This window comes from Streptomyces sp. NPDC029216 (assembly GCF_040648015.1).
GTDB lineage: Bacteria > Actinomycetota > Actinomycetes > Streptomycetales > Streptomycetaceae > Streptomyces.
The window spans coordinates 1-53,792 of sequence record NZ_JBEZWL010000045.1 but is presented as its reverse complement, the minus strand read 5'-3'; the positions used below and the strand labels follow the sequence as shown (position 1 = coordinate 53,792).

The window sequence follows — 53,792 nt, the reverse complement described above, 5'->3', positions numbered from 1 at the left end:
GGCCGCCGCGGCCGCGGCGGCGGTGGCCGGGGCCGGGCGGAGCGCCGGTGCGGCCAGGGCGGCGAAGGCGCAGCAGGCAACCGGCAGCAGCAGGGCCGGGCCGAGCGGCACGAGGCGGGTGAGCGGGCCGATGACGGCGGGGCCGGCGAGCATGCCGAGGTAGCCGAGGCCGGCCACGCGCGACACATTGGCCCCGGCGGCGTCCGGGTCGGCGTGGCCGGCGGCGCTGAACAGCTGCGGGACGCAGCCGGAGAGGCCCGCGCCGAAGAGGGTCCAGCCGGCCAGCGCCACCGGTACGGCGGGCGCCGCGACGGCCAGGGCGAGGCCGGCCCCGGCGAGCGCGGCGCCGCGGCGCAGGACGGCGACGGGGCCGATCCGGGCGGCGAGGCGGTCGGTGAGGAGCCGGCCCGCGGTCATGGCGGTGGCGAAGGCCCCGTACGCGAGGGCGGCGGTGGCGGCGGGCGCGCCGAAGGAGTCCCGGAGGTGGAGCACGCTCCAGTCGTTGGCTACGCCCTCGCACAGCATCAGGAGGAAGGCCAGCACGGCCAGCATCCGGATGCGCGGCGGCGTACGGCGGCGGGTCCGCGCGGCGGGCCGCGGCCCGGGGGCGGCCGCTGGTTCCGCGCGCAGCAGGGCCGGGGCGACGAGGAGGGCGAGGAGGAGCCCGCCGAGGGCGGTGGCGCCCAGGGTGACGGCGGGGGGCCGGCCGGTGCCGAGCGCGAGGGCCCCGGCCAGGGCGGCGAGCACGCCGCCGATGGAGAACACGGCGTGGAAGGCCGACATGACGGGCCGCCCGTAGCTGCGTTCCACCTGGACGGCGTGGGTGTTCATGGCGACGTCCAGGCATCCGTTGCCGAAGCCGAGCAGCAGCAGGGCCCCGCCCAGGGAAGGGGCGTCGCGGGCCAGGGCGGGCAGCACCACCGCGGCGCTGCACAGGGCCGCGCCGGCGGGGACGGCCAGGCGGGCGCCGAGGCGGTCGGTGAGCGGGCCGGCCAGCCGCATCCCGGCGAAGGCCCCGGCTCCGAGGAGCAGCAGGAGCCAGCCGAGCAGGGCGTGGCCGACGCCCGTGCGCCGTTCCACGAGGGGGATGTGGACGATCCACATGCCCATGACGAATCCGTTGAGCGCGAAGCAGGCGGTGGTCGCCCTTCGCGCCTTTCTGAGTGCGGCCGTCGGTGCGGCTTTCTCCGTCTCCATGAAACGAACATAACAAACATGTTCAATGTTCGAAGCTTGCGTTTCAAACACACAGAATGTTCAATCGGGGGATGAGTGCAGAACGCCTGAGGCAGATCACCGACGCCGTGCGCGCCAGTGGCAGCCGGAGCGTCGCCGAGCTCGCGGAGCTCACCGGCGCCTCCGAGATGACGATCCGCCGCGACCTGGAGGCCCTCGCCGAGCAGGGGGTGCTGGAGCGGTACCGGGGCGGGGCCCGCAGCCTGCTGCTGCGCGGCGAGGAGACCCCGTTCCCGCTGCGCGCCCGGGACGGGCTGGAGGTCAAGCGGCGCCTCGCCGCCGAGGTCGCCGCCCTGCTGGCGGACGGGGAGTCGGTGGTCCTGGACAGCGGGACCACCTGCCTGGAGGTGGCCCGCGCCCTGCACCACCGCAGGCTGACGGTGATGCCGCTGTCGCTGCACGCCGCCAACGCCCTGGCCGACGCGCCCCGCCTGACGCTGCTGCTGCCGGGCGGGGCGCCGCGCCGCGGCGAGCTCGCCCTGACCGGGCCGCTGACCGAGGCCTCGCTCGCCGCCCTGCGCTTCGACACAGCGGTGATCGGCTGCTGCGGCCTGACGGCGGCCGACGGGCTGACCGCCTACGACCTGGCCGACGCCGCCGTCAAGCGCGCGGCGATCGCCTCGGCCCGCAGGGTCGTCGCCGTCACCGAGTCCGCGAAGCTCTCCCGCACCGCCCTGGCCCATGTCCTGCCGGCCTCGGCGCTGCACGCCGTCGTCACCGACCAGGCGGCGCCGCAGGACGCGACCGACGCGCTGGCCGCGGCCGGCGTCACTGTACGAAAGGTGTGACGGGATGACCGAGACCCCCGCGACCCTGCTCTTCGACATGTTCGGCGTCATCGCCCGGCTGCAGTCCCCGGCGGGCAAGGCCCGGATCGCCGAGACGGCCGGGGTGCCCGAGGCCGCCCTCTGGGAGGCCTACTGGTCCCTGCGGCCGCCCTACGACAGCGGCCGGGTGACCGGCCCCGGATACTGGGGCCTGGTCGCCGACGCCCTCGGTACCCGCTTCGACGCGGACCGGACGGCCGCGCTCGTCGAGGCCGACGTCGCGAGCTGGAGCGCGGTGGACGAGGAGATGGTGGCCCTGATCGGGGAACTGGCGGCGTCCGGGCGGACCGTCGCCCTCCTGTCGAACATCCCGGAGGAGCTGGCCGCCCACTACGAGCGCCACCACCCCTGGCTCGCGCATTTCCGGGTGCGCGCCCTGTCCTGCCGCATCGGCCACGCCAAGCCCGAGCCGGCGGCGTACGAGTGGTGCCTGCGGGAGCTCGCGGTGGCGGCGGGCGGCGTGCTGTTCGTCGACGACCGCGAGGAGAACGTCCGGGCCGCCGAATCCCTCGGCATGCAGGGCCACGTGTTCACCTCGGCGGCCGCACTCCGCGCGGTGCTCGGGCTGTCCTGAGCCCGGTGGTCAGGGGCGGCGTTCCCCGGGAGGGGCGGGCGGCCGCGCCGGGGCGTCGGCGAGGAGTTCGGGGCCGTTGTTGCGGACGCTGTTGACCGCCGTGCTGACCGCGCGGGCCTCCAGGCGGCCGCCGGCCGGGGTGGCGAGGAGGGCGCGCAGGGCGTGCGGGTCCTCGTGCGCGGGGTCGAGCCAGGCGTCGTAGTCGGCGGGGGCCAGGGCCAGGGGCATCCGGGGGTGGACGCGGCCGGCGGCGTCGGTGGCCTCGGTGGTGATGACGGTGCAGGTGGACCACCAGGCGGCCGGGTCGTCGGGGTCCGTGACGGCGGGGTCGCGCCAGAACTCGTACAGGCCCGCCATGGCCATCACGGAGCCGTCCTGCGGGCTGATGAAGTAGGGCTGCTTGTAGGCCTTCGCGGTGGCGGTCGCCGGGACCGCCTGCCACTCGTAGAAGCCGTCGGCGGGCAGCAGGCAGCGGCGTTTGGCGAAGGCCCGGCGGTAGGCGGGCTGCTCCCCCACCGTCTCGACCCGGGCATTGATCATCCTGGCGCCGCCGTCCGCGCTCTTGGACCAGGACGGCACGAGCCCCCAGCGCAGGGCCCGCAGCTGCCGCTCCAGGACCCCGCTCTCCCGGTCGGCGCGCTCCAGGACGGCCCAGACCTGGTCGGTCGGGGCGACGTTCCAGCTCGGCGGGAGGACGGGGCCGGCGCCGGGCGCGGTGGCGTCGAAGAGGCTCGTCAGGTCCTCGGGGCTGCGGGTGGAGACGTAGCGGCCGCACATGGCTCCAGCGTGCCACGCGGCCCGGGCCCGGCGGCGTGAGGCGCCACCGGGCCCGGGTGCGGTCTCGGACGTACAGGTCGTGCCGGGAGTAGGCCGATGGCCGCCGTCACACCGGACCGTCCTTGAGGGTGCGGCCGAACTGCTCGTCCAGGACGGACAGCCGGCGCCAGTACTCGTCCTCGTCGATCTCGCCGGAGGCGAAGCGCCGGCCCAGGATCGCGATCGGCGACTGCTCGGTGTACGCGGCCGCCCGGGCGGTCTGCCACGGTGCGCGGCGGCCGCCGCGCCAGACGGTGCGGCGCAGCACGGTGAGGACCGTGACCACGACGGCCGCCCAGATCAGGGGGACGAACAGGATCCACGGGCCGGGCCCGTCGTAGGCGAGGGTGGTGAGGGTGGTGAGGGTGTCCATGGCGTTTCAGCTCCTCGGAAGTGCCGGTGTCCCTTCGTGTGACGAGACTGGCTCCGGGAGGGGGTCCGGGGCGTCGTACGGGCGGCTGCACCTCGGGTACTTCCGCCGGAGTACGGGTCAGCCGAGCCAGCCGGGGCGGACCAGCCCCGACTCGTAGGCCAGGACCACCAGCTGGGCGCGGTCCCGGGCGCCGAGCTTGACCATCGTCCGGCTGACGTGCGTCTTCGCGGTGAGCGGGCTGACGACCAGGCGGCGGGCGATCTCCTCGTTGGACAGGCCCATGCCGACCAGGGCCATGACCTCCCGCTCGCGGTCGGTGAGCCGCTCCAGCCCCCCGGCGGAGGCGGGTGCGCGGGAGCGGGCGGCGAACTCGGCGATCAGGCGGCGGGTGACGCCCGGGGAGAGCAGCGCGTCCCCGGCCACCACCGCCCGCACCGCGCGCAGGAGTTCCTCGGGCTCGGTGTCCTTGACCAGGAAGCCGGAGGCGCCGGCGCGGATGGCCTCGAAGACGTACTCGTCGAGTTCGAAGGTGGTCAGCATGACCACCCGCACGTCCGTGAGCGCGCCGTCGCCGGTGAGGGCGCGGGTGGCGGCGAGCCCGTCGAGCACGGGCATGCGGATGTCCATGAGCACGACGTCGGGGCGCAGTTCGCGGACCAGCCGGACGGCCTCCCGTCCGTCGGCCGCCTCCCCGGTCACCTCGATGTCGGGCTGGGCGTCGAGCAGGGCCCGGAAGCCGGCCCGTACGAGCAGCTGGTCGTCGGCGAGCAGGACGCGGATCACGGGTCCTCCCGGTACGGGGCGGGCTTCAGGGGGAGGGTCGCCCGGACGCGGAAGCCGCCGTCGGGGCGCTGGCCGGCTTCGATCCTGCCGCCGAGTGCGGCGGCCCGCTCGCGCATTCCGGCGAGGCCGTTGCCGCTGCCTCCGGCGGGGCTGCCGGTGGCCGGGCCGTCGTCGTCGACGCGTAGTTCGAGGGTGTCGGGCCGCCAGCCGATGCGGATGCGGGCGGTGCGCGAACCGGAGTGCCGTACGACGTTGGTCAGCGCCTCCTGGAGGATGCGGAAGGCGGCGAGGTCGGCGCCGGGCGGCAGGGCACGGGCCCGCCCCACGGTATCGGTGGCGACGGCGAGCCCGGTGGCGGCGGCCTGTTCGACGAGCTCGGGGAGGCGGTCGAGACCGGGGGCGGGGGCGCGCGGGGCTCTGCCGGGGGCGCGGAGGGTGTCGAGTACCTGGCGGACCTCTCCGAGGGCCTCCTTGCTGGCGGCCTTGATGGTGGTCAGCGCCGTACGGGCCTGCTCGGGGTCGGTGTCGAGGAGGGCCAGTCCGACCCCGGCCTGGACGTTGATCACCGAGATGCTGTGGGCGAGCACGTCGTGCAGCTCGCGGGCGATGCGCAGCCGCTCCTCGTCGGCCCGGCGGCCGGCTGCGGCCGCCCGCTCGGCCCGCTCGCGGGACCACTGCTCGCGGCGTGCGCGGACCAGCTCCGAGACGGCGAGCATCGCGAGCACCCAGGCGGTGACGCCCAGCTCCTGCCCCCAGGGGGCGGGTCCGTCCCCGGCGGGCGGCAGCCACCGGTAGAGCCAGTGACCGATCAGCAGGTGCCCGGCCCAGAGCAGGCCGACCGCGCCCCAGGCGGCCTTGCGGTGCCCGGCCGTGACGGCGGCGAAGCAGGCCACGGCCAGGCTGACGAAGACCGGCCCGGCCGGGAAGCCGGCCCCGACGTACACCAGCGTGACGGCCCCGACCCCGTACGCCACGGCGACCGGGTGGCGGTGGCGTACCACGAGCAGCGCGGGCCCGAGCAGGAGCAGGATCCGGGCGAAGGCGTCCAGCGGCACCCGGCCGGTCTGCGCCTGCGCGGCCCATCCGGAGCCGGCCTGGGCGAGGACCGCGACGAACAGCGCGGACCGCCAGGCCGGGCCCCGCCCGGTCCGCTCCACCCAATGCCGCCACGGGGGTCCCGGGCGTGCGCTCCGCGTTTCCATACCGTCACGCTAGACCGGCGCTCCCGTCACCGGCGTCACCCCTGCGTAGCGTTCCCGCCGTACTCCCCCGGTAGTACACCGGGGTACGCCGCCCGTCGGTACACCGGGTACGCCGCCCGGGGCGCCGGTGCCGATCGCGTCCGGATGCGTGCGTCCCGGGCCGCGTCCAGGGTGGAGGGATGGAGCACGCGCCGATCGTCGTACACCGCATCTCCCCGTCGGGCGGCCGCCGGGTGAGCCTGCGCGCCGAGGGCCGCGAGACGGTCCTCGGCGTCGCGCACACGGACCCCGACGTCATCGAGTTCCTGCGCCGCGCCGAGGTCCCGGACCCCGACGAGGTGGTCCTCGGCGGCGCGCTCCCGCTGATCGAGTGGCAGGGCGACGCCCCGCACGTCTACGAGGCGGAGCCGGCGGACACCGACGTCCCCTGACCCCCGCCCCTCCCCCGACCCGGCCCCACCCCCGCGACCGCCGTTTTCCGGCCATGGTTGACACGCGCATGACATCCCTCCTGACTTCTCAAGACCCCTGTGGCACGCTCCCTGGCGCACTCGGTACCGCCCTCGCACCACACCCCCACAAGGACGTGTCACGGAGGAGCGACATGATGCACCGCGCGAAACTCGCCATCGCGGCCCTGGCCCTCGCGGCCACCGCCGGCAGTGTCACGAGCGCCGCCGCCCTCGGCCCCGCCGCCGACCAGAAGGCCGACGGCGTCATCGTGGTCTCGGGCAACACCTGCACCTGGACCAACGCCCGCACCAGCGCCAATCCCCCCACCGCCCTCACCGTCGACCGCACCAGCATCAACAAGCCCGGCGGCAACCTCTCCTGCGACGGCGGGATCACCGCCTCCCTCAACAACGACCCGGCCTTCACGTTCGACGACGCGACCGCCACCGCCCGTACGGACCTGATCGACATCACCGGCCAGCAGAGCTTCATCTCCTGCCGCTACAAGGCCGCCAACATCGTGTGGGACCGCGACGGGACCACCCGCAAGTACGTCAACCGCGCCTTCACCGCCACCAAGGCCTCGGGCAGCTTCCTGTGCCCGGGCTCCGTCACCACGGCGGCCGGGGGCGCCTCCATGCTCTTCCACTGACCGTCCGGCCGGGGCACCGCGCGCACGCGGCGGTGCCCCGGCCCCTCCCCGATGGCCCCCGCCGGGTCGCCGGGCCGGATCCGGGGCATCAGCATGGAAGGAGCTCCGTCCGGGTGAGGAGGCCGGTGATGGCCGATGCGCAGCCCGCTCCGCCGGCCGACGGCCCCGGGGAGGACACCCCTGCGACCCCGCCCGCCCCACCGGCCCCGTCCCGGCCGGCCGGATCCCCGTCGGCGGGCGGCCTCCTCGACGTCCTCGGCGTGGCCGCGGTGGTCCTCGACTCGGAGGGCCGGATCAGCCTGTGGAGCCCGCAGGCCGCCGTCCTCTTCGGCTACCCGGCCGAGGAGGCGCTGGGCCGGTTCGCGGCGACGCTGCTGGTGGACGAGGAGAACCGGGACGAGGTCCTGGGCCTGTTCGCCCAGGTGATGGCGGGCGAGGGCGCCTGGGCCGGCTCCTTCCCGGTACGCCACCGCGACGGTCACACCGTCCTCGTCGAGTTCCGCAACATGCGGCTCCAGGCCGACCACGGCGGGATGTACGCGCTCGGGCTCGCCTCCGAGCAGGCCACCCTGCGCCGGGTCGAACGCGACCTGGCCCTCTCCCTGCGGATGGTCGACCAGTCCCCCATCGGACTGGCCGTCCTCGACACCGACCTGCGGTACGTCCTGGTCAACCCGGCCCTGGAGCGGATCAACGGCGTACCCTCCGAACGGCACCTCGGCCAGCGGATCGGGGACATCCTGCCCTTCCTGGACGCCCTGGCCGTCGAGGCCCGGATGCGCGAGGTCATGGAGACCGGCGTGCCGGTACTGGACAACTTCACCACCGGCCGGATCTCCGAGGACACCGGCGAGCGCGCCTGGCTGGTGTCGATCTACCGGCTGGAGGACCAGTCCGCCCGGGTGATCGGCGTCGCCGTGTCGGTCGTCGACGTGACCGAACAGCACCGGGCCGCCGTCTCCGCCGCCCACGCCCGGCGCCGCCTGTCACTGATCGCGGACGCCTCCGTGCGCATCGGCACCACCCTCGACCTGGACATCACCGCACGGGAGCTGGCCGACGTCGCCGTGCCGGAGATCGCCGACATCGCCGCCGTCGACGTCCTCGACACCGTGCTGACGGGCGGCCGCCCCGGCGACGGACCGGCCGAGCGGGCCGTACGGTTCCGGGCGCTGGCGGTGAAGGCCGCCTACCGCACCCCCGCCGAGGAGGCCGCCGACCCCGTCGGGGACGTGGCCCTCTACCGCACCGACCGGCTGGTGGCCCGCTGCGCCGGCACCGCCCGGCCCGTCCTCGTACCGCACGTCTCCCCGGAGGACCTGCCGCGCATCGCCCGCGACGAGAACGCCGCCCGGCTGCTCGGGGAGGCGGGGGTGCACTCCTACCTCGCGGTCCCGCTGATCGCCCGCAGCCAGGTGCTGGGCACGCTCGACCTCAAGCGCGCCCGCAACCCCGTGCCGTTCGGCCAGGACGACGTACTGCTCGCCTCCGAACTGGCCGCCCACGCCGCCGTGTCCATCGACAACGCCCGCTGGTACCAGCGCCAGCGGCACGCCGCCCTCGCCCTCCAGCGCCACCTGCTGCCGCAGCACCCGCCGGACGCCCCCGGACTGGACATCGCCTACCGGTACCAGCCGGCCGGGGCGGCCGACGAGACCGGCGGCGACTGGTTCGACGTCATCCCGCTGACCGGCGACCGGACCGCCCTGGTCGTCGGCGACGTGATGGGCAGCGGCATCAACGCCGCCGCGACCATGGGGCAGCTGCGCGCCACGGCCCGGGCGCTGGGCCGCCTCGGCCTCGACCCGGCGACCGTCCTCACCCACCTCGACGCGGCGACCGCCGACCTCGGCGAGGCCATGGCCACCTGCGTCTACGCCGTCTACGACCCGCACTCGCGGCTGTGCCACATCGCCACGGCCGGCCACCTGCCCCCCGTGCACCTGCGCAGCGGACGCCATCCGCGGCTGCTGCAGCTGACGACGGCCGTGCCCCTGGGCGTCGGCGGCGTCCCCTTCCACACCTCCGCCTTCACCCTCGGCGAGGGCGACGAGCTGGTCCTCTACACGGACGGGCTGGTCGAGACCCGCGACCAGGACATCGACACCCGGCTGCTGACGCTGACCGACCTGCTGGCCGGTCCGCACCGCCCGATCGAGGAGACCTGCGACCTGCTCCTGTCCGCCCTGCGCCGCCCCGACACGCACGACGACGTCGCCCTGCTCATCGCCCGCGCCCACGCGTGACGGGTCAGGGGTGCGCGGGCCGGGAGCGGATACGGGCCGTCAGGACGGCGACGTCGTCCTCGGCGTGGCGGGCGTCGAGGCCCGCGACGAGCGCGTCCACGGCCTCCGCCGCGCTCGCGCGGGCCGGCAGGCGCAGGGCCGTCAGCCGGGCCAGGGAGGCGTCGATGTCCTCGCCGCGCCGCTCGACGAGCCCGTCCGTGTAGAGGACCAGGGTCTCCTCGGGGGTGAAGGGGTGCGCCGCCGACTCGTAGCCCCCCAGGCCCGTGCCCAGCGGCGGGCCGACCGGTACGTCCAGCAGCCGGCCGGTGCCGTCGGCCGCGAACACCGCGGGCGGCAGGTGGCCTGCGCTGGCGAAGAGGACGATGCCGCGCGCCGGGTCCACCCGGGCGAGCAGACAGGTCGCGGGGCGGCGCGCCGCGTCCTCGGCCACCAGGGAGTCGAGCTGGCGCAGGACCCGGTGCGGGGCGAGCTCGGTGGAGGCGACCTCGCGCAGGGTGGAACGGTAGGCGTTCATGTCCACGGCGGCGTCCAGGCCGTGGCCCATCACGTCGCCGACCACCAGCAGGGTCCGGCCGAAGTGCAGCCGGACCGTCTCGAACCAGTCGCCGCCGACCAGGGTGCTCGGCCCGACCGGCAGGTAGCGGCCGGCGATCAGCAGGTTCGGGTGCGGCCGGCCGGGGTCGGCGACGAGGGCCCGCTGGAGGTTGAGCGCCACGCGTTCGGTGGCGGCGAGCCGCCGGGCGTGGCGGATGTGCACGGCGGCGACCCGCGCCGCGAAGTGCAGGGCCGCGGCCTCGTGGTCGGTGAAGGCCTCACCGGTGCGCGCCACGAGGAGGGTGCCGTACGAGGTCCCGTGCCGGGCCAGCGCCACCGACAGGCCGTGCACCGGGGCGCCGCCCGGGCTCAGGGTCCAGCTGCGCAGCGGGTGGCCCTCGTCGACGGCACGGACGGCGGGCCGCCCGCCGGGCACCGGGGCGGGGGCCGGGGGGCGGATCAGGCCGGCCGCCCCGGCCACGGCGACGCGCTCGGTGCGGCCCTCGGCGGTCAGGTCGACGGCCGCCGCGTCGCACAGGGTGCGGAAGAGGAACGCGGCGAGTTCCCGGCAGGTGGTGCCCTCGTCGTCGCCGGTGCCGATCGCCTCCAGGGTCTCGGCCGGCGACGGCGCCTGGTGCGGGGTCCGGCCGGTGGGCCGGCCGTCGTGATCCGACACGTCTCCTCCGCTCCTGCGCCCGTCCGGCGGCCCCGCGGCCGTCGGACGGTCCATTCCACCAGCCCGGGCGCGGTGGGCGGGGCAGCGCGCCGGGCGGTCACCTCGGCGGGGTCAGGCGCTCCCACAGGAAGGTGTGCACGAGCGCCTCGTTGAAGGCGGTCTGCTGGTGGTCGGTGGCTCCGGAGTGGCCGCCGCCGAGGTGTTCGTGGAAGAGGACGGGGTGGCCCGCCTCCCGCAGCCGGGCGGCCATCTTGCGGGCGTGCCCGGGGTGGACGCGGTCGTCGCGGGTGGAGGTGAGCAGGAGCAGCGGCGGGTACGGGGGGCCGTCGGCGCGGATCCGGTGGTACGGGGAGATGGCTTCGAGGTGGGGCCGGTCCGCGGGGTCGTCGGGGTCCCCGTACTCGGCGGTCCAGCTGGCTCCGGCGAGGAGCTTGTGGAAGCGGAGCATGTCGAGGAGCGGTACGTGGGCGACGACCGCGCCGAACAGTTCGGGTTCGCGGGTGAGCATCGCGCCCATCAGGAGGCCGCCGTTGCTGCCGCCCTCGATGCCGAGCTGGGCCGGGGTGGTGATGCCGCGGGCGGTGAGGTCCCGGGCCACGGCGGCGAAGTCCTCGTAGGCCCGGACGCGGTTCGCGCCGAGGGCGGCCTGGTGCCAGGCGGGCCCGTACTCGCGGCCGCCGCGGATGCCGGCGACGACGTACGTACCGCCGCGCCCGAGCCAGGCCCGGCCGGTGACCGCGCTGTAGTGGGGGACCATGGAGATTTCGAAGCCGCCGTAGCCGTAGAGCAGCGCGGGGCCGGGGCCGGGGCGGTCCTCGGGGCCGATGACGAAGTAGGGCACGCGCGTGCCGTCGGGCGAGGCGGCGAAGTACTGGCTCACGGTGAGCCCGGCGGTGTCGAAGAGGGCGGGGGCCTGCTTGAGGATCTCGCCGCCGTCGCTGCCGGCCTCGCCCCGGTAGAGGGTGGAGGGCTGGAGGTGGCCGGTGACGTCGAGGAGGTACTCGTCGCTCTCGTCGGGGTCGGTGCAGGTCACCGTGGCCGTCGACAGGGGCGGTACGCCGGCCAGGGGTGCGCGGGTCCAGCCGTCCGGGCCGGGGGTGAGGAGCTCCAGGCGGGAGGAGACGTCGGCGCGGGTGCGCAGGACGAGGTGGTTGCGGGTCCAGTCGTATCCGGCGAGGGCGGTGCGCTCGTCCGGGGTGAACAGCACCTGCGGGGTCCGCTCCCCCGCGCGGTAGGCGTCGAAGCCGAAGGCGAGGAGGCTGCCGGCGGGGTGTCCGAGCCAGGGCGAGCGGGGGTTGACGAGCAGCCACTCGCGGTGGACGCCGGTGACGGCGTCGTCCGGTACGTCGATCTTCTCCGGCGGGGCGGCGGGGTCCTCGGGGAGGAGGAACAGCTCCTGGTTCCAGAAGTCGATGCTCCGGCAGGCGAAGTCCCGTTCGAAGCCGGGGGTGTGGTCGCGCCAGCCGGAGGCGGAGAGGTCGGCGGGCCGGCCCTCGAAGACGGTTTCGGCCTCGTGCAGGGGGGTGCCGCGGCGCCAGCGGCGGACCTGGAGGGGGTAGCCGGAGGGGGACATGGAGCCGGGGCCGAAGTCGGTGCCGATCCAGAGGCGGTCGCGGTCGATCCAGCCGACCCGGGTCTTGGCCTCGTCGACGGTGAAGCCGTCCTCGACGAACTCCAGGGTCTCCAGGTCGAACTCGCGCACCACGCAGGCGTCGGCGCCGTCCCGCGACAACATGACGAGGGCGTGGCGGTGGCCGGGGGCCAGGACGCTGCTGCCGGCCCAGGCCCACTTCTCGCCCTCGGCCTCGGCCAGCGCGTCCAGGTCGAGGACGGTCTCCCAGTCCGGCCGCTCGGTGCGGTACTGCTCCAGGGTGGTCCGGCGCCAGATGCCGCGCAGACGGTCGGCGTCCTGCCAGAAGTTGTACAGGTGGCGGCCGCGCCGGACGACGTAGGGGATGCGGCCGTCGTCGTCGAGGACCTCGCGGACCTCGCGCTCCAGGACCTTGAAGGCGGGGTCTGCGGTCAGCGCGGCGACGGTCTCCGCGTTGCGCTCCCGTACCCAGGAGAGGGCGGCCTCGCCGGTGACGTCCTCCAGCCAGAGGTAGGGGTCGTCGTCGTGGTCGGCCGGGCGGGGGGCTTCATCGCTCATTCCGCCGATTGTGCCGGACGCGGGCGGGGAGGGCGGTCCTCCTCCCGGGAGCGGGCCCCGGGGGGTCTAGGTTCTGTCGGCCGCGAGGTGGTGGAGGGCGTCCAGGCGGGCGAGGTCGTCCTCGGTGAGGCGCAGCGCGCCGGCGGCCACGTTGGCGTCGAGGTGGGCGGGGTTGCCGGTGCCGGGGATGGCCAGCACGTGGGGTCCCCGGTGCAGGGTCCAGGCGAGGCGGACCTGAGCGGGGCTCGCCCCGTGGGCGCGGGCGACGGCCAGCAGTTCCTCGCTCTCGGCACCGCTCGCGCCCTGTTCGCGGCCGGTGGCGGCGATGGAGTAGAAGGGCACGAAGGCGATGCCCTGTTCGCCGCAGAAGCGGACGAACGCGTCCTGGTCGGGGCGCACGCCGATGCCGTACATGTTCTGCACGCAGACGACGGGCGCGATGGCCCGGGCCTGCGCGAGCTGCTCGGCGGTGACGTTGGAGACGCCGAGGTGGCGGATGAGGCCCGCGTCGCGGAGTTCGGCGAGGGCGCCGAAGCGGTGGGCGACGGAGTCGGTGCCGAGGACGCGCAGGTTCACCAGGTCGAGGTGGTCGCGGCCGAGCTGGCGCAGGTTCTGCTCGACCTGGCCGCGCAGCTCGCGCGCCGTACGGGCGTGGTCGGCCCACTCCCCCGAGGGGTCGCGGCGGGGGCCGACCTTGGTGGCGATGACCAGGTCCTCCGGGTAGGGGCCGCCGAGGGCGCTGTTGATCAGCTCGTTGGCGGAGCGCAGCGGGGAGAAGTAGAAGTCGGCGGTGTCGATGTGGTTGACACCGAGCTCGACGGCCCGGCGCAGCACGGCCACGGCCCGGGCGCGGTCGCTGGGCACGGCGCCGGCCTCGAGGGCCGGGCCGTCCTGGGGGACGCGCATCGCGCCGAAGCCGATGCGGTTGACCTCCATGTCTCCGAGGGTCCAGGTGCCGGAGGCGGCTGCGGTGATCGTTTCTGTGGTCATCCGGAGATGATCTCCCGCCCGACGGGCTCCGCACCAGGGCATTTTGGGCGGGAGATCACGCTCCGGGCCGGCCGGCGTGTGAGGCGCGGGGGTCAGGGGGTGAAGGTCCAGCGTTGGGTGGGGGCGGTCGTGCACGGGGCGCGGGTGAGGGTCGTGCCGTTGGCGGTGCCGCCCCCGGCCGGGGTGAGGCACTGGCCGGACGTGCGGAGGGTGCCGTCGGCGGCGCGCTGCCAGGTCTGGGCGGGGGTGGTGGCGCAGGGCTGGACGGTGATGCCCGCCGGGCCGGCGGCGTCCAGGCAGACACCGTTCAGGCCGGTGAGGTGGCCGTCGCTCCGGAGGGTCCAGCGCTGGTTGGGGCCGCCGTGGCAGGTGTACAGGGTGGGCGCGGTGCCCGGGGCGGTGGCGCTGTGCGGAAGGTCGAGGCAGGTCGACGAGGCCGCGTTGACGAGGGTGGTGTCGGCGGGGAGGGGGGTGGCGCGGCCTGTGAGGGTGATCTCCGCGGCGCTGGTCCAGGGGCCGCGGCCGCCGGCCTCGGTCAGGGCTCGTAGGCGCAGGTAGCGGCCCGTGCGGGGCGCCAGGGTGACGGACTTGGCGGCGGCGGTGTCGGCGAAGGTGCCGGTGGCGGCCGGGGTGCCCCAGTCGGCGGTGGTGTCGGAGACGTAGACCTCGTAGTTCCCGATCCGGCCGTTGACGCCGCCGTCCTGGCGCGGCAGGTAGCCGAGGCCGTCGACGGTGTAGCGGGCGCCGAGGTCGATCTGTATCTCGTGCGGCAGGGCGGCCGGCTTGTTGGAGGACCAGGCGGTGTGCCAGATGGTGGCGGGGTTGCCGTCGAAGGCGTTGACGGCGGCCCCGTTCTCGGCCGCCGTCTCCTGGCTGTCGGCCCAGAGGAGGGTCCAGGCCGAGGAGGGGATGGGGGACGAGGTGGCCGGGACCGGGTCGGCCGTGGGAACGGCCGTGCCGGTGGCGGTGACGGTGAAGGCGGCCGTCTTCGTACCGGTCTTGACCCAGAGGACGCCGCCCCGGTCGGCCGGGTCGAAGAACCAGCCGGTGGCGGCGGAGTCGTAGGCGGCCTTGCTCGCGAGGCGGGTCAGCGCCGTGCCGTCCAGGGTGAGGGCGGTGGGGGCGCCGGCCACGTGGAGGGTCAGCTCGTAGCCGCGCGCGGCCTGCTGTCCGGCGTAGCTGCCGGTGGGGGCTCCGACGGAGACGGTGACCGTCCCGGAGCCGCTCGCCGGTGCGGTGACGTCGACGTGCTGGCGGGCGTAGGCGCCGGAGGCGTAGGCGCGGGTGCGGCCGTCGTCCTCGTACAGGTCGAAGGAGGAGGCGCCGCGCGGGTGGATGTCGTAGGTCAGGGTGGAGAGGGGCTTCTCGCCGCTGTAGTTCATCTGCGGCCACATGGGGACGACGGCGCCGCCCTTGACGAAGAGGGGGAGGGTGTCGAGGGGGGCCTGGTAGCCGTTCAGCCAGCCGGGGCCGGCGTACGTCCTGCCCGTCCAGTAGTCCGTCCAGGTCCCGGCGGGCAGGTAGATGCCGTCGCGGACGGAGGTGTCGGAGACGACGGGTGCGACGAGGAAGGAGTCCCCGGCCATGAACTGGCCGCTGGTGAGGTTGCCGCGGGCCACCGGGTCGTCCGGGTACTCCAGGACCATGGCGCGGGTGCTGGGGACGCCGGTGTCGTGGGCGACGCGGCTCATCGTGTACAGGTAGGGCATCAGCCGCATCTTGAGCTGGAGGTACTTGCGGTTGATGGAGAGGTACGGTTCCGCGAACCGCCAGGGCTGCTTGTCCTGGTAGCCGGCCGACGGGTTGGTCGCTCCCCAGCCCGACATGGTCATGAAGGCGGGGGTGAAGGCCTTCCACTGGAGGTCGCGGGCGTACGTCTTGGGGCTGCCGCCGAAGATGCCGTCGACGTCGCCGGAGGCGTAGTTGAGGCCGGACAGGCCGGCGCCGGCGATGGCGGGGACGTGCCAGCGCATGTCGTCCCAGGTGCCGTAGGTGTCGCCGGTCCAGACGACGGCGTTGCGCTGGGTGCCGGCCCAGCCGTCGACGGTCCAGACGTAGCGGCGGGCGTCGGAGTTCTTCTCGATGCCGTCGACCGCCTGCTGGACGCCCTGGAAGGCGGACTTGTAGCCGCCGCCGATCCAGGCCACGTCGGTCTTGACCCCGCGGGTGCCCGCCGTGCCCACCTCGTCGGCGATGGAGCCGAGGCCGGTGGAGGTCCACAGGCCGGTCTGGAAGCCCTTGGCCTTCAGGGCGTCGACGGTGGACTTGAGGGGCGCGGTGTAGCCGCAGCCGTAGCCGTCGTTGGGCAGGAACCAGCCCGAGGGCATGTCGGCGGCGCGGGCGTCGGCGGCATAGCCGGCCACGTCGGGGGTGGTCTGGTGGCGGAGGCGGTCGTGGTCGCCCTGGTAGGCGGGGTTGGAGGCGTTGAAGCAGTCGGCGTTGCCGAGTTCGAGGCCCCACAGCGGTGCCATGAAGGGTTTGCCGCTGACGTCGGTGTAGGCGTCGAGGACGGATTTGAGGGAGCCGCCGGTGAAGTACCAGGCGTCGAACCGGTTCTCGTCGTGGGTGAGGGTGGTGGGGGCGTTGAAGGCGTACGACCCCGGGGCCCAGGTGTTGCGCATGACGCCGTAGTCGTTCGTGGACATGTAGAAGGGGGCGGGGCTGGCGTTGTCGTTCTCGCGCCACTTGTTGTCGACGGCGACGGGGACGGTCTTGTCGCGCAGGGCCCATTCGCCGAGGCGCAGGCCGGTGCCGTAGAACTGCTCGTCGGCGCCCCGGGCGAGGGTCTGGGTGGTCTTGCCGCCGCCCCACTTGGTGGGCTGGGTCTCCTGCCAGACGGGGGTGGAGTCGTCGGCCCGGTAGACGGAGAACATCAGGGGCGACTTGTTGACGTGGATGGAGAGGGAGCCGGTGGTGATCCGGTAGTACGTGCCGGCGTCGGCGTAACTCGCGGCCACGGGGCCGAAGTCGGTGGTGGGGGCGAGGTCGGAGCCGGCCGGGTCGTCGGTGAAGGAGCCGTCCGGGGACAGCCAGAGGCGGAAGATGTCGGCGCGGGCGACCGTCACCCGGGCCTTGGCGCCGCTGGTGGTGTTCACGGTGAAGGTGCCGCCCGACTGGGACAGGGCGGTGACCGAGCCGGCGGTGGAGGCCGGCGCCGCCGGGGCGGTGGCCGCGCGGGCCGTGGCCGGTCCGGCGGCCGCGAGGCCGGCGACGGTGAGGACGCCGGCGAGCAGGGCCGCGAGACGGCTGCGGGTCCGGGGGTGTGGGGGGAGGTCGTGCCGGGCGCGGGGGTGGTCGTGCCTCGTGGTCTGTCTCGTCGTGCTCGGCGGACGCGTCTGACTCATCGGGCAGCTCCTCGTGCGGTCCGGGTTGCGGACAACCGATGTGGCATGCACCCGGAAAGATAGCGACCCCGGCGGAGTTCTTGAAGGAACTTGCTCGAAGTAGTCCTGTAGCGCGCAGTTTTGAGCAGCCTGGGTGTGCGGTGGGCGTCCTGGCCGGGAAGCGACGTCGGCGGCCTCCCGGCCAGGGCCCCCGGCGCCGTCAGCCGGGGTGCTGGTCCGTTCGTACGGTGCCTGCGGCGCGCGGTCCGTGCGGAGGTCAGGCGGTACGGCGGCGCAGGACGAGCAGGGTCAGGGCCACGAGTGCGGCCGCGGCCCCGAGGTAGAGGGCGGTGTCGATCCACTGGAAGGTCCAGAAGTCGCCGCTGGGATAGACCTTGTGGTAGCGGGCGACGAACCCGTGTTCCGCCATGCACCGGCGGAGTTCCTCGCCGGAGTTCTGGCAGACGGTATCGATGGAGTGCTCGCGGCCGTCGGGCGTGAGGTATCCGAACTGCCCCGTGGACCAGGCGCTGCCGACCGCCCGCTTGGGGGTCATGCCGGGGGTGATCCTCGTGTCCGGGTCGATCCAGCTCGTGCGGAAGTACCGCGTGAGCATCAGGGCCGTGCCGACCGCCGCGAGCGCCGCGCCCATCGCGGGGAGGACCCGCGGCACCAGCAGGCCCGCCAGCGTTCCGGCGGCGAGGCCGAACAGGGCGCAGGCCACGGGGGCGGGGCCGGTGGCGTTGTAGACGGGGGCGTCGTGCCAGTACAGGCCGTCGAGGGTGTTGGCGACGGGCAGCCACCACCAGGCGACGAGGGCGGCGACGACGGCCGAGGCGAGTACGGCGCAGAGCGCGGCGAGGCCGAAGCGGGCCGCGAACCAGCGGCGGGGGCCGACGCCCTGGGTGAGGGCCAGCTTGAAGGTGCCGGTCTCCAGTTCGCGGCCGATGAGCGGGGCTCCCCAGAACACGCCGATGACGACGGGCAGGAGGAGGCCGGCGGTGCCGAGGACGCGGATCGCGGTGGTGTTCCCTTCCAGGATCTGGAAGGTGGCGAGGCTCTCGCAGCCGCCGTCCCAGCCGGGGCAGGGGGTCCAGCCGTACTGGTCGATCAGCCTCGTCATCTCGGAGCGCCGGTACGCCACCCAGCCCGCGCAGGCCGCCAGCAGGGCGGCGGCGGTGAGGATCAGCAGCCGCTGCTGGCGCCAGGCCAGCCAGAGCACGCCCTTCACGCGGCGGCCTCCTTCCCGGGGGCGGGGGCTGGGGCGTCGGACTTCGGGGCGCGGAGATGTGCGAGCAACAGGGTTTCCAGGGAGGGGGTTTCGGCGATCCAGCGGTCGTCGGCGGCGGGGCCGGCCGGGGCCGCGGGGTCGTTGCGGACGAGGACGGAGACCTGCCGGCCGCCGACGGCGGCGTGCACGACGGTTCCGCGGTCGAACTCGCGGGGCAGGCCGTCGCGTTCCAGGGGGTCGGCGCGGCCGGTGAGCCGGGTGTGCGCCTCGCACAGTTCCTGGACGTCGCCGGCCAGGCGGACGACTCCGCCCTGGAGGAGGAGGACGTGGTCGCAGACGTCCTCCAGTTCGGCGAGCACGTGCGAGGACATCACGATGCCGGTACCGCGCTCGGCGGCCTCGGCCATCAGCAGGCCCATGACCTCGTGGCGGGCGAGCGGGTCGAGGTCGGCGAGCGGCTCGTCGAGGAGGAGCAGGTCGGCGCGCTTGCCGAGGACGAGGGCCAGGGCGACCCGGGTCCGGCTGCCGCCGGAGAGGGAGCCGATGCGCGCGTCGAAGGGGATGTCCCCGGCGCGTACGAGGTGTTCGGCGGCCGCACGGTCCCACTGGCGGGGGTTCAGCTCCGCGCCGAGGCGGAGGGTTTCGGCGACGGTGAAGCGGGCGTGCAGGGGCTTCTCCTGGGCCAGGAAGGCGGTGCGGCGGCGGGCCTCGGCGGTGCCGGGGGCGTGGCCGAGGACCCGTATCTCCCCGGCGGTGGGGCGCAGCAGGCCGGCCGCGAGCTGGAGCAGGGTGCTCTTGCCGGCGCCGTTGGGGCCGACCAGTGCGGTGACGCGGCCGGCGGGCAGTTCGATGTCGCAGTCCCGCAGGGCCGGCCCGCCCGGGAACTCCCGTCCGAGCCGGGCCGCGCTCAGGGCCGGGGCGCGGTCCGGCGCCCGTCCCGGTATGTGGTCCGGCGCATGGTGCGGATCGCTCACGCCGTGTCCTCTCTCGACGGTCCGGGCCGGGGCCCGGAGGGGTTGAAGCTTTCGTCCACGACGGCCGCGATGAGCGCCGTGACGTCCTCGCGGCCGAGGCCCGCGTCGCGGGCCTGGGTCATCCATGCGGCGAGGGCGGTGCGCAGCGGCGAGTCCGCCGCCGTCTGGGGGTTGGAGAGCGAGCGCCGCACGAACGTGCCCGCGCCGGGGCGGGGTTCGACGAGGCCCTCGCGCTCCAGTTCCCGGTAGGCCTTGAGGACGGTGTTGGGGTTGATCGCGGTGGCCGCGACCACCTCACGGGCCGTCGGCAGCCGGTCGCCGGGCTCCAGTACGCCCAGGCGCAGGGCCTGTTTGACCTGGTTGACGAGTTGCAGATAGGTGGCGACGCCGCTGCGCCGGTCCACGCGGAACTCCATGTTCCCCTTCCTGCACTATTCCACTAACGTGTTAGTGGAATAGTGCAGAGTGAGATGAGTGATCGTCAAACCGGGGGTGGCGGAGTATGACCGAACGGTCACAGCGCACCGAGGAGGGAACGCGCGGGGCCGGGTGGCCATCTAGGTGATCAAGCGGGCCGGATGCGGCCGCGCGGACGTGACGGCGAGACCGGCGGAGCCGGGTGCGAAGAGCAAGGTGGCGCGGATGAAGGCGGAAACGGTGGCTGGCGGCGGAACCGGTGCCCTGGCCGGGCGGGAACGGGCCGACGCGGAGGCGGAGTCGAGTCCCGGCACCGCCACCGAGAACCAGCCGACCCCGGCCGACACCCCGAGGGCGACGCCCCCGGCCCGGGACCCCTCGACCACGGCCCGCCCGACCCCCGGCGCCGGCGCGAACACCCCCGCGGGCGAGCGCACCCTGCCGGCGGAGGCCGACGCGGAAGCCTCGGACGAAGCCGACCCCGCTGCCGCGCACACCACCGCAGCCGGCCACACCCCTCCGGACGGGGAACCCCGCACCCCCCGGACCGACACCCCCGACGCGGAAACCCCGGACGAGCCCGAGCCCACGGATGCGGACGCTGCCGCAGGGGACACCCTGCCGGCCGGGGAACCCCGCGCCGTGGAGGCCGACGCCGAAGTCGCGGATGAGACAGTGGACGCGGAAGCCACCGCAGGGGGGCACACCTCTGCGTACGAGGAGCCCCGCACCCCGCAGACCGGCACCTCTGACGCGGATGCCCCGGGCAAGCCCGAACCCGCAGACGCCGGTTCCGCCACAGCCGGACACACCCCCACGGACGACGGGCCCCGAAGCGCGCAAACCGAAACCTCCGACGCAGAAGCCGCGGACGCGGACGTCACCGCAGGCGGGCACACCCCCGCCGAGGAGGAATCCCGCGCCTCGCAGGCCGACGCCCCCAGCAGGGAAGGCACGGGCGCGCCCCAACCCACGGACGCGGACGCCGACCCGGCCGGGCGCATCCCCACGGACGGGGAGCCCCAAGTCCCGCAGGCCGACAGCCCCGACGAGGAAACCCCGGGCGGGCGCGGGCCCGTAGAGGCTGGTGCCGCCGGCGCGGAGGGCACGGACGAGTCCGGGCAGGACGAGGCGAATGCCGCCGCAAAGGTGCGGGCTGACGACCGGCAGGCCTCGCACGCGTCCGAAGGCGCGTCGGAGGCCGAGGAACCGGAGGATGGCGAAGCCCGCGCCGCGCAGGACGGTGCGCCGAAGACCGGGGCCGCGCCCCGGACGGCCGCCCCGGACAAGGCCGCTCCGGACAAGGCCGCTCCGGACGACGCCACCCCGGACGAAGCCGCCCCGACCAAGGCCGCCCCAGACGACGCCACCCCGGACAAGCCCGCTCCCGCGCCGTCCCCGTCGTGGGCGAAGCGGGGTCAGGAGCCGGAGGACGGCGACGCCGTGGCGGGGCCCAAGGGTGCCGCCGTTTCGCAGTCGCCTGGCCCGGGGGCGCGCTCCGACGGTGGGGAGCGGGGCGGGCGGGAAGAGGCCGGCGACGGCCGGGAAGCCGCGGTCCGGCGTCCCTCGTGGGCGGAGGGCGAACAGGTCGGCATACCCGCGGCCGGGGACGAGCCCGAGGGAGCCGACGGCCGTCAGGCGGCCGCGGAGTCCCCGGACGAGGCCCCGGCCGAAGCCGACGCACCTGAGGCGGCCGAGCCCGCCGGCTCCCGGAAGGGACCGGGCGCTCGCGCGGCAGCGCAGCCGCACGACCCCGAGCGCACCAGCGAGTTCGTCGCGCTCAAGGACCTCGACGCGGCCGGGCCCAAGGCCACGCCGAAGCCCACGCCGAAGCCGAAGCCGGAGGCCGCACCGGCAGCTGCCCCCGAGCCGGCGGTCCTCGAACCCACCCGCGAGACCCCCCGCCCGCCCCTGGAACTGCTCGCCGAGCTGACCAACACCGCTGCCCCGCCGGAGACCCCGCGCCGCACCCTCGTGCGCCGCGTCAAGGTGTGGACCCCGATCGTGCTGCTGCTCGGCGCCGCCGTCGCGGGGGCCCAGATGCTGCGCCCCCTCCCCGCCCCGCAGCTCGTCGCCGCCCAGGACTCGGTCACCTTGGACGGCACGACCACCCTCCCCTGGCCGGCCAAGGGACAGGCGGCCGTCCGTATCCCGGGCTCCGGCGACATCGGCACCTTCGGCGAGCAGAAGCCGGTACCGACGGCCAGCGTGGCGAAGGTGATGACGGCGTACGTCATCCTCAAGAACCACCCGCTGCGCGCGGCCGAGCAGGGTCCCCGGATCGAGATCGACGCGCAGGCGGCCGCCGAGAGCACGGCCGAACACGAGTCGCGGATCCAGAACCTGACGGCCGGGAAGAAGTTCAGCGAGCTGGACCTGCTCAAGATGATGATGCTCCCGTCCGCCAACAACATCGCCCGCCTGCTGGCCCGTTGGGACGGCGGTAACGAGGCGGCCTTCGTCGCGAAGATGAACGCCGCCGCGCAGGAACTCGGGATGCGGGACACCACGTACACGGACCCGAGCGGCCTGAACTCCAGCACCGTCAGCACCGCGGTCGACCAGCTCAAGCTCGCGGAGGCGGCGATGCGGGACGAAACGTTCCGCGCGATCGTGAAACTGCCCGTCGACAGGATCGAGGGGCTGTCCGATCCGATCAGGAACAGCAATTCCCTGCTCACGGTCAAGGGCCTGGGCAACCAGGGCATCAAGACGGGGTCCAGCACCCCCGCCGGCGGCACCCTGGTGTGGGCCGCGGAGAAGCAGGTCGGCGGTGAGACCCCGCTGATCCTCGGCGCGCTGATGGACCAGCACGCTCCCCCGCCGGACAAGGACGCCCTCGACAGCCTCGACCTGGTGCTGAACAACAGCGGCAAGGTCATCGAGGCGGTCCGCAAGGCGGTCGCAGCCACCCCCGTGATCCACAAGGGGCAGACGGTCGGCTACGTCTCCGACGGGTTCGGCGGCCGGACCCCGCTCGTCGCGACCAAGGACCTCTCGGTGATCGGCGTACCGGGCCAGCGGCTGCGGCTGGCCCTCGGCACGACCCCCGGGAAGTCCGTACCGCACGAGGCCGCGGCGGGCACCGAGGTGGGCGTGCTGACGGTGGGCGACGGGGCCGGCGCCAAGACCGTCCCGGTGGCGGTCGGCACCCGGCTCGGCGCGCCGTCGTTCGGCGCCCGGGTGACCCGTACCTCCTGACGGGCCGCCCGCCCCGAAGGCGCCCCACCGGCGGGATCCGGCCACCCGGGTCCCGCCGGGTGGCCGGAGACCGCCCGACGGAACGTCAGCGGTGGCCCCGGCCGGTGGCCGGAAGCCGACCAGTCCGGATGAACGGAACCTTACGGGCTGGTAACTTGCGCGAGTTGATCAAGGTCGGCACGTGGCTCCCCGCGGGGCCCGCCGGCCCGAGCCACCCCCCTTCCCAAGGAACCACATTGGCACGCACCGTCCGCACGACGGCCCTCTCGCTCGCGCTCTCCTTCGCCCTGCTCCCCGCCGCCCCGGCCTTCGCCGACGCCCCCACCCCGCACCTCGACGCCGTCGAGCAGGCCGTGCGCCAGGCCTCCCCCGGGCTTGAGGGCTCGGTCTGGGAGCGCACCTCGGGCAACCGCCTCGGCGCCTCCGCCCCCGGCGGGTCCGACTGGCTGCTCCAGACGCCCGGCTGCTGGGGCGACCCCTCTTGCACGGACCGCCCCGGTTCGCGCCGGCTGCTCGACAAGATGCGCGAGGACATCTCGAAGGCGAAGCAGAGCGTGGACATATCCACGCTGGCACCGTTCCCCAACGGGGCCTTCCAGGACGCGATCGTGGCCGGCCTGAAGGAGTCCGTGCGGCAGGGCAACCGCCTCCAGGTGCGCGTCCTGGTCGGCGCCGCGCCCGTCTACCACGCCAACGTGATCCCGTCCTCCTACCGTGACGAGCTGATCGCCAAGCTGGGCCCGGCGGCCGCGAACGTGACGCTCAACGTGGCGTCGATGACGACCTCGAAGACCGGCTTCTCCTGGAACCACTCGAAGCTGGTGGTGGTCGACGGCGGCACGGTGATCACCGGCGGCATCAACAGCTGGAAGGACGACTACCTCGACACCGCGCACCCGGTGAACGACGTCGACCTGGCGCTGTCCGGCCCGGCGGCGGGCTCGGCCGGCCGCTACCTCGACACCCTGTGGGACTGGACCTGCCGCAACAAGAGCAGCTGGTCCAGCGTCTGGTTCGCCGCCTCCAACGACGCGGGCTGCATGCCCACCCTCCCCCGGCCCGCCGCTCCGGCCGGCGGCGGCGGGGACGTCCCGGCCCTGGCGGTCGGCGGCCTCGGCGTGGGCATCCGCCAGAACGATCCCGCTTCGGCGTTCAGCCCCGTCCTGCCGACGGCTTCCGACACCAAGTGCGGTGTCGGAGTGCACGACTACACCAACGCCGACCGGGACTACGACACGGTCAACCCGGAGGAGAGCGCCCTGCGCGCGCTGGTCGCCAGCGCGAGCAGCCACATCGAGATCTCGCAGCAGGACGTCCACGCGACCTGCCCGCCGCTGCCCCGCTACGACGTCCGCCTCTACGACACCCTCGCCGCGAAGCTGGCGGCCGGGGTCAAGGTGCGCATCGTCGTCAGCGACCCGGCCAACCGCGGCACGGTCGGCAGCGGCGGCTACTCGCAGATCAAGTCGCTGGACGAGGTGAGCAACGCGCTGCGCGGGCGGCTGACGGCGCTGACCGGTGACGAGCGCAGGTCGAAGGCCGCGATGTGCCAGAACCTCCAGCTGGCGACCTTCCGCGCCTCGGACAAGGCGACGTGGGCGGACGGCAAGCCGTACGCCCAGCACCACAAGCTGGTCTCGGTGGACGACGCGGCCTTCTACGTCGGCTCGAAGAACCTGTACCCGTCCTGGCTCCAGGACTTCGGCTACGTCGTCGAGAGCCCGGCCGCCGCGCGCCAGGTGGCGGACTCGCTGCTGGCCCCGCAGTGGAAGTACTCGCAGGTGACCGCGACGTACGACTACACGCGCGGACTCTGCCAGGCCTGACGGCGTGGGACTCCCCGGGTCAGCGCCTGCGCTGGCCCGGGGTGGCCGCGAGCAGCAGCGCCTCCGAGACCAGGCGTGCGCCCCGGGAGAGCCGGCCGAGCTGCTCCAGCTCGATGGCGTACATCCTGATGGTGTTCTCGATGACCGACTCGGCGACGCCCATGGTCGGCAGCTCGGCCCGGCTGGTGTGCAGGGCCACGCGGACCGCGCGCATCTCGTGCTGGAGCTGGAGCTGTACGTGCCGGGCGAGCAGGGCGTGGTGACGGGTCAGCGTCAGGTAGCTGCCGTAGCGGGCCGGGAGGAGGTCCCGCAGCCAGCGCGTGGCGGTGCGTTCCCAGTCGTGCGTGCCGGGGGCCTTGACCTGCAGGGGCCAGTCCGGGCTGCGCGTGAGGGTGGCCGTCTGGGGCATTCTCGTCACTTCCGAGGGGTGTGGAACTCTGATCGAGAGACTGCTGAGGGGGGCGGCCTCGGCCCAGGGGTTGACCGAGGCCGCCAGGAGCGCTCCTCCGGGGGATCCGTAGGCCCTGACCCGACACCCGGTCCCGCCGTGAGGAGGATCGGCGTACTGGGTGTCCGTTCGAGGTGGACGCGGGGAACGTCCGCCTTGGCGTCTGAGGGATCCGGAGCGCCACGCCAGTAAACATATATACCGTCGAGTAATCAAGGGTATGAAAAATTTCATGCACCCGCTGGCTGTGAATATCTCCGGTGCGCACAGTGCGCGAATACACCCCTAGAGGAAGAAACCGTGCTGGTCAGCGGCCTGCTCGTACTGTTCGAGCCGGGCCTGGGTGCGCTCGGGGTCGGCGTCGGCCATCGCCTGGAGCAGGGCCGCGGAGAGCATCCCGGGGGCCGCGTAGGAGTCGAAGACCAGCCGTGATCCGGTTCCGGCGGTCAGCACCACGTCGGCCTCCTCCACCAGCGGGCCCACGGTGGGATCGGTGATCAGCACCACGCGCAGCCCGGTGCTGCGGGCCGCCCGCAGCGCGGCCAGGGTCTCGTTGGCGTGCCGGGGCATCGCGAAGGCCAGCACCCAGCTGCCGCCCGCCGCCCGCGACTGGAGCAGGGCGTCGTAGGCCACGCTTCCGCCCCGGGTCACCAGGCGCACGTCGGGGTGGATGCGGCGGGCCGCGTACGCGAAGTACTCGGCGAGGGAGACGGAGATCCGCAGGCCCAGCACGGTCAGCGGGACGGAGCGGGCCAGCTCGCGGCCGATGCCGAGCACCTGGTTGGTGTCGGCGAGGAGGCGGCGGACGTTCTCCAGGTTCTCGATCTCGGCGTCGACGGCGGCCTGGAGCTCGTTGTGGCGGATCTGCTCCCGGGTGTCGGGGGTTCCGCCGGCGACCGCGCTCAGCGCTATCGGCTGGAGCATCTCGCGCAGGGCCGGATAGCCGCTGAACCCGAGGGAGGCGGCGAACCGGGTCACGGAGGGCTGGCTCACCCCGACCCGCTCCGCGAGTTCGGTGATGGACAGGAACGCGGCCTCGGTGAGGTGGTCGATCAGGTACTGGGCGATCCGCCGCTGGCCCGGGGAGAGCCGGTGGCCGTCGAAGAGCGCGAGGAGCCGGTCCGCCGGCGGTTTCTCCTGCTCCTGCGGCGGGCTCTGGCTGGGCGTGATCGCGGCCGCCTGCGCGCGTGCCTGCTGCCCGGATGACACCGGCGGCCTCCTTCTCACGTCACTCTCCCTCCAACATAGCCCACGCTCCGTGGCCGGATGATCGTCCGGCACGGTACGCGGCACCGCCCGGGTGCGCCGCACCGGTACCCGGTACCGGTGCGGCGCCGGTTCAGCCCTGCGGCCGGGGCGGGCGGCCCGAACCCCTGGTCAGGGAGTACCCGTAGAGGCCGGCGAGGGCCCCGAGCACCCCGCCCGCGGCGGTCCACAGCCAGCGGTCGGACCACCAGCCGCCCGACCAGCCGCCCTCCGGTGCGCGCGCCTCGCGCTGCTGCTCCGAGGCGCCCTCGATGCCGGGCACCAGCGGCTGCCCCAGGACCGCGTCCACGGCCCCGGCCCCGCCCGTCTCCTTCACGTCGGCCTCGACCTGCGCCTTCACGGGCAGGCCGTGGTCGTCCTCGGGCACGCCGACGACCGTCAGGCGGACGTAGTAGCTGCCCGGCAGCGGGTCGTTCGACCAGGTCTCCGCCCCGGAGCGGACCGTGCGCAGGGTGCAGGAGAGCTCCACGCCGGCGGTCTCCTTGGCCGCCGCCACGTGCTGGTTGCCGTACGTGCAGGGCTGCCTGCGGCGCAGGCCGTCGTACACGTCGAGCTGCCAGGTCTGCGCGCCGTGCCGGGCGGCGGACTCCGGGAGGGTCACCGTCGCCCGTACGGTGAGCCGCTGGCCGGTGTCGGCGGGCACCGCCCAGTAGAGGTAGTCGCCGGTGGACGCCGAGGCGGTGGCCTTCTGGCCGGGCCGGAAGAGGGCCGCGGTACGGAAGCCCGTGCCGGCCTCGGTGGGCGCGGCGCCGTCCTTGCCGGTGCCCTTGCCCGCGCTGGGGACCGGGCTCGGGGCCGCGACGGCGGCGGCCGCCGGGGCGAGCAGGGCGGTACCGGCGAGCAGGGCGGCGGTCAGGGTGCGTACGGTACGCATCAGTTGGTCCTCCAGACGGAGATGCGCCAGCGCGAGATCCAGCCCCAGACCAGACCCGCCAGCAGGCCGGTCAGCACCAGCAGGCCGATCAGCCACCAGCCGCGGCCGAGGCCGAAGGAGGCCACGTCGGAGCCGTCGTCGGGGCCGTCGACGAGGTCGATGGTCAGCTCGACGGGCATACCGGGTGCGGTCTTGACGGCCGGTCCGGCGGAGAAGGAGTTGCTGACCTGGAGGCAGATGGTCTCGGGCTTGTCGGCCTCGTCGCCGTCCGCTTCGGCCTTCGGGTAGCGCAGGCCGGTGGAGATCACGTCGGTGCGGCCGTCGCCCGCCTCCGCGCCGCGGACGATCTCCCGCCCGTGGGCGGTGGTCGCGCGCATCAGGATCCCGTAGTCGTTGTTGACGGCCCGGTCGGCGCCGATGCTCACCGAGGCGCGCAGCTCCTGGCCGGGGCGGACGTCGACCTTGTACCAGCGGTGCTCGCCGAAGGTCTCGCGGTCGCTGTAGAGGCCGGCCTTGAGTGCCGGGGCGGCCTCGCAGCTCTTGGCGCCCTCGGTGGCCACCGGGGTGGCGACGGGGTCGGCGGCCCGGTCGACGAGCTGTCTGACCCTGCCGGAGAGTTCGGCGGTGTGGGCCACGGAGGTGTAGGTGCCTCCGGTGGCCTCGGCGATGCAGGTCAGCTGGGCGCGGGTCTTGGCGTCGGGGACGAGTCCGAGGGTGTCCACGACGAGGTGGATGCCCTTGGCGGCGATGTCGCGGGCCACTTCGCAGGGGTCGAGCGGGGCGCAGGTGTCCTCGCCGTCGGTGATGAGCACGATCCTGCGGGTGGCGTTGCCCCCGTCCAGGTCCTGGGCGGCGGCCTGGAGGGCCGGGCCGATGGGGGTCCAGCCGGTGGGGGCGAGGGTGGCGACGGCGGTCTTGGCCTCGGTGCGGTTGACCGTGCCGACGGGGTAGAGCTGCTTGGTGTCCTTGCAGCCGAGCGCCCTGTCCTCGCCGGGATAGGTGGCGCCCAGGGTCCGTATGCCCAGGCGGACTTCGTCGGGTACCGCGTCCAGGACCTCGTTGAAGGCCTGCTTGGCCGCGGCCATGCGGGACTGTCCGTCGATGTCGTTGGCGCGCATGGAGCCGCTGACGTCGAGCACGAGCTCGACCTTGGGCGGCTCCTTCGCCGGCCCGTCGGCAGCGGCGGCGGTCTGCGGGAAGAGCCCCGCGGTCAAGGCGACGAACAGGCCGAAGGCCCCGGCCGCCAGCCGTTTTCTTGTGATCATCGCCGGATCGTATTGAGGATCCGGCGGGCAGTCCAAACCGTGTTCGGTGACCGGTGACCGCCCCGCCGGTGACCGGTGCGGCCGGGGCGGGGCGGGTTGCGGACGGAGGGGCTACCAGCGCACCGGCAGGCGGCTCACCCCGTGCATCAGGGCTCCCGGGAGCCACTCCAGCGGGCCGCCGGCCGGGTCCTCTTCCAGCTCCGGGAAGCGTTCCAGCAGGCCGCGGACGGCGATGCGGCCTTCCATCCGGGCGAGCGGGGCGCCGATGCAGAAGTGCAGGCCGTGCCCGAAGGCGAGGTGGCCGCCCGACGGGCGGCGGATGTCGAACACGTCGGGCTCGGGGAAGCGTCCGGGGTCGCGGTCGGCGCCGGCCAGCGAGACCAGTACGGCCTGGCCCGCCGGAATGACCACCCCGCCGAACTCCACGTCCTCGGCGGTGTAGCGGTAGGTGGAGTTCTGCACGGGGCCGTCGTAGCGGAGCATCTCCTCCACGGCCCCGCCCAGCAGGCCGTCGTAGTCGGCGCGCAGGTCGGCGAGTTGGGCCGGGTGCGCGAGCAGGGCCCGTACGCCGTTGGAGATGAGGTTGACGGTGGTCTCGTGCCCGGCGACCAGCAGCAGGAAGGCCATGCCGATCAGCTCGTCGGGGGAGAGCGAGTCGCCGTCCTCGTCGCGGGTGCGGATGAGGGCGCTGAGCAGGTCCTCGCCCGGGGTCTCGGCCTTGGCCGCGACGAGTTCCGCGAGGTAGGTGCTGAGCTGCTGCTGGGCGGTGTTGTCCAGGGCGCCCGGCTTGGGGGCGACGACGTCGTTGGACCACTGCCGGAAGCGCTCGCGGTCGAGGTCGGGGACGCCGAGGAGTTCGCAGATGACCGTCATCGGCAGCGGGAAGGCCAGGTCCCGGATGAGGTCGGCCGTCCGCTCGGGGCGGGCGGCCATCGCGTCCAGCAGTTCGTCGGTGATCTGCTGGACGCGCGGCCGCATCGCCTCCACCCGGCGGGCGGTGAACTCCCGGGCGACCAGGCGGCGCAGCCGGGTGTGGTGGGGCGGGTCGGATTCGAGCATGTTCGCGTTGGCGGCGGTGGGCTCGATCTCCGGGAACAGGTCGGTGGCGCGCCAGTCCTTCCGCAGCCCCGGGTGGGTCAGGGCCGCGCGGGCCTCGTCGTAGCCGACGACGAGCCAGTACGGCTCGGACAGGCGGGTGTTCGGGTCGATGATCCGGTGCACCGGCCCCGCCGCGCGCAGCTCCGCGAAGAAGGAGTGGGGGTCGGCGTCGAAGTCCGGGCTGAGGTGGACGATGTCGGATACAGGCATCTCGCCACAGTACGACGGCGAACTCCCGCGGGGCCCAGGCGAATCCGGCCACTCACCCGCCGGGAGTGGCCGGTCCGCGACGGTCAGCCCGCGAGGCCCGTGAGGCCGGCCGGGAGGCGGCCGGTGTGGAGGACGCCCAGGTGCTGGGTGGCACGGGTGAGGGCGACGTAGAGGTCGCTCGGCGGGAAAGCGGCCGGCTCGGCCACGATCACCGTGTCGAATTCCAGCCCCTTGGCCTGGCGCGGGTCCAGGAGGACGACGGGGCGGGTGAGGTCGGGCTCCTCCCCCGCCCGTACGCCGGGCAGGGCGGCGGCCAGCTCGGGGTGCAGGGGGCGCGGGGCGATCACCGCGAGCCGTCCTTCGGCGGGGGCGGTGTCGCGGACGGCCTCCGCGACGGCCTCCGCGAGGCCGGCGGTCTCCCGCACCCAGGGGCGCGCACCGGTGGAGCGCACCGAGCGGGGCGGCTCGAAGCCGGGGCGGTGGGAGCGCAGCACGGCGGCGGCGACCTCCATGATCTCGGCGGGAGTACGGTAGTTGACGCCGAGCCGGACCCGTTCCCAGCGGTCGCCCACGTAGGGGTCGAGGATCCGCTTCCAGGAGCCGCAGCCCGCCTCGTCGCCGGTCTGCGCGGGGTCGCCGACGAGGGTCATGGAGCGGGTGGGGCAGCGGCGCATCAGCAGCCGCCAGGCCATCTCGGACAGTTCCTGCGCCTCGTCGACGATGACGTGCCCGAAGGCCCAGGTCCGGTCGGCGGCGGCGCGTTCGGCGGTGGTGCGGTGGTCGGCCTCCTCGTGCCGCTCGGCCATCCGCTCGGCGTCGATGACGTCGTGGGCGGCGAGGTACTCCTTGTCCATGTCCTCGAACTCGTAGGACTCCGAGCCCAGGGAGAGGTCGAGGACGCCCTGGGCGTAGGCGACGCGCTCCAGCCGGTCGCGTTCGGCGGCGGCCCGCTCGGCGCTGTCGTCCACGCCGAGGAGTTCGGCGGCCTCGTCGAGCAGCGGGACGTCGGCGGGCGTCCAGGCGTCCGTGTCGCCGGCTGGTCGCCGGATCAGCTCCGCGTCCTGCTCGGAGAGGTGGGTGGGGTCGGCGAGGAACTCGGAGACCAGCTGCCGGGGGGTCAGGTGCGGCCAGAGGACGTCGATGGCGGCGTGCACGGCGGGGCTGGTGGCGATCTCCTTGCCGAGCTGGGCGACGTCGTCGGGGCCGAGCAGGTTGGGGCCGCCGTAGGGGTCGGCGCCGAGCCGGTCGGCGAGCTGCTCGGTGAGGGCGTCGATGACGGAGAACGCGAAGTAGGGGCGGGCCAGGTTGTGGGGCAGACCGGTGCTGCGGGCCCGGTCGCGGGCGGCGTGGGCCATGGTCCGGTCCAGCAGGAGGGTGCCGTAGTCGTCGTGGTCGATGTCCAGGGCGGGCTCGGGGACGACGTCGTTGTCCTCGCCGCTGTCGGCGGGCACCCCCTCGGGCAGGGTCTGCCGGTCGGCCACGGCCTTGGCCAGCACCTCGGCCATGGCGGCACGGCCCTTGACCTCGGCGGCGCCGGGGCGGTCGGTCCCGGTGGCGCGCAGGCCCGGGAACAGGTCGCCGGGCGCGGCCAGGAGCACCCCGGTCTCGCCGAGGGAGGGCAGGACCTCGCCGATGTAGCCGAGGAACGCGGGGTTGGGGCCGACGATCAGCACGCCGCGCTTGCCGAGCAGCTCGCGCTGGGCGTAGAGGAGGTAGGCGGCGCGGTGCAGGGCGACGGCGGTCTTGCCGGTGCCGGGGCCGCCCTCGACGACCAGGACGCCCTGGTGGGGCGAGCGGATGACGCGGTCCTGCTCGGCCTGGATGGTCTGGACGATGTCGTGCATGCGGCCGGTGCGGGCGGCGTCGAGGGCGGCGAGCAGCACGGCGTCCGCGTCGGCGCCCTCGTAGCCGGTGCGTTCGGTGTCGGCGAGGTCGAGGATCTCGTCGTGCAGGGCGGTGACCTCGCGGCCCCGGGTGGTGATGTGGCGCCGGCGGCGCAGGCCCATGGGGACGTGCCCGGTGGCGAGGTAGAAGGGGCGGGCGACGTCGGCGCGCCAGTCGAGGACGAGCGGGGTGCGTTCCGCGTCGTCCTGTCTGATTCCGATGCGGCCGATGTGGTGGTCACGGCCGTCGGAGAACTCCAGGCGGCCGAAACACAGCCCGTGTTCGGCGGCGTTCAGAGCGGAAAGCAGACCGGACTGCTCGGCGACCATCACATCGCGTTCCAGCCGCGCTTGGAATCCGTTGCCGTTCTCGGCCAGGGCGCCCTTGACGGCGCGTTCGGCCTTGTCCCGCAGGGCTTCGAGGCGCGCGTAGAGCATGTCGATGAATTGCTGCTCGCTCTGGAATTCCTTGTTTGACAATTTCGCTCCCTGCGCGATACGATGTCCCTGCAACGCTTCGTCACGCCCTCTTTCGAGTCTGGGCGTGAATCACCGAATATACGCAGACGCAGGCCTCGGACGTCAATTCGTCCGGGGCTTTTTCGTATTCACCCGACCCTCCCCCGTACGGGGGAGGCGGCGCGCCCGGGCTCCTGCCGGGGGCGGTCCGGCGGGCCGTTCCGCAGGGCGACGCCGGGGCGGGGGCCGCCCGGCAGGCTGGTGGGCATGACCACACCCGACTCCGGCCGGGGCGTTCCGGCCGCACCGCGCTGGGCCGTACGCGCCGCTCACGTCACCGCCCTGCTGACCCTGCCCTCCGGGATCTGGCGGCTGTTCCTCGCCGCCGGGTTCCTGGCCGGCTACACCGAGGCCGGGTACGCGGCGGCCGGGATACCCGGCTGGGGCCGGGTGTACGTGGTGCTGCTGAGTGCGGCGAGCGAGCTGCTGGCGCTGCTGACCCTGGGGCTGGTCCGGCCCTGGGGAGAGGTGCTCCCGCGGTGGGTGCCGCTGGTGGGCGGGCGGCGGCCGGCGCCGCGCCGGGTGGTGGCCGCCGCCGGGGCCTGCGCCGTGGCCCTGACGCTGATCTGGACGCCGTTCACCCTGTGGTGGCTGCTGCCCCACGGGGACATGACGGCCCGGGGCGCCGTCCTCGTCGGCTTCGTCTACCTTCCGCTGGCCGCCTGGGGTCCGCTGCTGGGGGCCGTCACCCTCTCGTACCGCCGCCGGCACCCGTACGCGTCAGGGGGTACGCGTCATATGGGGTGATATGCACCTGATCTTTTAGCATGGCGCACATGTCCCGAAGAGCACACCGGTCCGCCGTCACGTCCGCCGTCCTGTCGGCCGCGCTGGCGGCGGCCCTGGCCGCGAACGCCTTCCTCTGCGCACCCGCGGCCCGGGCCCACGCACACGACCCCGACCAGGGACACGAGGCCGCCGACAGCGAGGCGGCCTTCATCGGCGCCGACCACGCCCGGGCCCACGCCGAGCGGCGCGGCGCCGCCGCGAGCGCCGCCGAATACCCGCAGGCGACCCGCACCGCGAGCCTGGCCGCGCTGACGAAGTCCCAGGCGGCGGCCAACAAGGGCTCCGTCCCCGCCCGGGACGGACGGTTCGCGGAGTTCTTCCCCTCCCCCGACTTCGGCGTCCACCTCGCCCAGCTCCCCACCGGCAAGGTGCTGCTCTTCTCCTTCGAACGGGTCGAGACCGACCCCACCAAGGAGACCGGCCCCACCGACCGCATCGGCCGGGCCAACGCGGGCCGTGCCTTCCTGTGGGACCCGGCCAAGGGCACCGGGGCGCGGGCCTTCAAGGAGGTCCGGCCGCCGACCGTGCTGATGCCGGACGGGACGTACGTCCCGCGCCCCGCCCCGTTCTTCTGCGCCGGGCACGCCTTCCTGCCCAACGGGATGCTGGCGGTGTTCGGCGGCAACGCCGGCGGCAAGGGCGGCAGCGGGGCGAAGCTCTCCTTCGTGTTCGACCCGTGGACCGAGACCTGGTTCCGCAACCGGGACATGTCCGTGGGCCGCTGGTACCCCTCGGCGGTCACCGGGGCCGACGGCCGCCAGATCATCGTGTCCGGCCAGTCCGAGCACGGTACGGGCACCCCCACGCCCGTGGTGGAGCGCTTCCCGGCGAAGGGCCTGCCGGTGCCCTGGCGGACGTACGACATCCCGGCGGGCATGGCCGTGGAGCGGTTCCGGGCGGACGCGCCCTTCCGCAACGACTACCCGCACCTGTTCTCGCTGCGCGACGGCATGGTCTACGGGCTGGGCCGTGACGCCGACCAGCAGTGGCGGTTCGACCCCGTCAAGGAGACCCGGACCGATCTGCCCCGGCGCCCGGCGGACTTCCGCGGCTACGGGTCGGCCGTACCGCTCCCGGCGGGCCTGCGCGGCCCGGACTCGGTCCTGGTCCTGGGCGGCGACCCGCACGACCCGAACACCTACCGGCTGGCCGGCGGGCGGTGGACCACCGAGGAACCCCGGGCCTTCGGCCGTACCCAGGACGACACCCTGATCCTGCCGGACGCCACCCTGCTCACCGTCAACGGCGCCCTGAGCACCCGCGACTACGGCCACGGCCCCTTCAACCCGCAGGCCGACCTCAAGTACCGCCGCACGGAGCTGCGCGACGCCCGCGGCCACTGGCGGCTCGGCCCGGCCCAGCGGCTGCCGCGCGGCTACCACTCCAACGCCCTGGTGATGCCGGACGGCCGGGTGATGGTGACCGGCGACGAACTCCAGCAGATCGCCAACGACCCAGACATCCGGGACGCGATGGACGGCAGCATCGAGGTCTACGAACCCGCATACCTGCACCAGGGCGGTACCCGTCCCGCCCTGGACCGGGTGCCCGGGGGCGAACTCGCCCACGACGCGGTCTTCGAGGTCCGCAGCCGGACCGCAGCCGCCGTCCGGCGGGCCGTGTTGCTGGCGCCGACGACGGTCACCCACGCGGTGAACACCAGCCAGCGGCACCTGGAGCTCGCCGTCACCGCGGTACGGGGCGACGTGCTCACCCTGCGCACCCCGCCGAGCGCGGCGGACGCCCCGCCCGGGTACTACATGCTCTTCCTGCTGGACGGGCGCGGGGTGCCCAGCACCGCCGAATGGGTGAAGCTCGGCCACCGTTAGCGTGCCGGGCGGTTTGCCGGACGTGTCGCCCGGACGGCTGTGGACAACCGCCTTCCGGCGCGACACGCCCACGGACGGCCCCGTAGCGTCGTCAGCACCGGGCCCGACGGCCCGGCGGCCCGGTCGGGCGAGGGGGAGACCTCCTGCTGAGAGGCCGTGACGATGGAAAGCCAAGACGCGATATCCAGCCTGCTCCGGGTCCACCGGGGCACCGCCTGCCCCGAGGAGCTGGCCGCGGTCGCCGTGGTGGTCGCCTGCCTCGCGGGCCGGACCGGCCGGCCCCCGGCCTCCCCGGGACGCACCGCGGCGCACCGGCGCCAGCATCCGAGGCCCGGTGGCCACGGATGCTGGGCGGGGTGCTGGGCCTGCCGTTGAGCCGGACGCCGGTCAGGCGCGCCGCAGCAGCCGTGTCATCGCGTCCATGAGGGATCCGCGCGGATCGGCCGCGGCGCCCTCCGCCCGCCAGGCGACGAATCCGTCCGGGCGGACGAGGACCGCGCCGTCGGCCGGCAGTTCGTGGAGCTCCGCCCAGTCGGCGCCGTCCGGCTGGACCAGGTCGGCGTCCGGGGCGGAGCCGACGGTGTAGGCGTCCAGTTGTGCGCCCAGCTCCCGCGCGACGTGCCCGGCCGCTTCCTTCCAGGGCGTGCCCGGGGCGCTGAGCAGCACGAAGGAGGTCTCGTACAGGTCGAGCAGGGAGATCCGCTGCCCCGCCCGCATCAGCCACATGTGCGGGGCGCGGGTGCCGACGTCGCCCTTGAGGCGCATGGTCTCGGGGATGATCGGCCGGCCGGGGTCGCCGCCGAGGACGGCGCCCTTCGGGTAGCAGTAGCCCATGGCCGTGGTGAGGACCCCGCTGCCCGGGCCGCCGCCCATGGTGGGGGGCGGTACGTATCCGGGGTGGCTGTGCTCGGCCGAACGGGCGGAGGCGCGCTCGCTGGTGGCGCGGGCGACGGGGAGCCGCTCGTCCTCGTAGGTGTGCAGCAGGGCGGGGCCGGCGGAGCCGTTCAGCACGGCGGCGATCTTCCAGGCCAGGTTGTGCGCGTCCTGGATGCCGGTGTTGGAGCCGAAGGCGCCGGTCGGGGACATCTCGTGCGCCGCGTCGCCGACGACGAACACCCGGCCGACCTGGTACTGCTGGGCGACGCGCTCGGCGGCGTGCCAGGGGGCCTTGCCGCCGATCTCCACGTCCAGGTCGGGCACCCCGATGGCGTTGCGGATCTGGGCGATGCAGCGCTCCTCGGTGAAGTCCTCCAGCGTCTCGCCGGTCTCCGGGTGCCAGGGGGCGTGGAAGACCCACTGGGTCTCGTTGTCCACCGGCAGCAGGGCCCCGTCGGCGCCCGGGCGCATCAGGTAGCAGACGATGAAGCGGATGTCGCCCAGCAGCCCGGCGAGGCGCTCGGAGCGGAAGACGATGCTGACGTTGTGGAACAGCTCGCCGCTGCCTGCCTGACGGATGCCCAGGGACTCGCGGACGGGGCTGCGCGGGCCGTCGGCGGCGATCAGGTAGTCGGCGCGGACGGTGAGGTGCTCGCCGGTCTCCCGGTTCTTCACCAGGGCGCTGACCCCGTCGGCGTCCTGGTCGAAGCTCATCAGCTCGGTGGAGAAGCGCACGTCGGCGCCCTGGGCGCGGCTCTGCGCGGCCAGTACCGGCTCGATGTTGTTCTGGCTGCACAGGCACCAGCCGGTGGGGCTGAAGCGGGCGAGCGCCCCGGAGGGGTCGACGGCCTTGATGAGCCACTTGTGCTCGCCGCCGATGAGCGCCTGCGTCTGCAGGATGCCCTGGTTGGCTTCCAGGGCGGAGGCCTCCTTGCGGATGGCGGGTTCGACCTGCGCCGTCCGGAACAGTTCCATCGTGCGGGCGTTGATCCCCCGTCCGCGCGGGTGGACGGAGGTCCCGGCGTGCTTCTCGACCACCATGTGCCTGATGCCGTGGCGGCTCAGGAACAGCGAGGTGGAGAGGCCCACGAGGGAACCGCCCACGACGAGGACCGGTACGCGGACATCGGCATGCTCTTCCATCGGATGCGGGCTCCTGTTTCGTGTGGGGGCAGTGGAGGGGCAGTGGACGGCTTATGCCCCCGATCAGCCTTCTTGCCCGGGCGAGTCGCGTCTTGTCACCCGCTTGATCCGGAGATGTCGCGATCCGTACCCGGGCGGATGACGATGAGCGACAGCGGCGGCCCCTCTCGGCCGGACCGCCCGCGTCCGGTGACCGGGGGCCACGGGGCCCCGCGTTCCCGGGAAGTTGCCGCCGGATGACGCGGAGGAGCGCGTACGCGCCGGCGTCCGTGCCCTCACGAAGGAGTGAGCAGATGACAACCACCCTGTCCGAACGGGTGTCGCAGTCCGCGTTCGACGGCTCCATGCTCCGGGTCGTCCTGCTGATGGATCTCCACGAGGGCGCCCAGCAGCGGTTCTTCGAGGCCTACGAGCGGCTGCGGCACGACATCGCCTCGGTGCCCGGCCACCTGGGCGACCAGCTCTGCCAGTCCTTCGAGAACCCCTCGCAGTGGCTGATCACCAGCGAGTGGGAGAGCGCGCCGCAGTACCTCGCCTGGGTCAACAGCGAGGAGCACGCCGAACAGGTCAAGCCGCTGGGCGCCTGTGCCCGCTCGATGCGCCCGCTGAAGTTCACGGTGCTGCGCGAGACCGGCCGGCGCTACGACGCCCCGCACGTGCGGTTCGGCGCACGGCTGCAGGACGCGCCCCGGCTCGGCGAGGGCGTCGTCCGGCACGCGCTGACCTTCACGGTCAAGCCGGGCAGCGAGGGGAAGGTCGCCGAGATCCTGTCCTCGTACTCCTCCCCGGCCGCCCGCGTCGACGACCACACCCGGCTGCTGCGGACCTCCCTGTTCATGCACGGCAACCGGGTGGTGCGGGCCGTGGAGGTGCAGGGCGACCTGACGGCCGCGCTGCGGCACGTGTCGGAGCAGCCCGAGGTGCGGGCGGTGGAGCACGCCATCAACCCGTACCTGGAGCAGGACCGGGACCTGTCCGACCCGGAGTCCGCCCGGATGTTCTTCATGCGCGCGGGCCTCCCGGCCGTCCACCACGTGGAGGCGCAGGGCCCGCAGCCGGACCGGGTGACCCGGCACGCGCTGTTCTACCCGGCCAAGCCCGGCTGCGGTCCGCTCGTCGCCCGCTTCCTGGCCCGCCAGGACGAGGCGGCCGCGAAGATCCCGACCAGCCCCGTGCTGAGCAGCAGCATCTTCCAGCGGGACGACGTCGTGGTCCGCCTGCTCGACGTCACCGGGCCGGCCGACGGCCGCTTCGCGGGCGGCTTCGGGATGGGGGGCCCGCGCAAGGCGGCCGTGCTGGACCGGCTGCTGGCCGGGGCCCCGCAGGCCCCGCACCCCATGGACCTGATCACCGACCGTCGGGCTCCGGCGCAGTCCTGATCCGGACGGGCGGCGGCGCCCCATCGCGGGCGCCCGCCCCCTAGCACCCCACCCCCACCCCCACCGGCAGCCCATGGAGGAAGTCCGCCATGACCAGACATCACCCGCGCATCGTCGACCTCAGCGAGACCCAGCCCAACCGCAGGCGCGGAGGTGACCTGCGTGCCGTCCTGACCCCGACCTCGGTGGGCTCGACCAGCGGTTTCATGGGCCTGGCGGTGATGGCCCCGGGCGAGTCGATCGCCGAGCACTACCACCCGTACTCCGAGGAGTTCGTGTACGTGGTCGCCGGCACACTGGAGGTCGACCTCGACGGGGACACCCACCCGCTGCGCACCGACCAGGGGCTGCTGGTCCCGCTGAACGTGCGGCACCGGTTCCGCAACGTCGGCGACACCGAGGCCCGGATGGTCTTCCACCTCGGCCCGCTCGCCCCGCGCCCCGAGCTCGGGCACGTGGACACCGAGGAGGCCCCGAACCCGGACGCCACCGCCTGGGCGGAGCGTCCGCCGGAGCGCACGGGAGCGGTCTCGTGAGCCGCCGGCGGGTGGCCGTCACGGGGGTGGGGGTGGTCGCCCCCGGCGGCATCGGCGCCCCCGCCTTCTGGGACCTGCTGTCCAACGGCCGTACGGCGACCAGGGGCATCACCCTCTTCGACCCGGACGGGTTCCGCTCCCGGATAGCCGCCGAGGTCGACTTCGACCCCTCCGAGCACGGCTTCACCGAGGACGAGGCGGCGCGGTCGGACCGGTACATCCAGTTCGCCCTGGTCGCCGCCCGCGAGGCGATGGCCGACTCCGGCCTGGACCTCGACGGCGAGAGCGTCTGGCGCACCGGCGTCTCGCTGGGCACGGCGGTCGGCGGCACCACCCGGCTGGAGCACGACTACGTGGACGTCAGCCAGCGGGGCGCGTGGTGGGACGTGGACCACCGCCTCTCCTCCCCCTTCCTGCACCGGGCCTTCACCCCGGCCACCCTCGCCTCGGCGGTGGCGGAGCAGACCGGTGCGCGCGGCCCCGTCCAGACCGTGTCCACCGGCTGCACCTCCGGGCTCGACGCCGTCGGGTACGCGGTGCACGCCATCCAGGAGGGCCGGATGGACGTCTGCATCGCGGGCGCCTCCGACTCCCCCGTCTCCCCGATCACCGTGGCCTGCTTCGACGCCATCAAGGCGACCTCGGCGAACAACGAGGACCCGGCGCACGCCTCCCGGCCCTTCGACGCCGACCGGGACGGCTTCGTCCTCGGCGAGGGCGGGGCGGTCCTGGTGCTGGAGGAGCTGGAGCGGGCGCGGGCCCGCGGCGCGCGGATCTACTGCGAGATCGGCGGCTACGCCACCTTCGGCAACGCCCACCACATGACCGGGCTGACCACCGAGGGCCTGGAGATGGCCCGGGCGATCGAGACGGCCCTGGCCCAGGCCCGGGTCGACGCCCGGGAGATCGACTACGTCAACGCGCACGGCTCCGGCACCAAGCAGAACGACCGCCACGAAACGGCGGCCGTGAAGCGGGTGCTCGGGGAGCACGCGTACAGGACGCCGATGACCTCCATCAAATCCATGGTGGGGCACTCGCTCGGCGCCATCGGGGCGATCGAACTCGCGGCCTGCGTCCTGGCGATGACCCATCACGTGGTGCCGCCGACGGCGAACTACGAGACCCCCGACCCGGAATGCGACCTGGACTACGTGCCGCGCACCGCCCGCGGGCGCACCCTGCGCAACGTGCTGTCGGTGGGGAGCGGCTTCGGCGGCTTCCAGTCCGCCGTGGTCCTGACCCAGCCCAAGGAGGTACGCGCGTGAAAAGCGGTACTGCGGGCCCCGTGGCGGCCATCACCGGTATCGGGGTGGTCGCGCCGAACGGGATCGGCGCGGACGCCTTCTGGAAGGCGACCCAGGCCGGCGACAGCGTCCTGGACCGGGTGACCCGGCAGGGGTGCGAGCACCTTCCGGTGCGGGTGGCGGGCGAGGTACGGGGCTTCGACCCGGGCTCGCTGGTGGAGGAGAAGTTCCTCGTCCAGACGGACCGCTTCAGCCACTACGCCCTGGCCGCGGCCGATCTCGCGCTGGAGCACGCCCGGCTGGGCCGCGCCGACTACGAGGACGACCCGTACGCGGTGGGCGTGGTGACGGCTGCGGGCTCGGGCGGAGGCGAGTTCGGGCAGCGGGAGCTGCAGCGGCTGTGGGGGCAGGGCCCCCGCTTCGTCGGCCCGTACCAGTCGATCGCCTGGTTCTACGCGGCCAGCACCGGCCAGATCTCGATCCGGCGCGGGTTCAAGGGCCCGTGCGGGGTGGTGGCGAGCGACGAGGCGGGTGGGCTGGACGCCTTCGCGCACGCCGTCCGGGCGATCCGGCAGGGCAGCCTGGCGATGCTCGTCGGTGCGACCGAGGCCCCGCTCGCGCCCTACTCGGTGGTCTGCCAGGTGGGGTACGAGGGGCTGAGCACCGGGGAGGACCCGGAGCGCGCCTACCGGCCCTTCACGGCGAAGGCCTGCGGGTTCGTCCCGGCCGAGGGCGGGGCGATGTTCACCGTCGAGGACACGGCCCAGGCCGTGCGGCGGGGCGCGCCCGTACGGGCCCTGCTGGCCGGGCACGCCGCGACCTTCACCCCGCCGGGGCGGCCGCGGGACTCCGACGGGCTGGCGCACGCGATCCGCGGCGCCCTGCGGGAGGCGGGCTGCGCGCCGGAGGAGGTGGACGTGGTCTTCGCGGACGCCCTGGGCACGCCCGAGGCGGACGCGGCCGAGGCGGCGGCGCTGCGGGAGGCGCTCGGCGCGTACGGGGCGAAGGTGCCGGTGACGGCGCCCAAGACCGGTACGGGGCGGGCGTACTGCGCGGCCGGCACCCTCGACGCGGCGGCCGCCGTCCTGGCGCTGGAGCACGGCGTCGTACCGCCCACGCCGAACGTCTTCGACGTCTGCCACGACCTCGACGTGGTCACCGGCGGCGCCCGCTTCGCCCCCCTGCGGACCGCGCTCGTCCTGAGCCGCGGCCGGATGGGGTCGAACGCGGCACTCGTCCTGCGCAAGGGACCCGAGTCCGGCGCGTAGGGATCCGTATCCCGTTCGTCAGGGCCGCGCGGGCGACCGGCCGGCCCCCGGAAGCAGGAAAGAGAGAGCACGATGTCCGACCGACTGACCATGGAAGAGCTGGCGACCCTCATGAAGGGTGCCGGCATCACCGTCGACCCCGCCGAGATGGCGAGCCGTCCGGACTCGCGGTTCGACGACTACGGCCTCGACTCGCTGGGCCTGCTCGGCATCGTGGGCGAGCTGGAGAACCGGCGGGGCCGGCCGCTGCCCACGGACGCCGACCGCTGCAAGAGCCCGCACGAGTTCGTCGACCTCGTCAACAACAGCCTCATGACAGGAGCCTGAGATGGCCGGCCACACCGAAAACGAGATCACCGTCAAGGCGCCCGTGGACGTCGTCTGGGACGTCACGAACGACCTGCCGAACTGGCCCGAGCTGTTCAGCGAGTACGCGTCGATCGAGATCCTGGAGCAGGCCGGGAACACCACGCGGTTCCGCCTCGCCATGCATCCGGACGAGAACGGCGTGGTGTGGAGCTGGGTCTCGGAGCGGACCATGGACCGCGCGGGGCTCACGGTGAAGGCGCGCCGGGTGGAGACCGGCCCGTTCGCGCACATGAACATCCACTGGGAGTACGGCGAGGTGCCGGGCGGCACCCGGATGCGGTGGGTCCAGGACTTCGCGATGAAGCCGGACGCGCCGATCGACGACGCGGGGATGACCGACCGCATCAACCACAACTCCAAGATCCAGATGGAGCTGATCCGGGACAAGATCGAGCGCGCGCACCGGGCGAAGGCCAAGTCCCCGGCGGGCCGCCGCTGAACCGCCCGGCCTTCCTTCCCCGCCCTATCTGAAAGGCGACCCGATGCACCAAGCCCTCATCGTGGCCCGGATGGCACCCGGTTCCGCGCCCGACATCGCCGGTCTGTTCGCCGCCTCTGACGCGGGCGAGCTGCCGCACCTGGTCGGGGTCCGGCGCCGCAGCCTCTTCCAGTTCGGGGAGGTGTACATGCACCTGGTCGAGTGCGACACCGACCCCGGGCCGGCCATCGCCAAGGTCGTCGGCCACCCGGAGTTCCGCGATCTGAGCGACCGGCTCCAGGCGTACGTCAGCCCGCACGACCCGAAGACCTGGAGGAGCCCCGCGGACGCGATGGCCCAGCGGTTCTACCTCTGGGAACGGGACGCCGCCCGGTAGTCCGTACGGGTGCCCAAGCCGGTGGCGCACCGCCGGGCGGCCTGGGCACCCACGGCCAGTAACGGGGGGAATTCGGCAGGTAGTTTTTGAATGAATACCTGACTGAATTGCCGTCAACAAGGATTCACCCCTTATCTCGATTTGATAACGACCGCGCGCCAAAGGCCTGGACCTTTGGCGCGCGACGCGCGTAACTGGCCTTTTTTTCAAGGAAATTGACAGTTCATCAAATCCGGCCGGAAGGTAACGGATAGATTTCTCGGGCCCGGCTCCCGTTTGTCCGAATTCTCCACGGCGCTCGTCTGGCACGCTTCTGCGCACCCACTCACCTGATCTGGACTTGAGGTGCGCATGACAGCACGACCCTCTGGCCGGCGCCGCCGGACCGACCAGCGGCGCACACCGCGAAAACTGATACTCCTGACCGCCGCAGCGGCGTCGGCGGCGCTGCTCGCGGGCGGTCTCGCCTACTCCCGCCTCGGCCCCGACGCCGAGGCGACCACGATCGCGGCGGCCGGAGCACCGGCCGCCGCCGCCGAACCGGCCGCCGCACCGGCCCGGGACGAGGAACCGGCCCCGCTCGCGAAGAAGCCCGCGAACGAGGACGCCAAGGGCATGGTCTACGACGGCCTCGACACCGCCCCCAAGGGCGACCGATGCGCCGGCGTCTACCGCACGCAGGGCGGCCTCTGCACGCACGGCCCCGACGCCCCGCCGAAGGGCGTCGACATCAAGGCCGACGTCGAACCCGTCGTCAAGGCCAAGGCCGCGGCGGCCGATCCCGCCGCCCCCGCCTCCGCCGACCCGGCCGCCACGGAAGGCGGCGGGCGTCCTCAGGACGCGCCCGCCGCCGACGCCCGCACCGCGGCCTCGAGCGCGAAGGCCCCCGCCCCGCCGTCCGGCGGCCAGGCGGTCGCCACCGGCCCGGCCGGACAGACCGTCCAGTGCGACGGCGACGGCAGCACCGGCAACCGCGTCCAGGTCGTGTACGCGCACGGCCCCGGCCGCGACCGGTACGCCGAGTACGTGGCCTCGTTCCGCAAGTGGGCCGTCGACGCCGACATGATCTACGCGGCCAGCGCCAAGGAGACCGGCGGCATCCGCCACATCCGCTACGTGACGGCCGCCGACTGCACCCCGTCGGTGCTCAACATCGAGCTCCCGGACTCCGCGCTCGCCGAGTTCAGCGCCACCAACAACGCGCTGGCCGGCAAGGGGCTGAACCGCCGCGACCGCAAGTACATGATCTTCTCGGACACCCAGGTCTACTGCGGCATCGGCACCTTCAACGGCGACGAGCGCCACAGCCAGGACAACCTGAGCAACTTCGGCCCGTCCTACGGCCGTACCGACTCCGGCTGCTGGGGCGGCCACACCGCCGCGCACGAACTCGGCCACAACCTGGGCGCGGTCAACAACAGCGCGCCCAACACCAGCCGCGGCGCGCACTGTACGGACGAGTACGACGTCATGTGCTACTCGGACACGCCGTACTACCCGCAGATGCGCTACGTCTGCAACAACCAGGCGAAGGAGAACATCCTCGACTGCAACCACGACGACTACTTCCACACCAGCCCCCAGGCCGGCAGCTACCTCTCCACGCACTGGAACATCGCCGACAACCAGTTCCTGATGCGCACCGAGGGCGGGGACGGCACCGACCCGAACCCGAACCCCTCCCCGAAGCCGACCCCGTCCCCCACCAAGAAGCCCTCGGGGGCCCCGGCGGTGACGGCGGGTCAGATCCAGTCGGACTCGGTGGTGCTGAGCTGGCCCAAGGCCGAGGGCGCCACCTGGTACCAGGTGCTGCTGAACGACAAGCACCTGACCTGGGTCCAGTCCACCTCCCTGCGCGTCTACAACCTCCGCCCCGGCACCGCGTACACGGCCGCCGTCTCGGTCCGCGACGCCTCCGGCCGTGACAGCGGTCCCGGCAAGGCCGCCTCCTTCCGCACGGCCGACTCCGGCGGCGGGACCACCACCACCCCGGGCACCCGCTACGTGCTCGGCAACGGCAGCAGCGGCATGGCCGCCGAGCTGTGGGGCGGCCGCACCGCCGACGGGACCGTCCTCGTCGCCGGCCGGTCCAACGGCTACGCGCAGCAGCAGTGGTACTTCGACGACGCCGGCAACGGCCTCGTGCGGATCCGCTCGGCGGTCTCCGGCAAGTGCCTCCAGCCCGGCGGCGCCCCGGCCGCGGGGATGTGGATCGCCCAGCAGCCCTGCGGCGGCTCGGCCGCCCAGCAGTGGAAGGTCTCCTCGCGCGACGGCGCGGTGACCGTCTCCGACCCGAGCGGCGGCTTCGCCCTCGCGGTGAGCAACCGGCCCTACTACGGGGACTGGCTGCTCGAACTCCAGCGCGCGGACGGCCGTCCGGCGCAGGTCTGGACGGCCCGCAAGGCCGCCTGACCCCTGATGACCGGCGGGCGGCCCTACTCCCCTAGGGCCGCCCGCCGCCTTCGTCCGCCCCTCCCGCACTCCGCCTCATCTGGAGCACCGTGAGCACTCCGAGCACCGCGCCGGACCGCATCCGACGCGCCTGGCTGCCGCCCCTGTCCGCGCCGGCCCTCACCGCACTGGCCCTGACCGCCGTCGCCGTCGTCGTCACGGCCGGGCCCGCCCAGGCCCACGGCGACACCCTGAACGTGGTGATCACCGGTCAGCGGGCCGGACACGTCACCGCAGACGTCACCTGGGAGAACGACGGGGACGCCGTCGAGGAGGCCGTGGCCGCCACCGTGAACGCCGTCAGCCCCGACGGCACCCGTACGCAGGGCCCCTGGAAGCTGGTGCGCGACCCCGGCCGCGCCGCGGGCTGGACCACGGCCGAGACGCTTCCGCCCGGAACCTGGACGGTGACCATCGAGGCGGGCTTCCCCTCCCTCGGGCACGCCCACAAGGAGGTCGGCGTCCCGGTGTCGGACCCGCCGGTGTCGGCCGCCTCCCCGGGACCGGCCTCCCCGGGACCGGCCTCGCCCGCACCGGCCTCCCCCGCGCCGGCCTCGCCCACGCCCCCGGCCGTCGACGCGGCGGCCCCGCCCGCCTCCTCCGTCCCGCCCGCCTCCTCCGCCTCGGCCGACCCGGCCCCGGGCGGCGCGAACACCGGCTGGTGGACCACCGCCGGGGTGGCCGGGATCGCCCAGCTGGGCGCGGCCGCCGGGATCCTCCTGCGCCGCGCCCGCCGCCGCTGACGGAGTGTCGCCCCGCCCCGCCGGGCGGGGCCCTGCATGGTGGTTCCCGGCAGCGGCGGCGGGCCGCTGCGGACCACGGCTGGGGACTACGGCTGCGCGCTGCGGCCGGGGACGGACGGCGGATGAAGGCCACGGAGGTACTCGCGGACGGCTTCGGGAGGATCCGGGAGGCGGTCCACGAGGCCCTGGACGGACTCGGGGCCGAGGAGCTCAACGCCCGGCCGGACCCGGAGGCCAACTCGATCGCCTGGCTGGTGTGGCACCTGACGCGCATCCAGGACGACCACGTGGCCGGCGTCGCCGGGCAGGAGCAGGTCTGGCAGTCCGCCGGCTGGGCCGGCCGCTTCGCCCTGCCCCTGCCCGTCGAGGACCACGGCTACGGTCACACCGCCCGGCAGGCCGGCACGGTCCGCGTCGACTCGGCGGACCTGCTCCTGGGGTACTACGACGCCGTGCACGAGCAGTCCCTGCGCTTCGTCCGCGGCCTGGCCGCGGGCGACCTGGAGCGGATCGTCGACGAGCGCTGGGACCCGCCGGTCACCCTGGGGGTACGCCTCGTCAGCGTCCTGGCCGACGACCTCCAGCACGCGGGCCAGGCGGCGTACGTACGGGGGCTGCTGGAGCGACGCTGAATCGGGGGGCGCCTCCCATCCGATCCATATTTCGGAAAACAATTTCCACCATGCGATAGGTTGGCGCCGGTGCGCTCCGGCACCGCAGACCGACAGCTGGAGGAAAGAAGATGAGTGAGAGTCGCGTGGCCCTGGTCACCGGTTCCTCGTCGGGGATCGGCGCGGCCGTCGCCGAGCGGCTGGCCGCCGAGGGGTTCCGCCTGGTCGTCAACTCCGCCCGCAGCGCGGAGGCGGGCAAGGACCTCGCGGCGCGGCTCCCGGAGGCGGGCAAGGACCTCGCGGCGCGGCTCCCGGAGGCGGTGTACGTCCAGGGGGACGTCGCCGACGCCGGGGACGCGCGGCGCATCGTCCAGGCCGCGATCGACACCTTCGGGCGGCTGGACGTCCTGGTCAACAACGCGGGCGTCACCCGTTTCATCCCGCTCGACGACCTGGAGGCCGCGGACGCGGGGGCGTGGCGGGAGATCTTCGACGTGAACGTGGTCGGGGCCTGGCAGATGATCACCGCGGCCGTCCCGCACCTGCGGAAGTCCGGTGCGGGATCCGTCGTCAACATCTCCTCGGTGTCCGCCACCCGGGCCCTGGGGAGCTCGGTCCCCTACGCCGTGAGCAAGGCCGCCGTCAACCACATGACCCGGCTGCTGGCCTCGCAGCTCGGCCCGTCGGTCCGCGTCAACGCGGTGGCGCCCGGGCTGATCGACACGCCCTGGTACGAGGGGGCCGAGGAGGTCTGGGAGAGCTCCCGCGAGTGGATCACCGAGAACACCCCGCTGCGCCGGGTGGGCACCCCGCAGGACGTCGCGGAGGCCACGCTGTACCTGGTGAACGCCGCCTACACCACGGGGGACGTGCTCACGGTCGACGGCGGACGGCACATCGTCTGAGTCCCGTCCGGGTCAGGGGGCGTAGGTGCGGTAGCCCGCGCTCGCGTGGCCGGCCTCCGCCGCCAGGTCCAGGGTGCGGGTGGCGGAGGGGTCGCGCAGGGCGTCCTCGGCCTCGCAACGGCCCATGCCCGCCCGGCAGGTGACCCGGTAGCGGGTGGCCGTGGGGAGGGTGATCTCCAGGCGGCCGGCGCCGACGCGGCCGGTGACCCGGTCCGGCGGGGCCGCGAAGCCCACTCGCGCGTGGCCGGAGTCCGCGCGGACGTCGGCCTGCGGGGCGGCGAGTCCGGTGGCGCGCAGGGTGCCGGAGCCGATCCGCGCCCGGACCGGGCCGCGCAGATCGGCCAGGACCAGGGTGCCCGACCCCACGTCGGCGTCGACGGTCCCGGCGAGGCCGCTGACGGTGACCCGGCCGGAGCCGCCGGAGACCTTCACCGGGATCCCGGTGGGGACGGTCACCGCGAGCCGGACCGAGCAGCCGGCGCCGCCGGTGACCCCGATGCCGTCGCCGGGGCAGCGCGGGGTCAGCCTCAGGGTGTCGCCGAGCCAGCTCTCCTCGATCTCCGGCTCCCGGAAGGACCAGGTCAGGTCCGCCCGGTAGCCGACCTCCCGGTCCCCGCGCGGGGTGACGGTCACGTTCGCCCCGCCGCCGTCGACCTCCAGGGCGTTGACCGTCCGCCCGGCGCTGGTCCCGGTCACCGTACGGGTCCGTGCCCCGACGTCCGTCCCCACCTGCCAGCCCGCCGCCGCCAGGACGAGGACGGAGCTCAGCGCCGCGGCCGTGTACCAGGCGAGGCGCGCGCGGCGCCGGGCGGGCCCGGCCTGCGGGGCGGCGGGGCGGTTCACGAGGCCCCGTCCAGGAACCGCAGGACCGCGAGGACGCGCCGGTGGGCCTCGGCGGCCGGGGGCAGGTCGAGCTTGGCGAAGATGTTGTTGATGTGCTTGGCCACCGCGCTCTCGCTGACCACGAGTCCCTCCGCGATGCCCGCGTTGGAACGGCCCTCCGCCATGAGGGCGAGGACCTCGCGCTCGCGCGGGGTGAGGCGTTCGAGGGGGTCCGGGCCACCGCGGCGCAGCAGCAGCTGGGACACCACCTGCGGGTCGAGGGCGGTGCCGCCTGCCGCGACGCGGCGCAGGGCGTCGATGAACTCCTCGACGTCGGCGACGCGCTGCTTGAGCAGGTAGCCGATGCCGGATCCGTTCTGCGAGGACAGCAGGTCGGCCGCGTAGCGCTCCTCGACGTACTGGGAGAGCAGCAGCACGGCGGTGCCCGGGCTCTGACTGCGGATCATCAGGGCGGCCCGGACGCCCTCGTCGGTGAAGCCGGGCGGCATCCGGACGTCGACGAGCGCGAGGTCGGGCCGGTGCTCCTCGACGGCGGCGAGCAGCCCCTCGGCGTCGCCGGTCTCGGCGGCCACCTCGAATCCGGCCATTTCCAGGACTTTGACAAGACCTATGCGCAGGAGGACGGAGTCCTCGGCGATCACAGCCCGCACGGCAGCTCCACGGTGACGACGGTCGGGCCCCCGAGGGGGCTGTTGATCAGAATGGTTCCGTCGACCGACCCTACGCGTTTGCGCAGGCCGGTCAGGCCGGTGCCGCCCGCCGGGTCGGCGCCGCCGACCCCGTCGTCGGTGACGACGACGCGCAGCAGGTCGCCGCGGCGTCCGCCCGGGACCCGGGCGACGGTGACCGAACAGCGGCGGGCGCGGGCGTGCTTGGCGACGTTGGCGAGGGCCTCGGAGACGACGAAGTAGGCGACGGCCTCGATGGTGGGGCCGGGCCGTTCGGGGAGGTCCACGGTGAGTTCGACGGGCAGTGGTGCGCGGGCGGCGATCCCGGAGAGCGCGGCGTCGAGGCCCCGGTCCTCCAGCACGGCCGGGTGCAGGCCCCGTACCAGGTTGCTGAGTTCCTCGATGGCCTCCTTGGCCTCGCGGTGGGCCTCGTCGATGACCGCCTTGGCCTCGGGCGGGAGGTCGGTGAGGGTGGCGCGGGCGATGCCGAGGTTCATGGCGAGGGAGACCAGGCGCTGCTGGGCGCCGTCGTGCAGGTCGCGTTCGATGCGGCGGCGTTCGATGTCGGCGGCGTCCAGCACCCCGGCCCGGCTCTCGGCGAGGTCCTCGACGCGCTGCTGGAGTTCGCGGGCCCGGTTGGGGCCGAGGAGGGAGGCGGCGGCGAAGGCGTCGAGGCGGGTCAGGGCCGCGGCCATCCAGGGTGCGGCGAGCAGCATGAGGACGCCGCCGGAGGTGAGGAGGTCGTACTCGCGGGTCCAGCCGGGAGCGGGGAGTTCGCCGTCGGAGGGGATCAGCCAGACCCAGGCGTAGGCGGAGGCGCCGGCCAGGCCGCCGGCCCAGGTGAGGACCAGCGCGGCGGCGCCGAGGGCGGCGAGCGGGCTGACGGCGAGGTGGTAGGCGTACTGGCGCCAGGTCGCCTCGGAGCGCAGCCGTTCGGCCAGCCCGTGCGGGGTCCACCAGGGGCGGGCGCGGACGACGGGCGGCACGTCGAGGTCGAGCAGTGCCCGGAAGCGGCTGCGCTGAAGTCCCGTCAGCAGCGGGCAGAGCAGTACGGAGAGGAGCAGGGGCAGGCCGCTGCGCCCGGGGGCCGCGGTCAGCAGGAGGAAGCCGGTGGCCAGGGGCAGCGCGGGCGGGATCGCCGCGGTGCTGAAGGCGGTGTGGCGCCAGGCCCAGGCCGACCACGGGGCGTGCGCCGCGATCCAGGTGTACGAACGCTTCAGCGCGCCCCAAGTTGCCATACCCGTACGGTAATCGCACTGGTCAGGGGGGAGGCCACCACCCTGGTGCCCGGTGGGGGGTGTAGCTGGCACCACCCCCGGTTGGGACGGTGGAGCTACTGATCTTGGCGGCGGGCGCGGACAGAGTGGTGGTGTGCCCGGCGGACGGACCGCCGGCCCGGAAGGAGAACCCCAGCCATGGCCATCGCCGCCCCGCAGTTCCAGGCCCGCCGCCGCACCGCCGCCCTGCGTACGCCGGCCGGCCGGATCCGGGCCGGGCGGACGGGCCGGCGCCCCCCGCGGCTCTCGACGGTGTTCACCGGGTGCGGGATGGCGCTGCTGCCGTGGATGGTGGTGGTGGCGAAGACGGTGCCGCAGACGGCCGAGGTGTCGAACTGGTCCGCCGCCTGGATAGGCCTCGACGCGATGCTGGCCGCCGGGCTGACCGGGACGGGCCTGCTGCTGCGCAAGGGGGATCCGCGGGTGGCGCCGGTGGCGGCGGCGACGGCGGCGCTGCTGGCGATGGACGCCTGGTTCGACGTCACGACCTCGGCGGGCACGGGCGGCCAGGGCCTGGCGCTGCTGCTGGCGGCCGGGGCGGAACTGCCGCTGGCGGTGGCCTGCGCGGTGGTGGCCGCGCGGCGCACCGCCTGAGCGACGGGGACCGCCGCCGCGGGACCCGACTACTCGATGACGAGCTCGACGGGGATGTTGCCGCGGGTGGCCTTGGAGTACGGGCACACCTCGTGCGCCTGCTTGACGAGCAGGGCGCCGGTCTCCCCCTCCAGGGACTCGGGCAGCTCGATGCGCAGGGTCACGGCGAGGCCGAAGCCGCTCGCGTCCTGGCCGATCGAGGTCTCCGCGGTGACGGAGATGTCGCCGGTGTCCACCTTGGCCTGGCGGCCGACGAGGCCCAGCGCGCTGGCGAAGCAGGCGGCGTAGCCCGCGGCGAAGAGCTGCTCGGGGTTGGTGCCCTGACCGTTGCCGCCGAGCGCCGGGGGCATGGCGAGCGCGAGGTCGATCTGTCCGTCGGAGCTGACGGCGCGGCCCTCGCGGCCGTTGGCGGTGGCGACGGCGGTGTACAGCGCGTCCATCGGGAGGTCCTTTCAGAGGGGCGGGGCGGCCGGTGGCCGACCCTCGACCACAACTAGAGCACACAATTCAATTGTGCACAACTCAATGGCTTGCAAGTCGGGCTCGGGTAGACTGGCGCCCATGACCGAGCAGCCCGGCGACACCCTCCGCGACCAGGACTTCCTCCGCCTCGACGGGCAGATCTGCTTCGCGCTCGGCGCCGCGAACCGTGCCTTCGGCGGGCTCTACCGGGTCATCCTGAAGGACCTGGAGCTGACCTACCCCCAGTACCTGGTGATGCTGGTGCTCTGGGAGCACGGGACCATGCCGGTCAAGCAGCTGGGACAACACCTGCGGCTCGACTCCGGCACCCTCTCCCCGCTGCTCAAGCGCCTGGAGGCGGCCGGTCTGATCCGCCGCGAGCGCAGCACCGAGGACGAGCGGTCCGTGCACGCGGTGCTCACGGAGCAGGGCGCGGCCCTGCGGGAGCGCGCGGTGGAGGTGCCGCGCCGGATCGCGCGGGCCACCGGGTTCGAGCTGGCCGAGATCCGCGAGCTCCAGGAGCGCCTGGGCCGGCTGACGGCCGCCCTCGACGCCGCCGTGGACTCCGTCGCACAGGACTGATCACAGGCTCCGCCGCGCGGGCCTGATCACGGGCTCCGCCGCGCGGGCCTGATCACGGGCTCCGCCGCGCGGGGCCGGTCACGCGGCGCCGGCGGCCTCAGGCTCCGGCCGGCGCTCCATGGCCGGGCGCAGGCGTTCCAGCAGGGCGTAGAGGGTCGCCCCCTCCGCCTCCTCCAGCGTGTCCAGCGCGCCGTGCGTGGCCTGCATCTCCTCGCGCACCCGGCGCATGGTCTCGCGGCCCTCGTCGGTCGCCACCACGTTCTTGACCCGGCGGTCCCTGGGCTCGGGCTCGCGCCGCACCAGCCCGCGCGCCTCCAGCCGGTCCACGATGCCCGTGACGTTCGAGGCGTCACAGGCCAGCAGCGAGGCCAGGCCGCGCATGGGCACCGGGCCGTCCAGCTGCGCCAGGACCTTGGCCTGCGTGGAGGTCAGCCCGTAGCGGGCGGCCGCGGAGGCGAAATCCCGCCACTGGGCGGTGCCGATGGCGGCGAGCAGTTCCAGCAGCTGGAGCTTGGTGGGGCGGTGCGGTGCGGTGGCGCTCATGGCTCGAACCCTACTGGAGGATCGTTGACATTATCAACCTTTTACTTGACCACCTTAACTATCTCTGGCTACCTTCTTCGAAGTACTTGATGACATAAAACATCTGCGTCCTTAAGCACTCTGACGCACGACTCCGAAGCACTGAGAAGGTCCCGCCGCCATGAGCTCCGCCGCATCCGCCCCCGCAGAAGGCAGGAACAGGAACGAGACGGTCATCGTCTTCGCCCTGAGCCTCGCCGCCATGGTCGTGTCGATGATGCAGACCCTGCCCGTCCCGATCCTGGGCCTGATCCGCAACGACCTCGGCACCTCCACCGCCAACGTCAGCTGGGTGACCACCGCCACCCTGCTGTCCGCCGCCGTCTTCACCCCGCTGCTCGGCCGCTTCGGCGACCAGCACGGCAAGAAGCCCACCCTGGTGGCCGTCCTCGGCGTCATGGTCGCGGGATCCGTCGTCGCCGCGCTCGCGAGCTCGCTGCCGCTGCTGATCCTGGGCCGGGTGCTCCAGGGCGCCGCCACCGCGATCTTCCCGCTGGCCCTGTCGGTGCTGCGCGAGGAGGTCCGCCCGCAGAAGCTCCCCGGCGCGATGGCCCTGGTCAGCGGCACACTCGCGTTCGGCAGCGGCCTGGCGCTGGTCGCCACCGGCCTGCTGACCTCCGGCGCGGACGCCGACTACCGCAACGCCTTCTGGATGGCGACCGGCTTCGCCGCGCTGGCCCTGCTCGCCGTCGCCTTCCTGGTCCCGGCGACCCGTCACAAGACCGGCGGCCGCACCGACTTCCTCGGCGCGCTCACCCTGGGCATCGCCCTGCTGCTGCTCCTGCTGCCCATCTCCCAGGGCCACGAGTGGGGCTGGACCTCCGGCCGCACCCTGGGCAGCTTCGCCGGCGCCGCCGTCATGACCGCCGTGTGGGTGCTGGTCGAGCGCAAGGTCGCCGAGCCGCTCGTCGACATGAAGATGTTCGTGCACCGCCCGGTGCTGATGGCCAACCTGGCCGGCATCCTCGTCGGGTTCGGCATGTTCGCGAACTTCCTCGGCGTCTCCTACCTCGTCCAGATGCCGGAGAAGCTCACCGGCTACGGCTTCGACGCCTCCATCCTGCGCGCCTCCGTCCAGTTCCTGCTGCCCGGCGCGATCGTCTCCCTGCTCGCCTCCCCCGTCGGCGGCCAGCTGGTGCGCCACCGCGGGCCGCGCCTGGCGCTCGCCGTCGCCGCCGCGCTCGGCGCCGCCGGCTTCGCATGGCTGGCTGTCGACCACGGCCACACCGCCTCGGTCATCGGCGCGGGCGTCGTCGTCGGCGCGGCCGTCAGCTTCGGCTACGCGGCCATGCCCGCCGTGATCATGTCGAGCGTCCCGCACCACCAGAGCGGCATCGCCAACGGCATCAACTCCATCTCCCGCTCCACCGGCAGCGCGATCGGCAGCGCCATCGTCACCACGATCCTGGCGTCGAAGACCATCGAGCACCTCCCCCAGGGCGTCCCGCCCCTGCCGGCCGAGTCCGGATTCACCCTCACCTTCGGGATCGGGGCCGCCGCGTTCGCGCTGGTCGCCGTCATCAGCTGGCTGGGGCTGCGCACCGGCCACGGCCCGCGCGTCGTCCAGGCGGCCACCCCGGCCACCTCCACGGACGCCGCGCCGGAGAAGGCCGCGGACACCGCCGCCGCCCGCTGATCCCCGTACGCACCCCGTACACACACCCCGCCGCGGGCCCCCGGGGCCCCGCCGCGGGGGCGCGGGGGGTTAGGGCCCGCGGCCCCCCCCCCACCCGCGGGGGGTCGGGGGGGGGGGAGGAGGACCCCAAAACGCCCCCCC

Annotated in this window: 48 protein-coding genes; 24 read left to right on the top strand and 24 right to left on the bottom strand. The window is 74.1% G+C overall.

The annotated features are described in order from the left end of the window. Positions 1–1,197: MFS transporter (locus tag AB0F18_RS18445; protein WP_362061559.1), on the bottom strand; the 1,197-nt coding region annotated here is incomplete at its 3' end. Between the two features lie 71 nt (positions 1,198–1,268). Between AB0F18_RS18445 and AB0F18_RS18440 the strand changes: the two genes are divergently transcribed. Together AB0F18_RS18440 and AB0F18_RS18435 are read left to right on the top strand one after the other, a co-directional pair. Beyond that, positions 1,269–2,024, top strand: a complete 756-nt coding sequence (locus tag AB0F18_RS18440) for a DeoR/GlpR family DNA-binding transcription regulator (protein ID WP_362061556.1) — start codon at positions 1,269–1,271, stop codon at positions 2,022–2,024. A gap of 4 nt (positions 2,025–2,028) precedes the next feature. Further along, positions 2,029–2,637, top strand: a complete 609-nt coding sequence (locus AB0F18_RS18435) for an HAD family phosphatase (RefSeq protein ID WP_362061553.1) — start codon at positions 2,029–2,031, stop codon at positions 2,635–2,637. Positions 2,638–2,646: 9 nt separating this feature from the next. Here AB0F18_RS18435 and AB0F18_RS18430 read toward each other — a convergent pair whose 3' ends face one another. The 4 genes from AB0F18_RS18430 to AB0F18_RS18415 form a co-directional block, all read right to left on the bottom strand. Continuing rightward, positions 2,647–3,414 (bottom strand): SOS response-associated peptidase, encoded by a 768-nt coding sequence (locus AB0F18_RS18430; protein ID WP_362061550.1) that lies wholly within the window; start codon positions 3,412–3,414, stop codon positions 2,647–2,649. A gap of 106 nt (positions 3,415–3,520) precedes the next feature. Continuing rightward, positions 3,521–3,826, bottom strand: a complete 306-nt coding sequence (locus tag AB0F18_RS18425; RefSeq protein WP_362061547.1) for an SHOCT domain-containing protein — start codon at positions 3,824–3,826, stop codon at positions 3,521–3,523. A gap of 117 nt (positions 3,827–3,943) precedes the next feature. Next, positions 3,944–4,609, bottom strand: coding sequence for a response regulator transcription factor (locus AB0F18_RS18420; protein ID WP_362061544.1), 666 nt, complete (start codon positions 4,607–4,609; stop codon positions 3,944–3,946). Continuing rightward, positions 4,606–5,811: a sensor histidine kinase gene (locus AB0F18_RS18415; RefSeq protein ID WP_362061541.1), complete on the bottom strand. Its 1,206-nt coding sequence runs from the start codon at positions 5,809–5,811 to the stop codon at positions 4,606–4,608. Before AB0F18_RS18415 ends, AB0F18_RS18420 begins: the two co-directional genes overlap by 4 nt. A gap of 179 nt (positions 5,812–5,990) precedes the next feature. On the opposite strand from AB0F18_RS18415, the gene AB0F18_RS18410 reads away from it, so the two are divergent. From AB0F18_RS18410 to AB0F18_RS18400, 3 genes are all read left to right on the top strand, one after another. Continuing rightward, positions 5,991–6,242, top strand: coding sequence for a hypothetical protein (locus AB0F18_RS18410; protein ID WP_362061538.1), 252 nt, complete (start codon positions 5,991–5,993; stop codon positions 6,240–6,242). 176 nt (positions 6,243–6,418) lie between these two features. Then, positions 6,419–6,916: a hypothetical protein gene (locus AB0F18_RS18405; protein ID WP_362061535.1), complete on the top strand. Its 498-nt coding sequence runs from the start codon at positions 6,419–6,421 to the stop codon at positions 6,914–6,916. Positions 6,917–7,044: 128 nt separating this feature from the next. Continuing rightward, positions 7,045–9,162: a SpoIIE family protein phosphatase gene (locus AB0F18_RS18400; protein ID WP_362061532.1), complete on the top strand. Its 2,118-nt coding sequence runs from the start codon at positions 7,045–7,047 to the stop codon at positions 9,160–9,162. A gap of 4 nt (positions 9,163–9,166) precedes the next feature. Here the strand turns inward: AB0F18_RS18400 and AB0F18_RS18395 are convergent, their stop codons facing one another. From AB0F18_RS18395 to AB0F18_RS18365, 7 genes are all read right to left on the bottom strand, one after another. Further along, positions 9,167–10,372 carry a PP2C family protein-serine/threonine phosphatase gene (locus tag AB0F18_RS18395; RefSeq protein WP_362061529.1) on the bottom strand — a complete coding sequence of 402 codons (1,206 nt, stop codon included), beginning with the start codon at positions 10,370–10,372 and terminating at the stop codon, positions 9,167–9,169. Positions 10,373–10,469: 97 nt separating this feature from the next. Beyond that, positions 10,470–12,521: a prolyl oligopeptidase family serine peptidase gene (locus AB0F18_RS18390; protein ID WP_362061526.1), complete on the bottom strand. Its 2,052-nt coding sequence runs from the start codon at positions 12,519–12,521 to the stop codon at positions 10,470–10,472. A 66-nt stretch (positions 12,522–12,587) separates the two neighbouring features. Beyond that, a complete protein-coding gene (locus AB0F18_RS18385) occupies positions 12,588–13,511 on the bottom strand; it encodes an oxidoreductase (RefSeq protein WP_362061523.1) in 924 nt (307 codons plus the stop codon). Between the two features lie 92 nt (positions 13,512–13,603). Beyond that, the gene (locus AB0F18_RS18380) at positions 13,604–16,855 is read right to left on the bottom strand and encodes a TIM-barrel domain-containing protein (RefSeq protein ID WP_362061521.1); all 3,252 of its coding nucleotides are present in this window, start codon (positions 16,853–16,855) and stop codon (positions 13,604–13,606) included. A 256-nt stretch (positions 16,856–17,111) separates the two neighbouring features. Beyond that, positions 17,112–18,065: a transporter gene (locus AB0F18_RS18375; RefSeq protein ID WP_362061518.1), complete on the bottom strand. Its 954-nt coding sequence runs from the start codon at positions 18,063–18,065 to the stop codon at positions 17,112–17,114. Further along, on the bottom strand, positions 18,062–19,039 hold the full coding sequence (locus tag AB0F18_RS18370) for an ABC transporter ATP-binding protein (RefSeq protein ID WP_362061515.1): 978 nt from the start codon (positions 19,037–19,039) through the stop codon (positions 18,062–18,064). Before AB0F18_RS18370 ends, AB0F18_RS18375 begins: the two co-directional genes overlap by 4 nt. Beyond that, positions 19,036–19,455: a GntR family transcriptional regulator gene (locus tag AB0F18_RS18365; protein ID WP_362061512.1), complete on the bottom strand. Its 420-nt coding sequence runs from the start codon at positions 19,453–19,455 to the stop codon at positions 19,036–19,038. The genes AB0F18_RS18370 and AB0F18_RS18365 overlap by 4 nt, the downstream gene beginning before the upstream one ends. A gap of 226 nt (positions 19,456–19,681) precedes the next feature. Between AB0F18_RS18365 and AB0F18_RS18360 the strand changes: the two genes are divergently transcribed. Beyond that, a complete protein-coding gene (locus AB0F18_RS18360; RefSeq protein WP_362061509.1) occupies positions 19,682–22,657 on the top strand; it encodes a serine hydrolase in 2,976 nt (991 codons plus the stop codon). 236 nt (positions 22,658–22,893) lie between these two features. Next, the gene (locus tag AB0F18_RS18355; RefSeq protein WP_362061506.1) at positions 22,894–24,483 is read left to right on the top strand and encodes a phospholipase D-like domain-containing protein; all 1,590 of its coding nucleotides are present in this window, start codon (positions 22,894–22,896) and stop codon (positions 24,481–24,483) included. A 19-nt stretch (positions 24,484–24,502) separates the two neighbouring features. Here the strand turns inward: AB0F18_RS18355 and AB0F18_RS18350 are convergent, their stop codons facing one another. From AB0F18_RS18350 to AB0F18_RS18325, 6 genes are all read right to left on the bottom strand, one after another. Then, positions 24,503–24,892 (bottom strand): hypothetical protein, encoded by a 390-nt coding sequence (locus tag AB0F18_RS18350; RefSeq protein WP_362061503.1) that lies wholly within the window; start codon positions 24,890–24,892, stop codon positions 24,503–24,505. A gap of 324 nt (positions 24,893–25,216) precedes the next feature. After that, positions 25,217–26,140 carry a MurR/RpiR family transcriptional regulator gene (locus AB0F18_RS18345; RefSeq protein WP_362061500.1) on the bottom strand — a complete coding sequence of 308 codons (924 nt, stop codon included), beginning with the start codon at positions 26,138–26,140 and terminating at the stop codon, positions 25,217–25,219. A gap of 130 nt (positions 26,141–26,270) precedes the next feature. After that, on the bottom strand, positions 26,271–27,071 hold the full coding sequence (locus tag AB0F18_RS18340) for a hypothetical protein (protein ID WP_362061497.1): 801 nt from the start codon (positions 27,069–27,071) through the stop codon (positions 26,271–26,273). Continuing rightward, on the bottom strand, positions 27,071–28,336 hold the full coding sequence (locus AB0F18_RS18335; RefSeq protein WP_362061494.1) for a VWA domain-containing protein: 1,266 nt from the start codon (positions 28,334–28,336) through the stop codon (positions 27,071–27,073). Before AB0F18_RS18335 ends, AB0F18_RS18340 begins: the two co-directional genes overlap by 1 nt. A 111-nt stretch (positions 28,337–28,447) precedes the next feature. Beyond that, positions 28,448–29,644, bottom strand: a complete 1,197-nt coding sequence (locus AB0F18_RS18330; protein ID WP_362061491.1) for a cytochrome P450 — start codon at positions 29,642–29,644, stop codon at positions 28,448–28,450. A gap of 83 nt (positions 29,645–29,727) precedes the next feature. Beyond that, entirely contained in the window at positions 29,728–31,965 is a 2,238-nt protein-coding gene (locus tag AB0F18_RS18325; protein WP_362061562.1) for an ATP-binding domain-containing protein, read from the bottom strand. A 288-nt stretch (positions 31,966–32,253) separates the two neighbouring features. Between AB0F18_RS18325 and AB0F18_RS18320 the strand changes: the two genes are divergently transcribed. From AB0F18_RS18320 to AB0F18_RS18310, 3 genes are all read left to right on the top strand, one after another. Continuing rightward, entirely contained in the window at positions 32,254–32,793 is a 540-nt protein-coding gene (locus tag AB0F18_RS18320; RefSeq protein WP_362061488.1) for a hypothetical protein, read from the top strand. 29 nt (positions 32,794–32,822) lie between these two features. Next, positions 32,823–34,664, top strand: coding sequence for a galactose oxidase-like domain-containing protein (locus tag AB0F18_RS18315; RefSeq protein ID WP_362061485.1), 1,842 nt, complete (start codon positions 32,823–32,825; stop codon positions 34,662–34,664). Between the two features lie 162 nt (positions 34,665–34,826). Beyond that, the gene (locus tag AB0F18_RS18310; protein ID WP_362061482.1) at positions 34,827–35,039 is read left to right on the top strand and encodes an acyl-CoA carboxylase epsilon subunit; all 213 of its coding nucleotides are present in this window, start codon (positions 34,827–34,829) and stop codon (positions 35,037–35,039) included. 12 nt (positions 35,040–35,051) lie between these two features. Here the strand turns inward: AB0F18_RS18310 and AB0F18_RS18305 are convergent, their stop codons facing one another. Further along, positions 35,052–36,683, bottom strand: a complete 1,632-nt coding sequence (locus AB0F18_RS18305) for an FAD-dependent monooxygenase (protein ID WP_362061479.1) — start codon at positions 36,681–36,683, stop codon at positions 35,052–35,054. Positions 36,684–36,976: 293 nt separating this feature from the next. Between AB0F18_RS18305 and AB0F18_RS18300 the strand changes: the two genes are divergently transcribed. The 11 genes from AB0F18_RS18300 (at position 36,977) to AB0F18_RS18250 (ending at position 47,007) form a co-directional block, all read left to right on the top strand. After that, positions 36,977–38,062, top strand: a complete 1,086-nt coding sequence (locus AB0F18_RS18300) for a SchA/CurD-like domain-containing protein (protein ID WP_362061476.1) — start codon at positions 36,977–36,979, stop codon at positions 38,060–38,062. Positions 38,063–38,151: 89 nt separating this feature from the next. After that, positions 38,152–38,598 (top strand): cupin domain-containing protein, encoded by a 447-nt coding sequence (locus AB0F18_RS18295; protein ID WP_362061474.1) that lies wholly within the window; start codon positions 38,152–38,154, stop codon positions 38,596–38,598. Then, a complete protein-coding gene (locus tag AB0F18_RS18290) occupies positions 38,595–39,866 on the top strand; it encodes a beta-ketoacyl-[acyl-carrier-protein] synthase family protein (RefSeq protein ID WP_362061471.1) in 1,272 nt (423 codons plus the stop codon). The genes AB0F18_RS18295 and AB0F18_RS18290 overlap by 4 nt, the downstream gene beginning before the upstream one ends. Beyond that, complete coding sequence (locus AB0F18_RS18285) at positions 39,863–41,113, top strand: beta-ketoacyl synthase N-terminal-like domain-containing protein (RefSeq protein WP_362061468.1); 1,251 nt, start codon at positions 39,863–39,865, stop codon at positions 41,111–41,113. The genes AB0F18_RS18290 and AB0F18_RS18285 overlap by 4 nt, the downstream gene beginning before the upstream one ends. A 72-nt stretch (positions 41,114–41,185) precedes the next feature. Beyond that, on the top strand, positions 41,186–41,440 hold the full coding sequence (locus AB0F18_RS18280) for an acyl carrier protein (protein WP_362061466.1): 255 nt from the start codon (positions 41,186–41,188) through the stop codon (positions 41,438–41,440). A 1-nt stretch (position 41,441) separates the two neighbouring features. Beyond that, positions 41,442–41,921: an SRPBCC family protein gene (locus tag AB0F18_RS18275; protein ID WP_362061463.1), complete on the top strand. Its 480-nt coding sequence runs from the start codon at positions 41,442–41,444 to the stop codon at positions 41,919–41,921. 43 nt (positions 41,922–41,964) lie between these two features. Beyond that, positions 41,965–42,297 (top strand): TcmI family type II polyketide cyclase, encoded by a 333-nt coding sequence (locus AB0F18_RS18270; protein WP_362061460.1) that lies wholly within the window; start codon positions 41,965–41,967, stop codon positions 42,295–42,297. Between the two features lie 351 nt (positions 42,298–42,648). Further along, on the top strand, positions 42,649–44,709 hold the full coding sequence (locus tag AB0F18_RS18265) for an RICIN domain-containing protein (protein WP_362061457.1): 2,061 nt from the start codon (positions 42,649–42,651) through the stop codon (positions 44,707–44,709). Positions 44,710–44,798: 89 nt separating this feature from the next. Beyond that, on the top strand, positions 44,799–45,491 hold the full coding sequence (locus AB0F18_RS18260; protein WP_362061454.1) for a hypothetical protein: 693 nt from the start codon (positions 44,799–44,801) through the stop codon (positions 45,489–45,491). A 122-nt stretch (positions 45,492–45,613) separates the two neighbouring features. Then, the gene (locus tag AB0F18_RS18255; RefSeq protein ID WP_362061451.1) at positions 45,614–46,123 is read left to right on the top strand and encodes a DUF664 domain-containing protein; all 510 of its coding nucleotides are present in this window, start codon (positions 45,614–45,616) and stop codon (positions 46,121–46,123) included. Positions 46,124–46,233: 110 nt separating this feature from the next. Further along, positions 46,234–47,007 (top strand): glucose 1-dehydrogenase, encoded by a 774-nt coding sequence (locus AB0F18_RS18250; protein WP_362061448.1) that lies wholly within the window; start codon positions 46,234–46,236, stop codon positions 47,005–47,007. A 12-nt stretch (positions 47,008–47,019) separates the two neighbouring features. Here AB0F18_RS18250 and AB0F18_RS18245 read toward each other — a convergent pair whose 3' ends face one another. Genes AB0F18_RS18245 through AB0F18_RS18235 form a run of 3 tightly spaced genes read right to left on the bottom strand, consistent with a single transcriptional unit; the run spans position 47,020 to position 49,756 of the window. Beyond that, positions 47,020–47,850 (bottom strand): hypothetical protein, encoded by an 831-nt coding sequence (locus tag AB0F18_RS18245; RefSeq protein ID WP_362061445.1) that lies wholly within the window; start codon positions 47,848–47,850, stop codon positions 47,020–47,022. Further along, positions 47,847–48,500, bottom strand: coding sequence for a response regulator transcription factor (locus tag AB0F18_RS18240; RefSeq protein WP_362061442.1), 654 nt, complete (start codon positions 48,498–48,500; stop codon positions 47,847–47,849). Before AB0F18_RS18240 ends, AB0F18_RS18245 begins: the two co-directional genes overlap by 4 nt. Then, positions 48,488–49,756 (bottom strand): histidine kinase, encoded by a 1,269-nt coding sequence (locus AB0F18_RS18235; protein ID WP_362061439.1) that lies wholly within the window; start codon positions 49,754–49,756, stop codon positions 48,488–48,490. Before AB0F18_RS18235 ends, AB0F18_RS18240 begins: the two co-directional genes overlap by 13 nt. A gap of 177 nt (positions 49,757–49,933) precedes the next feature. Here AB0F18_RS18235 and AB0F18_RS18230 point away from each other — a divergent pair, with 177 nt between their 5' ends. Beyond that, positions 49,934–50,389: a hypothetical protein gene (locus AB0F18_RS18230; RefSeq protein ID WP_362061436.1), complete on the top strand. Its 456-nt coding sequence runs from the start codon at positions 49,934–49,936 to the stop codon at positions 50,387–50,389. Positions 50,390–50,418: 29 nt separating this feature from the next. Here the strand turns inward: AB0F18_RS18230 and AB0F18_RS18225 are convergent, their stop codons facing one another. Continuing rightward, positions 50,419–50,829, bottom strand: a complete 411-nt coding sequence (locus AB0F18_RS18225; protein ID WP_042815907.1) for an organic hydroperoxide resistance protein — start codon at positions 50,827–50,829, stop codon at positions 50,419–50,421. 121 nt (positions 50,830–50,950) lie between these two features. Between AB0F18_RS18225 and AB0F18_RS18220 the strand changes: the two genes are divergently transcribed. Then, a complete protein-coding gene (locus tag AB0F18_RS18220; protein ID WP_362061433.1) occupies positions 50,951–51,433 on the top strand; it encodes a MarR family transcriptional regulator in 483 nt (160 codons plus the stop codon). A gap of 78 nt (positions 51,434–51,511) precedes the next feature. On the opposite strand, the gene AB0F18_RS18215 is transcribed toward AB0F18_RS18220, so the two are convergent. Continuing rightward, positions 51,512–51,976 (bottom strand): MarR family transcriptional regulator, encoded by a 465-nt coding sequence (locus AB0F18_RS18215; RefSeq protein WP_362061430.1) that lies wholly within the window; start codon positions 51,974–51,976, stop codon positions 51,512–51,514. A 160-nt stretch (positions 51,977–52,136) separates the two neighbouring features. On the opposite strand from AB0F18_RS18215, the gene AB0F18_RS18210 reads away from it, so the two are divergent. After that, positions 52,137–53,651 carry an MFS transporter gene (locus tag AB0F18_RS18210; RefSeq protein WP_362061427.1) on the top strand — a complete coding sequence of 505 codons (1,515 nt, stop codon included), beginning with the start codon at positions 52,137–52,139 and terminating at the stop codon, positions 53,649–53,651. Positions 53,652–53,792 lie beyond the last annotated feature (141 nt).

Bases quoted from the DNA above. Each gene is read 5' to 3' on its own strand.
- AB0F18_RS18440 (WP_362061556.1), top strand. From the start codon at position 1,269: ATGAGTGCAGAACGCCTGAGGCAGATCACCGACGCCGTGCGCGCCAGT.
- AB0F18_RS18435 (WP_362061553.1), top strand. From the start codon at position 2,029: ATGACCGAGACCCCCGCGACCCTGCTCTTCGACATGTTCGGCGTCATC.
- AB0F18_RS18430 (WP_362061550.1), bottom strand. From the start codon at position 3,414: ATGTGCGGCCGCTACGTCTCCACCCGCAGCCCCGAGGACCTGACGAGC.
- AB0F18_RS18425 (WP_362061547.1), bottom strand. From the start codon at position 3,826: ATGGACACCCTCACCACCCTCACCACCCTCGCCTACGACGGGCCCGGC.
- AB0F18_RS18415 (WP_362061541.1), bottom strand. From the start codon at position 5,811: ATGGAAACGCGGAGCGCACGCCCGGGACCCCCGTGGCGGCATTGGGTG.
- AB0F18_RS18410 (WP_362061538.1), top strand. From the start codon at position 5,991: ATGGAGCACGCGCCGATCGTCGTACACCGCATCTCCCCGTCGGGCGGC.
- AB0F18_RS18405 (WP_362061535.1), top strand. From the start codon at position 6,419: ATGCACCGCGCGAAACTCGCCATCGCGGCCCTGGCCCTCGCGGCCACC.
- AB0F18_RS18400 (WP_362061532.1), top strand. From the start codon at position 7,045: ATGGCCGATGCGCAGCCCGCTCCGCCGGCCGACGGCCCCGGGGAGGAC.
- AB0F18_RS18390 (WP_362061526.1), bottom strand. From the start codon at position 12,521: ATGAGCGATGAAGCCCCCCGCCCGGCCGACCACGACGACGACCCCTAC.
- AB0F18_RS18385 (WP_362061523.1), bottom strand. From the start codon at position 13,511: ATGACCACAGAAACGATCACCGCAGCCGCCTCCGGCACCTGGACCCTC.
- AB0F18_RS18380 (WP_362061521.1), bottom strand. From the start codon at position 16,855: ATGAGTCAGACGCGTCCGCCGAGCACGACGAGACAGACCACGAGGCAC.
- AB0F18_RS18365 (WP_362061512.1), bottom strand. From the start codon at position 19,455: ATGGAGTTCCGCGTGGACCGGCGCAGCGGCGTCGCCACCTATCTGCAA.
- AB0F18_RS18360 (WP_362061509.1), top strand. From the start codon at position 19,682: ATGAAGGCGGAAACGGTGGCTGGCGGCGGAACCGGTGCCCTGGCCGGG.
- AB0F18_RS18350 (WP_362061503.1), bottom strand. From the start codon at position 24,892: ATGCCCCAGACGGCCACCCTCACGCGCAGCCCGGACTGGCCCCTGCAG.
- AB0F18_RS18340 (WP_362061497.1), bottom strand. From the start codon at position 27,071: ATGCGTACCGTACGCACCCTGACCGCCGCCCTGCTCGCCGGTACCGCC.
- AB0F18_RS18335 (WP_362061494.1), bottom strand. From the start codon at position 28,336: ATGATCACAAGAAAACGGCTGGCGGCCGGGGCCTTCGGCCTGTTCGTC.
- AB0F18_RS18330 (WP_362061491.1), bottom strand. From the start codon at position 29,644: ATGCCTGTATCCGACATCGTCCACCTCAGCCCGGACTTCGACGCCGAC.
- AB0F18_RS18325 (WP_362061562.1), bottom strand. From the start codon at position 31,965: ATGCTCTACGCGCGCCTCGAAGCCCTGCGGGACAAGGCCGAACGCGCC.
- AB0F18_RS18320 (WP_362061488.1), top strand. From the start codon at position 32,254: ATGACCACACCCGACTCCGGCCGGGGCGTTCCGGCCGCACCGCGCTGG.
- AB0F18_RS18315 (WP_362061485.1), top strand. From the start codon at position 32,823: ATGTCCCGAAGAGCACACCGGTCCGCCGTCACGTCCGCCGTCCTGTCG.
- AB0F18_RS18310 (WP_362061482.1), top strand. From the start codon at position 34,827: ATGGAAAGCCAAGACGCGATATCCAGCCTGCTCCGGGTCCACCGGGGC.
- AB0F18_RS18305 (WP_362061479.1), bottom strand. From the start codon at position 36,683: ATGGAAGAGCATGCCGATGTCCGCGTACCGGTCCTCGTCGTGGGCGGT.
- AB0F18_RS18300 (WP_362061476.1), top strand. From the start codon at position 36,977: ATGACAACCACCCTGTCCGAACGGGTGTCGCAGTCCGCGTTCGACGGC.
- AB0F18_RS18295 (WP_362061474.1), top strand. From the start codon at position 38,152: ATGACCAGACATCACCCGCGCATCGTCGACCTCAGCGAGACCCAGCCC.
- AB0F18_RS18280 (WP_362061466.1), top strand. From the start codon at position 41,186: ATGTCCGACCGACTGACCATGGAAGAGCTGGCGACCCTCATGAAGGGT.
- AB0F18_RS18275 (WP_362061463.1), top strand. From the start codon at position 41,442: ATGGCCGGCCACACCGAAAACGAGATCACCGTCAAGGCGCCCGTGGAC.
- AB0F18_RS18270 (WP_362061460.1), top strand. From the start codon at position 41,965: ATGCACCAAGCCCTCATCGTGGCCCGGATGGCACCCGGTTCCGCGCCC.
- AB0F18_RS18265 (WP_362061457.1), top strand. From the start codon at position 42,649: ATGACAGCACGACCCTCTGGCCGGCGCCGCCGGACCGACCAGCGGCGC.
- AB0F18_RS18255 (WP_362061451.1), top strand. From the start codon at position 45,614: ATGAAGGCCACGGAGGTACTCGCGGACGGCTTCGGGAGGATCCGGGAG.
- AB0F18_RS18250 (WP_362061448.1), top strand. From the start codon at position 46,234: ATGAGTGAGAGTCGCGTGGCCCTGGTCACCGGTTCCTCGTCGGGGATC.
- AB0F18_RS18235 (WP_362061439.1), bottom strand. From the start codon at position 49,756: ATGGCAACTTGGGGCGCGCTGAAGCGTTCGTACACCTGGATCGCGGCG.
- AB0F18_RS18230 (WP_362061436.1), top strand. From the start codon at position 49,934: ATGGCCATCGCCGCCCCGCAGTTCCAGGCCCGCCGCCGCACCGCCGCC.
- AB0F18_RS18225 (WP_042815907.1), bottom strand. From the start codon at position 50,829: ATGGACGCGCTGTACACCGCCGTCGCCACCGCCAACGGCCGCGAGGGC.
- AB0F18_RS18220 (WP_362061433.1), top strand. From the start codon at position 50,951: ATGACCGAGCAGCCCGGCGACACCCTCCGCGACCAGGACTTCCTCCGC.
- AB0F18_RS18215 (WP_362061430.1), bottom strand. From the start codon at position 51,976: ATGAGCGCCACCGCACCGCACCGCCCCACCAAGCTCCAGCTGCTGGAA.
- AB0F18_RS18210 (WP_362061427.1), top strand. From the start codon at position 52,137: ATGAGCTCCGCCGCATCCGCCCCCGCAGAAGGCAGGAACAGGAACGAG.